At 60.1% G+C, this 56,101-nt stretch carries 54 protein-coding genes, 2 tRNA genes and 1 pseudogene (2 of these 57 cut by a window edge); 25 read left to right on the plus strand and 32 right to left on the minus strand.

All coding sequences use genetic code 11. The annotated features are described in order from the left end of the window. Positions 1-135: the 5' portion of a peptidase S14 gene (locus AC6JBC_RS00565; protein WP_498024798.1), read on the minus strand. It extends 441 nt beyond the left edge of the window; 135 of the gene's 576 nt are visible here — the first part of the coding sequence; its start codon is at positions 133-135; its stop codon lies beyond the left edge, outside the window. 136 nt (positions 136-271) lie between these two features. On the opposite strand from AC6JBC_RS00565, the gene ruvA reads away from it, so the two are divergent. From ruvA to AC6JBC_RS00580, 3 genes are all read left to right on the plus strand, one after another. Continuing rightward, a complete protein-coding gene (ruvA, locus tag AC6JBC_RS00570; protein WP_464778572.1) occupies positions 272-880 on the plus strand; it encodes a Holliday junction branch migration protein RuvA in 609 nt (202 codons plus the stop codon). Continuing rightward, positions 877-1,896: a Holliday junction branch migration DNA helicase RuvB gene (ruvB, locus tag AC6JBC_RS00575; RefSeq protein WP_460989146.1), complete on the plus strand. Its 1,020-nt coding sequence runs from the start codon at positions 877-879 to the stop codon at positions 1,894-1,896. Before ruvA ends, ruvB begins: the two co-directional genes overlap by 4 nt. 132 nt (positions 1,897-2,028) lie before the next feature. Next, entirely contained in the window at positions 2,029-3,771 is a 1,743-nt protein-coding gene (locus tag AC6JBC_RS00580; protein WP_498025969.1) for an AMP-dependent synthetase/ligase, read from the plus strand. 3 nt (positions 3,772-3,774) lie between these two features. On the opposite strand, the gene AC6JBC_RS00585 is transcribed toward AC6JBC_RS00580, so the two are convergent. Genes AC6JBC_RS00585 through AC6JBC_RS00595 form a run of 3 tightly spaced genes read right to left on the minus strand, consistent with a single transcriptional unit; the run spans position 3,775 to position 5,395 of the window. Next, positions 3,775-4,176 carry a hypothetical protein gene (locus AC6JBC_RS00585; RefSeq protein WP_498024799.1) on the minus strand — a complete coding sequence of 134 codons (402 nt, stop codon included), beginning with the start codon at positions 4,174-4,176 and terminating at the stop codon, positions 3,775-3,777. A 57-nt stretch (positions 4,177-4,233) separates the two neighbouring features. Continuing rightward, positions 4,234-4,956: a hydroxyacylglutathione hydrolase gene (gene gloB, locus AC6JBC_RS00590; RefSeq protein ID WP_498024800.1), complete on the minus strand. Its 723-nt coding sequence runs from the start codon at positions 4,954-4,956 to the stop codon at positions 4,234-4,236. 4 nt (positions 4,957-4,960) lie between these two features. After that, positions 4,961-5,395 carry a VOC family protein gene (locus AC6JBC_RS00595; RefSeq protein ID WP_498024802.1) on the minus strand — a complete coding sequence of 145 codons (435 nt, stop codon included), beginning with the start codon at positions 5,393-5,395 and terminating at the stop codon, positions 4,961-4,963. A gap of 103 nt (positions 5,396-5,498) precedes the next feature. Here AC6JBC_RS00595 and AC6JBC_RS00600 point away from each other — a divergent pair, with 103 nt between their 5' ends. Beyond that, a complete protein-coding gene (locus tag AC6JBC_RS00600; RefSeq protein WP_464771599.1) occupies positions 5,499-6,203 on the plus strand; it encodes an SIMPL domain-containing protein in 705 nt (234 codons plus the stop codon). 6 nt (positions 6,204-6,209) lie between these two features. Here the strand turns inward: AC6JBC_RS00600 and AC6JBC_RS00605 are convergent, their stop codons facing one another. Both AC6JBC_RS00605 and AC6JBC_RS00610 read right to left on the minus strand, forming a co-directional pair. Then, positions 6,210-7,040 (minus strand): tetratricopeptide repeat protein, encoded by an 831-nt coding sequence (locus AC6JBC_RS00605; protein WP_498024803.1) that lies wholly within the window; start codon positions 7,038-7,040, stop codon positions 6,210-6,212. Beyond that, a complete protein-coding gene (locus AC6JBC_RS00610) occupies positions 7,040-7,681 on the minus strand; it encodes an alpha/beta hydrolase (protein ID WP_498024804.1) in 642 nt (213 codons plus the stop codon). The genes AC6JBC_RS00605 and AC6JBC_RS00610 overlap by 1 nt, the downstream gene beginning before the upstream one ends. A 256-nt stretch (positions 7,682-7,937) precedes the next feature. On the opposite strand from AC6JBC_RS00610, the gene AC6JBC_RS00615 reads away from it, so the two are divergent. Both AC6JBC_RS00615 and AC6JBC_RS00620 read left to right on the plus strand, forming a co-directional pair. Beyond that, positions 7,938-8,024: transfer RNA gene (locus AC6JBC_RS00615), tRNA-Leu, on the plus strand. A 334-nt stretch (positions 8,025-8,358) separates the two neighbouring features. Continuing rightward, complete coding sequence (locus AC6JBC_RS00620) at positions 8,359-9,015, plus strand: 3-keto-disaccharide hydrolase (protein ID WP_498024805.1); 657 nt, start codon at positions 8,359-8,361, stop codon at positions 9,013-9,015. A 44-nt stretch (positions 9,016-9,059) separates the two neighbouring features. Here the strand turns inward: AC6JBC_RS00620 and putA are convergent, their stop codons facing one another. Next, positions 9,060-12,665, minus strand: a complete 3,606-nt coding sequence (gene putA, locus AC6JBC_RS00625) for a trifunctional transcriptional regulator/proline dehydrogenase/L-glutamate gamma-semialdehyde dehydrogenase (protein ID WP_498024807.1) — start codon at positions 12,663-12,665, stop codon at positions 9,060-9,062. Positions 12,666-12,997: 332 nt separating this feature from the next. Here putA and AC6JBC_RS00630 point away from each other — a divergent pair, with 332 nt between their 5' ends. Next, positions 12,998-14,362, plus strand: coding sequence for an aspartate aminotransferase family protein (locus AC6JBC_RS00630; protein ID WP_498024808.1), 1,365 nt, complete (start codon positions 12,998-13,000; stop codon positions 14,360-14,362). A gap of 80 nt (positions 14,363-14,442) precedes the next feature. Here the strand turns inward: AC6JBC_RS00630 and AC6JBC_RS00635 are convergent, their stop codons facing one another. The 4 genes from AC6JBC_RS00635 to AC6JBC_RS00650 form a co-directional block, all read right to left on the minus strand. After that, positions 14,443-15,270 (minus strand): DUF2182 domain-containing protein, encoded by an 828-nt coding sequence (locus AC6JBC_RS00635; protein WP_498024810.1) that lies wholly within the window; start codon positions 15,268-15,270, stop codon positions 14,443-14,445. Next, on the minus strand, positions 15,260-15,892 hold the full coding sequence (locus AC6JBC_RS00640; RefSeq protein WP_498024811.1) for a DUF1326 domain-containing protein: 633 nt from the start codon (positions 15,890-15,892) through the stop codon (positions 15,260-15,262). Before AC6JBC_RS00640 ends, AC6JBC_RS00635 begins: the two co-directional genes overlap by 11 nt. Positions 15,893-16,066: 174 nt before the next feature. Continuing rightward, positions 16,067-16,828, minus strand: coding sequence for a LuxR C-terminal-related transcriptional regulator (locus tag AC6JBC_RS00645; protein ID WP_464787804.1), 762 nt, complete (start codon positions 16,826-16,828; stop codon positions 16,067-16,069). 532 nt (positions 16,829-17,360) lie between these two features. After that, a complete protein-coding gene (locus tag AC6JBC_RS00650) occupies positions 17,361-17,918 on the minus strand; it encodes an outer membrane protein assembly factor BamE (RefSeq protein ID WP_464787803.1) in 558 nt (185 codons plus the stop codon). Positions 17,919-18,006: 88 nt separating this feature from the next. Here AC6JBC_RS00650 and AC6JBC_RS00655 point away from each other — a divergent pair, with 88 nt between their 5' ends. From AC6JBC_RS00655 to AC6JBC_RS00670, 4 genes are all read left to right on the plus strand, one after another. Next, positions 18,007-18,522 carry a ubiquinol-cytochrome C chaperone family protein gene (locus AC6JBC_RS00655; protein WP_498024813.1) on the plus strand — a complete coding sequence of 172 codons (516 nt, stop codon included), beginning with the start codon at positions 18,007-18,009 and terminating at the stop codon, positions 18,520-18,522. After that, the gene (locus tag AC6JBC_RS00660; RefSeq protein WP_498024814.1) at positions 18,519-19,049 is read left to right on the plus strand and encodes a YceD family protein; all 531 of its coding nucleotides are present in this window, start codon (positions 18,519-18,521) and stop codon (positions 19,047-19,049) included. The genes AC6JBC_RS00655 and AC6JBC_RS00660 overlap by 4 nt, the downstream gene beginning before the upstream one ends. A 56-nt stretch (positions 19,050-19,105) precedes the next feature. Continuing rightward, on the plus strand, positions 19,106-20,185 hold the full coding sequence (dinB, locus tag AC6JBC_RS00665) for a DNA polymerase IV (protein ID WP_498024815.1): 1,080 nt from the start codon (positions 19,106-19,108) through the stop codon (positions 20,183-20,185). A 101-nt stretch (positions 20,186-20,286) separates the two neighbouring features. Next, positions 20,287-21,233, plus strand: a protein-coding gene (locus AC6JBC_RS00670; protein ID WP_498024816.1) for an IS630 family transposase whose coding sequence is annotated in 2 segments (ribosomal slippage) — positions 20,287-20,623 and positions 20,623-21,233 — 948 coding nt in all. Because the reading frame shifts where the segments join, the coding sequence is not laid out codon by codon here. 12 nt (positions 21,234-21,245) lie between these two features. Here the strand turns inward: AC6JBC_RS00670 and AC6JBC_RS00675 are convergent. Then, complete coding sequence (locus AC6JBC_RS00675) at positions 21,246-22,040, minus strand: DUF1134 domain-containing protein (RefSeq protein WP_498024818.1); 795 nt, start codon at positions 22,038-22,040, stop codon at positions 21,246-21,248. Positions 22,041-22,272: 232 nt separating this feature from the next. Here AC6JBC_RS00675 and AC6JBC_RS00680 point away from each other — a divergent pair. The 3 genes from AC6JBC_RS00680 to AC6JBC_RS00690 all read left to right on the plus strand — a co-directional run bounded on the left by AC6JBC_RS00680 (position 22,273) and on the right by AC6JBC_RS00690 (position 23,635). After that, positions 22,273-22,364 (plus strand) — tRNA-Ser (locus AC6JBC_RS00680). A gap of 69 nt (positions 22,365-22,433) precedes the next feature. Then, complete coding sequence (locus AC6JBC_RS00685; RefSeq protein WP_498024819.1) at positions 22,434-23,126, plus strand: DUF6538 domain-containing protein; 693 nt, start codon at positions 22,434-22,436, stop codon at positions 23,124-23,126. Further along, positions 23,120-23,635, plus strand: a complete 516-nt coding sequence (locus AC6JBC_RS00690) for a tyrosine-type recombinase/integrase (RefSeq protein ID WP_498024820.1) — start codon at positions 23,120-23,122, stop codon at positions 23,633-23,635. The genes AC6JBC_RS00685 and AC6JBC_RS00690 overlap by 7 nt, the downstream gene beginning before the upstream one ends. Positions 23,636-23,736: 101 nt before the next feature. Here the strand turns inward: AC6JBC_RS00690 and AC6JBC_RS00695 are convergent. The 6 genes and pseudogenes from AC6JBC_RS00695 to AC6JBC_RS00720 all read right to left on the minus strand — a co-directional run bounded on the left by AC6JBC_RS00695 (position 23,737) and on the right by AC6JBC_RS00720 (position 31,675). Continuing rightward, positions 23,737-24,856 (minus strand): annotated as a pseudogene (locus AC6JBC_RS00695) (transposase). Between the two features lie 188 nt (positions 24,857-25,044). Beyond that, a complete protein-coding gene (locus tag AC6JBC_RS00700) occupies positions 25,045-25,728 on the minus strand; it encodes a CDP-alcohol phosphatidyltransferase family protein (protein ID WP_498024821.1) in 684 nt (227 codons plus the stop codon). A gap of 752 nt (positions 25,729-26,480) precedes the next feature. Then, positions 26,481-28,928, minus strand: coding sequence for a TonB-dependent receptor (locus AC6JBC_RS00705; RefSeq protein ID WP_498024822.1), 2,448 nt, complete (start codon positions 28,926-28,928; stop codon positions 26,481-26,483). Positions 28,929-29,687: 759 nt separating this feature from the next. Then, positions 29,688-30,095, minus strand: a complete 408-nt coding sequence (locus AC6JBC_RS00710; protein ID WP_498024824.1) for a type II toxin-antitoxin system VapC family toxin — start codon at positions 30,093-30,095, stop codon at positions 29,688-29,690. 3 nt (positions 30,096-30,098) lie between these two features. After that, complete coding sequence (locus AC6JBC_RS00715) at positions 30,099-30,332, minus strand: antitoxin (protein WP_498024825.1); 234 nt, start codon at positions 30,330-30,332, stop codon at positions 30,099-30,101. Between the two features lie 110 nt (positions 30,333-30,442). Next, a complete protein-coding gene (locus tag AC6JBC_RS00720) occupies positions 30,443-31,675 on the minus strand; it encodes a site-specific integrase (protein ID WP_498024826.1) in 1,233 nt (410 codons plus the stop codon). A 190-nt stretch (positions 31,676-31,865) separates the two neighbouring features. Here AC6JBC_RS00720 and AC6JBC_RS00725 point away from each other — a divergent pair, with 190 nt between their 5' ends. From AC6JBC_RS00725 to AC6JBC_RS00770, 10 genes are all read left to right on the plus strand, one after another. Beyond that, positions 31,866-32,195 carry a hypothetical protein gene (locus tag AC6JBC_RS00725; protein ID WP_498024827.1) on the plus strand — a complete coding sequence of 110 codons (330 nt, stop codon included), beginning with the start codon at positions 31,866-31,868 and terminating at the stop codon, positions 32,193-32,195. Positions 32,196-32,450: 255 nt separating this feature from the next. Continuing rightward, entirely contained in the window at positions 32,451-32,717 is a 267-nt protein-coding gene (locus AC6JBC_RS00730; protein ID WP_498024828.1) for a type II toxin-antitoxin system Phd/YefM family antitoxin, read from the plus strand. A 130-nt stretch (positions 32,718-32,847) separates the two neighbouring features. Then, positions 32,848-33,111 carry a hypothetical protein gene (locus AC6JBC_RS00735; protein ID WP_498024830.1) on the plus strand — a complete coding sequence of 88 codons (264 nt, stop codon included), beginning with the start codon at positions 32,848-32,850 and terminating at the stop codon, positions 33,109-33,111. Positions 33,112-33,299: 188 nt separating this feature from the next. Then, complete coding sequence (locus AC6JBC_RS00740) at positions 33,300-33,548, plus strand: AbrB/MazE/SpoVT family DNA-binding domain-containing protein (RefSeq protein ID WP_100239726.1); 249 nt, start codon at positions 33,300-33,302, stop codon at positions 33,546-33,548. After that, complete coding sequence (locus tag AC6JBC_RS00745) at positions 33,541-33,924, plus strand: type II toxin-antitoxin system VapC family toxin (protein ID WP_498024831.1); 384 nt, start codon at positions 33,541-33,543, stop codon at positions 33,922-33,924. The genes AC6JBC_RS00740 and AC6JBC_RS00745 overlap by 8 nt, the downstream gene beginning before the upstream one ends. 368 nt (positions 33,925-34,292) lie before the next feature. Continuing rightward, complete coding sequence (locus AC6JBC_RS00750) at positions 34,293-34,622, plus strand: single-stranded DNA-binding protein (protein ID WP_100239728.1); 330 nt, start codon at positions 34,293-34,295, stop codon at positions 34,620-34,622. 149 nt (positions 34,623-34,771) lie between these two features. After that, positions 34,772-34,930 carry a hypothetical protein gene (locus AC6JBC_RS00755; RefSeq protein WP_498024833.1) on the plus strand — a complete coding sequence of 53 codons (159 nt, stop codon included), beginning with the start codon at positions 34,772-34,774 and terminating at the stop codon, positions 34,928-34,930. Then, positions 34,927-35,661 carry a ParA family protein gene (locus AC6JBC_RS00760; protein WP_498024835.1) on the plus strand — a complete coding sequence of 245 codons (735 nt, stop codon included), beginning with the start codon at positions 34,927-34,929 and terminating at the stop codon, positions 35,659-35,661. Before AC6JBC_RS00755 ends, AC6JBC_RS00760 begins: the two co-directional genes overlap by 4 nt. Continuing rightward, positions 35,661-36,539: a ParB/RepB/Spo0J family partition protein gene (locus AC6JBC_RS00765; protein WP_498024836.1), complete on the plus strand. Its 879-nt coding sequence runs from the start codon at positions 35,661-35,663 to the stop codon at positions 36,537-36,539. The genes AC6JBC_RS00760 and AC6JBC_RS00765 overlap by 1 nt, the downstream gene beginning before the upstream one ends. A 316-nt stretch (positions 36,540-36,855) precedes the next feature. Further along, positions 36,856-37,218 carry a plasmid mobilization protein gene (locus tag AC6JBC_RS00770; protein ID WP_498024838.1) on the plus strand — a complete coding sequence of 121 codons (363 nt, stop codon included), beginning with the start codon at positions 36,856-36,858 and terminating at the stop codon, positions 37,216-37,218. Positions 37,219-37,245: 27 nt separating this feature from the next. Here AC6JBC_RS00770 and AC6JBC_RS00775 read toward each other — a convergent pair whose 3' ends face one another. From AC6JBC_RS00775 to AC6JBC_RS00790, 4 genes are all read right to left on the minus strand, one after another. Then, positions 37,246-37,953, minus strand: a complete 708-nt coding sequence (locus AC6JBC_RS00775; RefSeq protein ID WP_498024839.1) for a GntR family transcriptional regulator — start codon at positions 37,951-37,953, stop codon at positions 37,246-37,248. 109 nt (positions 37,954-38,062) lie between these two features. Next, positions 38,063-38,470, minus strand: coding sequence for a GNAT family N-acetyltransferase (locus AC6JBC_RS00780; RefSeq protein WP_498024841.1), 408 nt, complete (start codon positions 38,468-38,470; stop codon positions 38,063-38,065). 11 nt (positions 38,471-38,481) lie between these two features. Further along, positions 38,482-39,375, minus strand: a complete 894-nt coding sequence (locus tag AC6JBC_RS00785; protein WP_498024843.1) for an NAD(P)-dependent oxidoreductase — start codon at positions 39,373-39,375, stop codon at positions 38,482-38,484. Beyond that, positions 39,368-39,775: a carboxymuconolactone decarboxylase family protein gene (locus AC6JBC_RS00790; RefSeq protein ID WP_498024844.1), complete on the minus strand. Its 408-nt coding sequence runs from the start codon at positions 39,773-39,775 to the stop codon at positions 39,368-39,370. Before AC6JBC_RS00790 ends, AC6JBC_RS00785 begins: the two co-directional genes overlap by 8 nt. A 370-nt stretch (positions 39,776-40,145) precedes the next feature. Here AC6JBC_RS00790 and AC6JBC_RS00795 point away from each other — a divergent pair, with 370 nt between their 5' ends. Continuing rightward, the gene (locus AC6JBC_RS00795; RefSeq protein WP_498024845.1) at positions 40,146-41,546 is read left to right on the plus strand and encodes an NAD-dependent succinate-semialdehyde dehydrogenase; all 1,401 of its coding nucleotides are present in this window, start codon (positions 40,146-40,148) and stop codon (positions 41,544-41,546) included. Positions 41,547-41,626: 80 nt separating this feature from the next. Here AC6JBC_RS00795 and AC6JBC_RS00800 read toward each other — a convergent pair whose 3' ends face one another. From AC6JBC_RS00800 to car, 10 genes are all read right to left on the minus strand, one after another. After that, positions 41,627-42,871: an MFS transporter gene (locus tag AC6JBC_RS00800; RefSeq protein ID WP_498024846.1), complete on the minus strand. Its 1,245-nt coding sequence runs from the start codon at positions 42,869-42,871 to the stop codon at positions 41,627-41,629. A gap of 143 nt (positions 42,872-43,014) precedes the next feature. Next, on the minus strand, positions 43,015-44,790 hold the full coding sequence (locus AC6JBC_RS00805) for a flavin-containing monooxygenase (protein ID WP_498024848.1): 1,776 nt from the start codon (positions 44,788-44,790) through the stop codon (positions 43,015-43,017). 258 nt (positions 44,791-45,048) lie between these two features. Next, a complete protein-coding gene (locus AC6JBC_RS00810) occupies positions 45,049-45,438 on the minus strand; it encodes a VOC family protein (RefSeq protein ID WP_498024850.1) in 390 nt (129 codons plus the stop codon). A 118-nt stretch (positions 45,439-45,556) separates the two neighbouring features. Continuing rightward, positions 45,557-45,943, minus strand: coding sequence for a VOC family protein (locus tag AC6JBC_RS00815; RefSeq protein ID WP_498024852.1), 387 nt, complete (start codon positions 45,941-45,943; stop codon positions 45,557-45,559). A 93-nt stretch (positions 45,944-46,036) separates the two neighbouring features. After that, complete coding sequence (locus tag AC6JBC_RS00820; protein ID WP_498024853.1) at positions 46,037-47,308, minus strand: MFS transporter; 1,272 nt, start codon at positions 47,306-47,308, stop codon at positions 46,037-46,039. A 94-nt stretch (positions 47,309-47,402) separates the two neighbouring features. After that, positions 47,403-48,821, minus strand: coding sequence for an aminotransferase (locus AC6JBC_RS00825; protein WP_498024855.1), 1,419 nt, complete (start codon positions 48,819-48,821; stop codon positions 47,403-47,405). Positions 48,822-48,883: 62 nt separating this feature from the next. Next, positions 48,884-49,642 carry an SDR family NAD(P)-dependent oxidoreductase gene (locus AC6JBC_RS00830; protein ID WP_498024857.1) on the minus strand — a complete coding sequence of 253 codons (759 nt, stop codon included), beginning with the start codon at positions 49,640-49,642 and terminating at the stop codon, positions 48,884-48,886. A gap of 113 nt (positions 49,643-49,755) precedes the next feature. Beyond that, entirely contained in the window at positions 49,756-52,221 is a 2,466-nt protein-coding gene (locus AC6JBC_RS00835) for a TonB-dependent receptor (protein ID WP_498024858.1), read from the minus strand. Between the two features lie 100 nt (positions 52,222-52,321). Beyond that, the gene (locus AC6JBC_RS00840; protein ID WP_498024860.1) at positions 52,322-53,377 is read right to left on the minus strand and encodes an NAD(P)-dependent alcohol dehydrogenase; all 1,056 of its coding nucleotides are present in this window, start codon (positions 53,375-53,377) and stop codon (positions 52,322-52,324) included. A gap of 8 nt (positions 53,378-53,385) precedes the next feature. After that, positions 53,386-56,101 carry the 3' portion of a carboxylic acid reductase gene (gene car / locus AC6JBC_RS00845; RefSeq protein ID WP_498024862.1) on the minus strand. 797 nt of this gene lie beyond the right edge of the window, so 2,716 of the gene's 3,513 nt are visible here — the last part of the coding sequence; its start codon lies off the right edge, out of view; it ends in the stop codon at positions 53,386-53,388.

Here is a 56,101-nt window from a genome sequence, read left to right on the forward strand (position 1 = left end):
CACCAGCCCGTCGTAAGGCGCCGCTGCCAGCGCGTCCTTGAAGTACAGATACATGGACTGATCGACGGGACCGGAGAGGCGGATGGCGGGACAGGCGAAGTCCTGAGGAGAAAGCAAAGGCGCTTGCGTCGGCATCAATGGGTTCCTGTTAGATTAGGGATCGGGCTGCACTACGTCCGGCGCGGGAATTGGTGCCAAGGCAGGCGCGCTTTTGACTGGCGCTATCCTTGAGAGGCTGTAAAGAACAGATCATGACCAAAGGGTGCGGGGCATGATCGCGAAACTCAAAGGGCGGCTGGATAGCACGGGCACCGACCATGCGATCATCGACGTGGGGGGCGTGGGCTATCTCGTCGGCGCATCCTCGCGAACCTTGTCGGCGCTGGGACCGGTAGGCGAAGCGGTGACGGTGCATACCGAAATGCTGGTGTCGGAGGATTCGATCCGACTGGTCGGCTTTGCACGCGGCGAAGAACGTGACTGGTTCCGCTTGCTGATTGGCGTGCAAGGCGTGGGATCGCGGGTGGCGCTGGCGATATTGTCGGCGCTTGAACCGGCCGAACTGCATCGCGCGGTGGCGACCGGGGACAAGGCAATGGTCGCGCGCGCCAATGGCGTCGGCCCGAAGCTGGCGCTGCGGATCGTCAATGAACTGAAGGACAAGATCGGCGCGGCGCCGGGCGCTGGCGGCGTGTTGGGCGCGGGCATTGCGCCTGTCATGGCCGGGGGGCTGGGAGCGGATGCGATTTCTGCGCTCCAGAATTTGGGCTTCAAGCCTGCGGAGGCGAGCAGCGCTGTCGCTGCTGCGGAAGAAGAGCTGGGCGATAGCGCAACCCTGGACGCGCTGGTGCGGCTGGCGCTGCGGAAGGCGGCCAAGTGAGCGAGGAACGGCTGATCGCCTCCACGCGCCGGGCGGAGGATGTGGATGCTGCCCTGCGGCCCAAATCCCTGACCGAGTTCATCGGGCAAGAGGCTGCGCGCGGCAATTTGCGGGTCTTTATCGAGGCAGCAAAGCAGCGTGGCGATGCGCTGGATCATGTGCTGTTTTTCGGCCCCCCGGGCCTCGGCAAGACGACGCTGGCGCAGATCGTCGCCAAGGAAATGGGCGTCGGCTTCCGCGCAACGTCAGGGCCTGTGATCGCCAAATCCGGGGATCTGGCGGCGCTGCTCACCAATCTGGATGAGGGCGACGTCCTGTTCGTGGACGAGATCCACCGGCTGAATCCCGCAGTCGAGGAGGTTCTCTATCCCGCAATGGAGGACCGCGCGCTTGACCTGATGATCGGCGAGGGTCCTTCGGCGCGGTCGGTGCGGATAGACCTGCCCCGCTTTACCCTGGTAGGCGCAACAACACGGCAAGGACTGCTGACGACGCCGCTGCGTGACCGCTTCGGCATTCCGGTGCGGCTGCAATTCTACACGGTCGAGGAACTGGAGCTGGTGGTGCGGCGCGCGGCGCGGTTGCTCGACCTTGGTATCACCTCCGACGGGGCGATCGAGATTGCCCGGCGATCGCGCGGGACGCCGCGCATTGCCGGGCGGCTGCTGCGGCGGGTGCGCGACTTTGCGAATGTCGCGGGCGTCGAGGCGGTGGATGCCAAGGCGGCGGACGCGGCGCTCAGTCGGCTCGAGGTCGACCAGCTGGGCTTGGACCTGATGGACCGCCGTTACCTGATGATGATCGCCGACATCTATCGCGGGGGGCCGGTCGGGGTCGAGACGCTAGCGGCCGGATTATCAGAGCCGCGCGACACGATCGAAGAGGTGATCGAACCCTATCTGATCCAGCTTGGCCTTATCGCCCGCACGGCGCGGGGCCGCTGCCTGAATGGGCCGGGCTGGAAGCATCTGGGGCTCAATCCTCCCGCCGGATTACAGGACGGGCTGTTCGACTGAAAAATGCGTGACCGCTACGGCAAGGCGCGGCTATAGCGTCGACAAGGAGCGGATGCGCGCATCGGACGCGCTCTTGAATCAAGGAGTTGCGCTGCTTTGCGGGCGATCGAACAGTATCCCAATCTGGTGACCATGTTCTTTGCCCGCGCAAAGGAAATGGGCGACCTCCCCTTCCTGTGGCGCAAGACGGCTGGCGGGTGGCAATCGCTCAGCTGGACCGAGGTGGCGTTGCAGGTGGCAGGGCTCGCCACCGCGCTCAAGGCGCAAGGGCTGAAGCCAGGCGACCCGGTCATGCTGGTAAGCGAGAACCGCCCCGAATTTTGCATCGCCGACCTTGCCATCATGGCGGCGGGATGCGTGACGGTGCCGACATACACCACCAACACCACGCGCGATCATCAGCACATCCTGACAGACAGCGGCGCCCGCGCGGTGATCGTGTCGACGGCCAAACTGGCCCAGACGCTGATGCCCGCCGTATTGCGATCGCAAGCGAGCTTCATCATCGGCATGGAACCGCTCCGGGGCGCGCAGGGCGATCTGTCCTGCCATCTGTGGGCCGACATGGTCGCGTCCCGCATCGCCGATCCCGACGCCTGCGCCGCCGAACAGACCGCCGGGCGGAATGACCTCGCCTGCATCATCTACACCAGCGGCACGGGTGGTGCGCCACGCGGCGTCATGCAGCATCATGGCGCGATCTTGTGCAATATCGAAGGCGCAGGCAGGCTGGTGGCGGAGGATTTCGGCTGGGGGGATGAAGTATTCCTGTCTTTCCTGCCGCTCAGCCACGCTTATGAACATAGCGGCGGCCAGTTCCTGCCGATCATGCTCGCGGGGCAGATCTATTATGCGGAAGGGCTGGAGAAGCTCGCCAGCAACATAGAGGAAGCGCGGCCGACGATCATGGTCGTCGTGCCCCGCCTGTTCGAGGTGCTGCGCGCCCGGATCATCAAGTCGATCGAGAAGCAGGGCAAGTTCCCCGCCTGGCTGCTGGCGCAAGCGCTGCGGATCGCGGCGAAGGAGCAGAGGGGTGATGGGTCGATCGCAGACCTGCCGATGAAGCTGCTGCTGAACCGGACGCTCAAGCCCAAGATCGCCAAGCGCTTTGGCGGGCGGATGAAGGCACTGGTGTCGGGCGGCGCGCCGCTCAATCCCGATGTCGGCCTGTTCTTCGATGCGATGGGGCTGACGCTGTTGCAGGGCTATGGCCAGACCGAGGCCGGGCCGGTGGTCAGCTGCAACCGACCGAGCGCGGGCATCGCCATGGACACGGTCGGCCCGCCGCTGGATGGCGTCGAGGTCAGGATCGCCGATGATGGCGAAATATTGGTGCGCGGCGAACTGGTGATGCAGGGCTATTGGCGCAATGCTGCCGAGACTGAAAAGGCGCTGAAGGACGGTTGGCTGCATACCGGCGACATTGGCGAGATCGATGGCAAGGGGCGCATTCGCATCACCGACCGCAAGAAGGACCTGATCGTCAATGACAAGGGCGACAATGTGTCGCCGCAAAAGGTCGAAGGCATGCTGACGCTACAACCTGAGGTCGGTCAGGCCATGGTCTATGGCGACCGGCGACCGCATCTGGTGGGGCTGCTGGTGCCCGACGCCGAGTGGACGCGCGAATGGGCGGGGGCGCACGGCCTTGACGCGGACAACACCGCATCCAACGCCGCCTATCAGGCAGCGTTAAGGGCGGCGGTCGATCGGGTGAATGAAGACCTGTCCGTGACAGAGCGGGTCCGGCGCATCATCCTGGCGGACGAACCCTTCACCATCCAAAATGGCGAGATGACGCCATCCATGAAGATCCGCCGCCACGTGATCAAGGCGCGCTATCAAGAGCGGCTGGACGCGCTCTACAAGGGCTGACGGTCAGCGGCCGGGGGTGCGGTAGGGCGTGAAAGAGCCGAGCGCGCAGCCGCCGCTGATCGACCCGGTGACCAGATCGGCGCTCCGCGCAATGTCGCCGCGACAATATTGCGAGCCTGTCGGCTTGATGATCAACGTATCGCCCCTCCCCAACCCGGTGCAACTGCCGATCAGGTCATTGCGATAGATGAGGCGGCCGCTCACCCGGTACAGCAACACGCTTTCACTGACAGCGGTGAGGCTGGAGCCCGGATAGCGGCTCACGCAGTTGACTGGCTCGCCCGCGACTTTGCCGTCCAGTGCGGCCTCAAGCCGGGCTGCCTGCTTTTCCGTAAGGCGCGGGGGCTCGCTACCGCCTGCGCACGCTGCCAGCATCAGTGGCATCAGACATATGGATGCACGCATGGCAATCCTCCTGCACATCTCTCCATAAAAGGAGACGTTGGCGTAACGCCCGAACCGTTAGGCGGTATCCTTGGCCGTTCGGCGGCGAGCCAGTTCGGCGGCGTCGCTCGCGCGCATGAAGATATTGGTCGCACGCTCCAGCCCGATGGTCGTGGGCACGGTGGCCTCACCCCGTCCGCGTGCGGCATCGACCTGCGCCATGCGGGCGGCCAGCGCCTCATTGTCCGGCTCGATCGTCAGGGCGAAACGGCCATTGCTCTGTGTATATTCATGGGCGCAATAGACCATCGTGTCGTCCGGCAGTGCCGCGAGGCGGGTCATGTTGGCGAACATCTGATCCGCCGTCCCTTCGAACAGCCGCCCGCAGCCCATGGCGAACAACGTGTCGCCCACGAAAATGATGTGATCGTCCGCCAAATGATAGGCGATATGACCTGCCGTATGGGCGGGCACCTCCATTACGGTGGCGACATGATCGCCGATGCGAACCTTGTCCCCTTCCCCCACTTTGCGGTCAAGCGAGCCGATCTTGACCGCCTCTGCGGTCGGCCCGGTGATCAGGCAGCCAGTCGCCGCCTTGATCTCCGCGTTGCCGCCCACATGATCGCCATGCCAGTGCGTGTTCCAGATCTGGCTGATGGTCCAGCCCCGCTCGGCCGCCTCTGCCAGCACAGGGTCCGCCACCGCCGGGTCGATCACCACGGTCTCGCCACTGGCATCATCATGCAGCAGCCAGACATAATTGTCGGACAGCACCGGTATGCGGACAACGCTCAGCATGGGCTTACCAGACGCCGGTATTGGGCATGGACGCCCAGGGTTCGGCCGGATCGAGATAACCGTCCTGCAATAACTCTATCGAAATATTGTCGGGCGTGCGGACAAAGGCCATGTGGCCGTCGCGCGGGGGGCGGTTGATGGTGACGCCAGCATCCATCAGACGCCGGCAAACCTCGTAGATATTATCGACGCGATAGGCGAGATGGCCGAAATTCCGACCCTCGCCGTAGCTTTCCGCTGGCCTGCCATCTTCCGGTGGCCAATTGTAGGTCAGCTCCACCTGAGCATCCTCATCCCCCGGCGCGGCCAGGAAAACGAGCGTGTAGCGCCCATTTTCATTGTCGAAGCGTTTCTGCTCCTCCAGCCCCAACAGCTTGAAGAAAGCGACCGTGCGGTCAACGTCAGTCACGCGGATCATTGTATGCAGATATTTGGTCAAGCGGTCGCTCCGTTCGTCACTATCAAGCAACGGTTCATCTCGGCAATGGCAGGAATGATCTCAAGATAGGGCGGCGCAGGCATGGATGGAAGAGGAGACGCGAATGGCAATCGAGTATCGCGACAAGGTGCTGCTGGGCTGTGCCGGGTTGCTGGCGCTGGGGCTGGTCAGTGGCGGCTATCTGCTGGGTGACGGGCTGAAGCGCGCGAAGGCTGCGGACCGGTCGGTCACAGTTAGGGGCCTGGCGGAACGCAATGTCACGGCCGACCTTGCAACCTGGTCGATCAGCTACGCCGCGACCGGTTTCGACCTGCCCGCCGTGCGCGCCGAGATCGACAACAACACACGAGAGCTGAAAGCCTATTTCACGAGCCTCGGCTTCAAGCCGGAGGCGCTGACCCCCACGGGCGCGGGCGTGAATCAATATATCAATAATGGCGTGAACACGATCACGATCACTCAGCGCATGTTGTTGCGCACGACCGACATCGCACGCGCCCAGAAAGCCGTCGCGCAGCAGTTCGACCTGGTCCGCCGGGGCGTCACGCTCCAGGAAGGGTCAGGCATGCGTTACAGCTTCACAAAGCTCAACGACGTCAAGCCGCCCATGGTGGCCGCCGCGACCCGCGATGCCCGCGCCGCAGCCGAGCAATTCGCACGCGACAGCGGGGCGAGCGTCGGGGCCATCAAGAGCGCCACCCAGGGCTATTTTTCCATCGATCCACGCGATGGAGAGGCGGACGGATCGAGCGACACGCCCTACAAGAAGGTCCGCGTGGTCACGACCGTCGACTTCTACCTTAAATAGGCGGGTTCAGGCGGGCGGCAGCCGGGTGAGATTATCGGCGGCCGCCTTGCCCGCGGGCGATTGCGGCGCGAGCTTGACTGCTCTTTGCCAGGCCGATCGGGCGATGTCGGCATGATCGGTCAGGACAGCGATATTGCCCTCCTCCAAAGCCACCGATGCGTCATCGGGAGAGAGCTGCACGGCCCGCGCGATATGCGCCTGCGCCAGCTTCAACTCCCCGGCGCGGCGCGCGAGCGTGGCCGAGAGGAGCCAGGCCAGCGGGTCCTGCGGCACTTGCGCCAGCGCCACATCGAGCGAATCGCGCGCTTCCTTGACTTCGCCCAGCGCAACAAGGGCGCGAGCGCGATCGAGATGCGTTTCGCCTTTTTCCACGCCATCGGGCAGGCCGCGCGCCAGGGCCGCGTCGAAACTGGTGCGCGCCTTGGCGGGATCACCCGCTGCCAGCGCGGCATTACCGGCCTGCGCCCATAAGCGCGCGCTCTGCGCCATTTCGCCGCTGCGCTCAGCCTCATCAGCGGCTTGTTCAAAAGACACAATCGCAGGCGCCCACCGCTCCGCACGGGCATAGGCGAAACCCATGCAATGGCGCGCGTAGAAGCTGCCCCCTTCCAACCGCCATTTCTGCGCGAACGCGACGCCCTGCTCAGGCGATTGTAGCGCCTCGTCGAGACAGGCCTGGAAGGCTTTGGCATATTTTTCCGGAACGGGAATGCGACCGTCAGCAGCGCGGCTTGGTACGGGCGCCTGCGCCTCCTTCTTGGGCCGGTTCATCACCGCCTCAATTTCCGGATCATAGGCTTGCGGCGTCAAAAGCAGCAGCGGAAGGAAGAAGATCATCAAAGAGTGTCCAAAAGACTGCCGAGAGTGTGGATCAGCAATGCAATGTCGCCTTCACGCGACAGGCGGTGGTCGCCATCCTTAATCAGCAACGTCTGCACGTCATATGAATGCAGGCGCTGGGCGAGCCGCAGCGCGGTCTGCCAGGGGACGTCGCGGTCCTCCTGCCCTTGGAGCAGCCGCACGGGGCAATCAATGGCGACAGGGCCGTTCAACAGGCGCAGCGCCTGGCCCGACTGCCAGAAGGCTAGCGTCGTCACCAGCGGCTGATCGCCATAGGGCGTGGGTTCGGTCAGCCGCCCCTGAGTGGCCAGCAAAGCCTTGTCCGCATCACTAAAGCCCCATTCGGTGAAATCCGGCGCGGCCGCGATTCCGACCAGCCCGGCAACGCGGTCAGGCCGAGCCAGCGCGATCAGCAAGGCAATCCAGCCGCCCATGGACGATCCCACCAGCAGCAACGGCCCTTCCGTCAAGGCATCGATCAACAACAGCGCATCGTCACGCCAACTGGCGAGCGTGCCATCCTCAAAGCGGCCTTCGCTGGCGCCATTGCCGCCATAGTCGAGCCGCAGCATCGCCCGCCCGGTCTGCGCCGCCCATGCGTCGATCGCCACCGCCTTGCCACCTTCCATGTCGGACATGTAGCCAGGCAGAAAGACAATGGTCGGCCCCGCGCCCGCACGATACCGATATGCGAGCCGGACCCCATCGGGACGGGCGAACAGCGCGAGCGGCGCGGCTTGGAAGGGGGCTATCGGCTGTCTCCATTGGCAATCAATGCGTCCTGCCTGATGCAATAGACGCTGACGCGCAGAAAACCAGAAAGGAAGAAAAATAATGCCCGTCGCGGAATTGACAGTGTGAGGACCAACGGCTAATCGCGCCGTCCTACCCCGTGCCCAGATGGCGGAATTGGTAGACGCACCAGCTTCAGGTGCTGGCGATCGCAAGGTCGTGGAGGTTCGAGTCCTCTTCTGGGCACCATTTTTGGACGCTAAAGGCGCCAAACGAGCGACTGATTTTACAGCGCTTTTGACAGATAAGCGCCGGACGCTGTCCCGCGAAATTACCGTCTCTAGCAATATATCGCTTTTGATGATCCTTCCGGCGGTACGGGCGGCACCCGGCTTGACCGAGCAGGACTTTTCGCGACCATGCTGATAACCGTCGAACCAGCGTATCGACATTGGAGAGCAGCATGGATCAGAGGACCGGACGTCGGACATTCATCGCCGCAGCGACCACGTTGACGTTGTTCCCTCGCTTGGCCGTGGCGGCGCAACGGCCAGAGGCACCCGCGCCAAAAGCTATGCCCCTGATGCCCCGGCCCGTTGACGGCGACGGGCCGGGGTTCAAATCCTTGTTTGACGGTCACACCCTGGCGGGCTGGCGCGGTGATCCACGCTATTGGCGCGTAGAAAATGGAACCATAGTTGGCGAGGTGACGCCGGACACACTGCTTCGGAGCAACACTTTCCTGATCTGGGAAGGCGGGAAGCCCGAGGATTTCGAATTGAAGGCGGAGTATCGGATCACCCCTGAAGGCAACAGCGGCGTCAACTACCGCAGCACCGTTGTCAAAGACGAGATCACGCCCACCAACCGCTTCGCCATGTCAGGATTACAGTTTGATATCGATGGCCGGAATCTCTTCACGGCCATGGTCTATGAGGAGAGGGGGCGCGGCTTTATCGCCCGCCGTGGTCAGTTTACGCGAACAACGTCACCGCCGTCGCAAATAATCGGCGCCATTGGTGAGCCCGGCCCTATGAAAGCAGCGATCAAAGCTGAATGGAACGAAGCCCATATCATCGCCAAGGGTCCGGCAATCTATCATTTGTTGAACGGCCAATTGATGGCAGCGGCGATCGATGAATCGGCGGATTGTCGGCGCAAGGGCGAGATCGGGATGCAGGCGCACGTAGGTCCGCCGATGAAGGTGGAATATCGCAACATCCGGCTGAAGCTGTTGTAGCACAATCCGCGAGGGGACCGGCTATGGAAGCGTCGGCGTAAGCGCTATCCGATCATCATCAGGCTGGCATTACCCCCGGCAGCGGTCGTGTTGATGGAGATCGACACTTCTTCAAGCAACCAATCGCAATGATAGGCAAGGGGCTGGTCCAGCTCGGCTACATGAACGGAAATGATAGGCCCCGGCATCGCCGCGACTTCCGCCACGGCTCGGGCAACGGCTGCCTCATCTCCTTCCACCAGGGCCACTGCATAAGGCCCGTCAGGCAGGGCCGCAAACGCAGCGGCGACATTTTGGGGCAAATCGTCGGAAAGCGCTTCCGCAACCACGCCCCGGTTTCCGGTCGCAAGGATGGCGGCCATCTGTTCGAACAAGCCATCTCGGCTCGCGGGCTTCATCAGCACCTGACCACGGGGATGCAGGCTGTAAAGATTGCGTTCCCCGACTGGTCCGGCGAGCGCGCGTTCCGCTCCCAAAGCAGAGGCGTCGGCGTAGTTGCGCGCTTTCGCCGCGCTGCCGATTTCGCCCTTTGTTTCCAGCCAATCTGCGAAATCATGGATGGGTGAAGCCGGATACCGCGACTTCCATCCACATGCGAATGGCCGCGTCACCAGCCGGTCAAGATAAAGCGGCCCGCCAGCCTTAGGTCCCGTTCCAGAGAGCCCACAGCCCCCGAACGGCTGGACGCCGACAACCGCGCCAATCATGTTGCGGTTCACATAGAGATTGCCCGCTCTCACCCGCGATGTGACATAAGAGATGGTCTCATCGAGCCGGGTGTGAAGGCCGAAGGTCAGCCCATAGCTAGTGGCGTTGATCGAATCGATCAGCGCGCCCAACCGTTCCCGGCGGAAACGCACGACATGCAGAACCGGGCCGAAAACCTCCCGCTCCAACTCGGCTATATCGTCGATCTCGATAATCGTTGGCGCAACGAAGGTGCCGTGCGCCGCCTCGGCAGGCAGGGCGAGTTGATCAACCCGTTTTCCGCGCTCGCGCATTTTGGCGATGTGCTGATCGATCGCCATCTTTGCTGCCTGCGTGATCACAGGCCCGATGTCCGTCCTCAGCGCATCGGTGCTGCCAACGCGCATTTCCCGCAACGCGCCCTTGAGCATCAGCAGAATGCGATCCGCCACCTCTTCCTGTAAGCAGAGTATGCGCAGCGCGGAACAGCGCTGACCCGCGCTGTCGAATGCGGAGACCAGCACGTCCGCCACCACCTGTTCGGCCAGAGCGGACGAGTCAACGATCATCGCGTTCTGCCCGCCCGTTTCGGCGACAAACGGAATAGGGTGGCTTGCGGGTGAAAGCCTCTTGGCAAGCTGGCCCTGGATCAGCCGCGCGACGGCGGTCGATCCTGTGAACATCACGCCTGCGGTTTCCGGCGCCGCTACCAGAGCGCTGCCCAACGCGCCATCGCCCGGCACCAGTTGAAGGGCATGCCGGGGCACGCCCGCCTCATGCAACAAGCGCACGGCCTCCGCCGCGATCAGTGGCGTTTGGGCTGCGGGTTTTGCCAGCACCGGATTGCCTGCAACCAGAGCGGCAGCGACCTGACCGGTGAAGATTGCGAGGGGAAAGTTCCACGGGCTGATGCACAGGATCGGTCCCAGAGGACCCTGCCCGGCGCCGATATTGGCCCGTGCCTGCGCCGCATAATAGCGGAGGAAATCGACCGCCTCGCGAACCTCCGCGATCGCGTTGGCAAGAGATTTTCCGGCTTCGCGGATCAACGGGCCGAGCAGGATCGGCATGCGCGCCTGCATCGCGTCGGCGGCGCGTTCCAGAATGGCTGCGCGCTCCTCCACCGGCCTGCTACCCCAATCGGATGTCGCGGCACGGGACGCGAGGGCAGCGGCGTCCTCGGCCGCCAGTTCCACCACCGTGCCGACCCTGTCCCGATGATCGGCTGGATTGCGTATGGCGCGCGCCTCCCCTGAACCGAAGGTCGGGGCCGCCCTCCACTCGATCGCGGCGCTATCGCGAAGGGCCTGCGACAGGGCGGCGAGCGTGCTTTCATCGTTAAGGTCGAAGCCCGTCGAATTGCGCCGGTCGGGATACAGATCGGCAGGCAGGGCGATCTTGTCATGCTTCGCGCCGGGATGGGGCATGGCACGGACCAGCTCCGCCGGATCAGCGATCAGGTCATCGACCGAAATCGCCGGGTCCGCGATACGATGGACGAAGGAGGAGTTGGCGCCATTCTCAAGCAGTCGGCGGACCAAATAGGCGAGCAGCGTCTCATGCGTGCCAACCGGCGCATAAATGCGGCACGGGCGGTCGAGATTTTCCTTTCCCACGACCTGTTCGTACAGCGGCTCTCCCATGCCGTGCAGGCACTGAAACTCATATTGGCCGACGCTGAAATCAGGCCCGGCAATGCGGTAAATGGTCGCGAGGGTCTGCGCATTATGGGTCGCAAATTGCGGGAAGACCGCATCGGGCGCGGCGAGCAGTTTTTTTGCGCAGGCGATATAGGCGACATCGGTGTGCACCTTGCGCGTGTAGACCGGGAAGTCGCCAAGGCCGTCCATCTGGGCGCGCTTGATCTCCGCGTCCCAATAGGCGCCCTTCACCAGACGGACCATCATGCGGTGTCCTGAACGCCGGGCAAGATCGATGATCCAGTCGATCACGAAAGGGCAGCGCTTACCATAGGCTTGAATGACGAACCCCAAGCCATCCCATCCGGCCAATCCCGCGTCTGTCGCCAGGCTTTCGAGAAGGTCGAGGGAGAGTTCGAGCCGGTCCATCTCCTCGGCATCGATGTTGAGGCCGATATCATAGCTTTTGGCGAGCAGGGCCAGTTGCCGGACGCGGGGCAGCAATTCCCCCATCACCCGATCCGCCTGAGCGCGGGTATAGCGGGGATGCAGCGCCGAAAGCTTGATGGAGATGCCGGGGCCTTCATACACGCCGCGTCCGCGCGCCGCCTTTCCGATCGCGTGGATGGCACGCTCATAATCGGCATGATAACGATCGGCATCGGCTGCGGTCGTCGCTGCTTCACCCAGCATGTCGTAGCTGTAGCGGAAGCCCTTCGCTTCCAGCCTGCGAGCGCGCTTGAGCGCCTGCCCGATCGTCTCGCCCGTGACGAACTGTTCGCCCATCATCCGCATGGCGAGATCCACGCCGCGACGGATCACCGGCTCCCCCGCGCGCGCCACCAGCCGGGTAAGCGCGGCGCCCAGCCCATCATCATCGACGCTGCCGACCAGCTTGCCGGTCACGACCAGGCCCCATGTCGCGGCGTTGACGAACAGTGATTTGCCGCCGCCCAGATGCGATCCCCAATCGCCATCAGAAAGCTTGTCGCGGATCAATGCGTCGCGTGTCGTATGATCGGGGATACGCAGCAATGCTTCGGCGAGGCACATCAGAGCCACGCCCTCTTCACTGGAAAGTGAATATTCCTGTATCAGCCCTTCCACGCCGTTGCCCCTGTGATTGGCGCGGAGCGTGGTCACGAGCAGGCGAGCAACTTTTCTGATCGCTTCGCGATCCGATGGCTCAAGAGTCGCGGCTTCCAGCAGCGGCACGATGCACGCGGGTTCTTCCCGCCGGTAGGCGGCGGTGATTGCTCGCCGAAGAGGTGACTGGGGACGTATGGGCGGCGCAAAGTCCTGAAAGGGCACGCGTCGGGTCATGGCAGCTCCAACTACCCTCCATCATTGGGCCTGAGAATCGCATATATGGATGGATTGACCCAATTCAGCATCCCGGTCCGGGGAAAAGCTGGAAAATCGCTCTATCTGGACTTGTTCGCCGCCCTCACTCGACGGGAATCGCAGACAAACCGCCCCGTTCCATGATCATGTGTTGATAAGTGTCCACAAAATTCTTATGCATCCGACGGGCACGCTACTTCCCTGCATGGATGAGGGTAAGTCGATCCCGTGCGCGTAATGGTCGTCGGGCGCATATCCATCTCGGAGACGGCCGAAATGTCAGTTTCTAAAAGATCGGAAGCACGAAGATAATGTACGATCCCAGCGAAAATGCTGCAGCTGATATTGCAGCTCACTTCCACTCCTTCACGAACTTAGCGACCCATCCCGAGGTCGGTCCCCTCGTCATAACCAAGGGCGATGGCGTCTTCGTGGAAGACGATCGGGGGAACCGCTATCTTGAGGCAGTGTCTGCCCTGTGGTGCGCCTCTCTGGGCTTCAGCAACGAGCGCCTGGCCAAGGCGGGCAGCGAAGCGCTGCGTGGATTACCCTATTATCACACCTTCACCGGACGTTCCAATCCAGCCGTGATCGCGCTTGCCAATAAGCTGCTGTCGATCGCGCCTGTGCCGATGTCGAAGGTGTTCTTTGCCAACAGCGGATCTGAAGCAAACGACTCTGCTGTGAAGCTGATCTGGTATTATCATAACGCCATCGGCAAGCCGGAGAAGAAGAAGATCATCGCCCGGCGCAACGCCTATCACGGCGTTACCGTGGCCTCGGCCAGCCTGAGCGGGCTTGTCACCAATCATCGCGATTTCGACCTGCCCATCCATAATATTCTGCATACCGATTGCCCGCATTACTTCCGCTATGCCGAACCGGGCGAAAGCGAAGAGGATTTCGCGACCCGCCTCGCCGACAATCTTGAAAAGCTGATCCTGGAGGAAGGGCCGGAGACGGTCGCCGCCTTCTTCGCCGAACCGGTCATGGGCGCGGGCGGGGTAATCGTTCCGCCAGCAACCTATTTCGAAAAGGTGCAGAAGGTACTGACGAAATATGACGTGCTGCTCGTCGCGGACGAAGTGGTGTGCGGCTATGGCCGGACGGGTGAGATGTTCGGTTCGACCACTTTCGGCATGAAGCCCGACATCCTCACCACGGCGAAGGGTCTGTCATCCGGCTATGCACCGATTTCGGCGGTGATGGTGAATGAGAAGGTCTATGCGCCGATCGCCCGGAACAGCGGCACCATCGGCACCTTCGGCCACGGCTTCACCTATTCGGGCCATCCGGTGAGTTGCGCCATCGCGCTGGAAACGCTCAAAATCTACGAAGAAGATAATGTGGTCGGCCACGTGCAGTCATTGATGCCGCAATTCTGGAAGGCGCTGCGCAGCTATGAAGGTCGTAAATATGTCGGCGAAGTGCGTGGCGCAGGCCTGGTGGGCGCTATCGAGCTTTATGCCGATCCTGAAAACCGGACCAGCTTCGACCCCGCAGTAAAGGCCGGGGCGCGCTTGGTCGAAATCGGGCTGACGCAGGGCCTGATCGTGCGGGCACTGGGCGATACGATCGTCTTCTGCCCGCCGCTGATCATCACCGCCGAAGAGCTTGATGATCTGTTCGCGCGGTTCGAACGCACCATGGCCATCTTCGAAGAAATCATCGGCTGACAGTCCGGCATCGGAGCAACTGCCGCGCGATGCAGCGGTTGCTCCGATACGGCCCCCGTTGCCGCGTGGGTCACACAGCGTCAGCGAAGCGCGACAAACAGTGCCGCGAGAAACAGGAATGCAGCGGTCCACCGGTCCAACCGCCAACGCCGCGGCGACATCTTCTGGGCTGCGACCAGGCATGTGAAAAATGCTATCCAGGCGAGATTCATGACGCCGCCCACAAACAGCAGCAGCATCAGCGCCCAGCAGCAGCCCAGGCAATAAAGCCCATGTCGCATGCCGATCTGGAAGGCGCCGCCTGCACCGGGGCGCCAGTGGCGATGAATGAAGATGAGCGGCGACTGGCAGTTTTCCAGACAGCGATGCTTGGCAGGCGTCAATTCATAGAGAGCCGCCACCAGCAACAGGCCAGCAGCGCCCAGGCGACCACCCAGAGACAGCGTCTCGGCTGACAAATAGCCACCATGCAGCAGCAGGGCCTGTGCGCCAGCCGCGATCGCTGAAAAGCTTGTCCATATGAGCAGATAAGAGCCCATGACCATAAGGCTGTGCAGCAAACGCGCATGGTGACTGGTCGCTCGATCAATCCGCGCATGCAGCAATATCATGGGCGCGGCGGAAGGAAGCATCATGGCGACCATCATGATCGACCACATGGCGAAGGCGGCGAGAAAATAGCTGGGCGACAAGGGCTGGACGGCCATGGGCATTCCGCCTATCGGCATGTCCGCCATCCCTGCCCCCGCCATGTCTGCCATAGAGGCGTCCGGCGTGGAAAGGAGCCACATCCAGGCCATCATCACCAGCAGCAGCAGCGCCGCTCCGACGATCAGGCTGTTTCGCGACAATAGCTGATGGACAACAAATGTCGTGCCGTCTGGTGGTGGCACCGGCCTAATGGACAACGCCACTCTCGGTCAGGTGAAGCTCGGCGAACTGCGCATGGGAATCGCTGAGCTGCACATCGACCGGCCCCTGGGTTTTCGCCCAGCCGCGACCGACCTCACACACATCATATTCAAAGCCCTGCGGCAGGTTGATGCGCGCACGATGGGCGTCTCCCGTGACCGGGTTGACGATCGGCTCGCCACGCGCATCGATCCAGCCGGGAACAGCCAGCCGGGCGGATCGGCCGTCAATGTCCACCCGCAGGTCGATGGGCGCGAATACGGGATCGTGCACCCTGGTGTAGGTCGTGGCAAAAACCTGGAAGAAGGTGGCGCCGGGTACAGTGTCCAGCCCGCTCATGATGCGCAGCAACGCTTCTCTCTGCGTCGCGTCTGCCCGTTCATCGACGATCGGAACGGCTTCGCCCCTGCCTTCATGAATCGGCCCCGGCCAGGCGACGATCAGGCCGATGCGCAAGCCCGAAAGGTCGGTGTCATCATGATGGCCCTGTTCGATGTCGATCGCGGCAACGGCCTGACAATGTCCATGCGTCGGCAACGCATTGAATTGGCAGGGACAACCATAGGCGCAATTGCAGTGGACAAATTCCTTGCCCTTGATGGTCCAGCGCGTGGCCATGGGACCTCTCCCGCCTTGAGTCTTGGACGGGGTCAGCATAGCAGCTTTTGCTATTGTTCAACAGGCCGAAGCCCTGCCCCGCCCCGGCTACTGATGCTCCTGCGTTTGCGCGCAGGAGCATCAGTCAGAATTTATGAGGGGGTGACCGCAGCCCTTTTCAGGCCACGGTCAAGTTCAGGCACGGCTGAGCGGCATGGCAGCCAATTCAAGCTGCGGCAGCTGCGCGGGATGAGGGATCGTCACCTCCACTGGCACTACCGGCTCTACCTCCGGCACCCGTCCACGCATTCCATGATTGGCTGCCCAGATCGCAGCCTGCGTGCGGTTCTTGACGCGCAGTTTGCGCAGCACCGCCTTCACATGGACCTTCACCGTCGCCTCGCTGATATCCATTCTCTTGGAAATCACCTTGTTGGGGCATCCCATGATCAGCCAGCGCAGGATTTCCAGCTCGCGATCCGACAGGCTGGCAGCATCGACTGGCCGTTCAACCTCCAGCGCGTCCGTGAGTGTCGGCCGCGACTGCAATTCATCAGCGAGTTGCGGCGGAAGCACCCGTTCGCCCATCGCCACCAGGTGCAGCGTCGCGACCAGGCGGTCGCAGCTGATTTCCTTGATGATATAGCCCATTGCACCAAGCCGGAAGGCTTTCAGCATCGTCTGGAAATCGAACCGGTCGGACAGAACCACCAGATAGGAACAGGGAAATCGCCGTTGAAGGACGGCAACGCTGTCCGCATCAAGTTCTTCGGTTCCATTATCGACCAGAAGCAGCGACGGCCCGGTATCTTCTTCCGGCACCTCCGCCTTCTGGAGTGCAGCGGCAATATTGGGATATTGGTTAACCCGGAAATCTCGTTCAGTGAGGATCCGGCTCAGCCCTTCTCTAACAATTGCATTACCGCACAACAGACGCACATTGACTGGGTAAGCCATTGGGTATTCCCCTCATGATCCCTTCCACCTTCGTTAGCAGGCCCCAAACGAAGCGTGAAAGACCAGTTTCCAAATGCCTGCAGTGCGACCCTTTCTTTTCGTTTCAACGAGTTATGACTAGCATATTTGCGCGACAAGAGTCCTGAACTGCTCGCGGAAATTTAGGGTTAGTGCCAGAATTCGCTAACGAACTGTTAATGCGTTATATTCTGACTTTAACCTTATGTAGTACGCCGTACGTGCAGCGCGAGATATACTACTTTAGTCTTACTGCCGACGGCACTGCTTGAGCATATTCCTGAGCCGTCGCCGTTGCGAGTCTCTATTTATTAACGCGAAAAATTAACCATGTTTCCAAACAAGTCCAATGACTTGGATCGCCGGAATTTTTTGATGTCACCGATACTGGCATGCAAGCCCGCTCGAGACTCGCGAAGGCGATGCTTTCTTGCCACAGCCGCCAGGGGGAATCCGGTAATAAGACTGCTGCGAAAAGGGAGCGTTGACCCCGGCCAGCCTTGCTATCCGGACCTTAGGAACCGTTAGGACCGCCACCGCCGGTATTGCTACCGCCGCCTCCGCCACCCATGCCACCGGCGCCCACCGCGCCGATGTTCCCGAAAATCTCGTCGAACAGACTGCGATGGCGGCCAAGAGTCGGCGTCTTATCGCCCGCGGGCGATATCTTGGCGACCTGCTCAAGCCCCATGCGATCGACGGCAGTCACATTGCCCGCCGGGTCGAAACGGACATGCAACACCGTCTGAGCCACGGGCTTGGGATTGGAGAAGGCAAGCGCCCGCATGTCGCGCGACACATAATACCAGTCCTGATCCCCGAATTGCGCGGTGAAGCTGGGTCGGCCCAGCGTTCCTTCAACCGAGGCACGGTTGTCGATACCCGGCTGGATCGAATCGACCAGCAGCTTATCCACCTGATAGCCCTGATGTGTCCGGATGCGGGTGCAAGCGGATGTACCAAGGACCAGCGCGCCAAGGCCGACGGCGAGCAACAGATGTCGGCTGAACTGACGCATGAACTTCTCCTGCCGGGACAGGCCCCGGGAAAACGCGAAAACCAAAGCCGCCATTGCATCGCGCGGCCCGCCGATCAATATGGAAATGCGCGACCCCCGGCAAGGGGGCCTCCGCTCAGCTCAGCCAGGAAACTGCTTCGACATGCCAAACCTCTTTCAGCGCCTGTTTGCGAAAACCGATCCCAAGGACGCGATGCAGCCGCTCTATCAGGCCATCGTCCATGAAGGACGTCAGCCGCATTGGTATATGGAAGGCCAGGTCCCCGACACCATGGACGGCCGGTTCGACATGATCGTCGCCATCCTCGCCCAGGTGCTGATGCGGATGGAAGCGATCGGCGCTGCGCAGGAAAGCGTGTGGCTGACGGAATTGTTCGTAGATGACATGGACGGCCAGCTGCGTCAGGAAGGCGTGGGCGACGTCGTGGTGGGCAAGCATATCGGCCGGATGGTGAGCGCGCTGGGCGGCAGGCTGTCAGCCTATAAGGCAGCATTGCTGGGCGAGGCGGAACTGCGGGAAGCGCTGGAGCGCAACCTGTATCGTGGCGCGACGCCGGGGGATGATGCGATCAATCATGTCGAATCTCGCTTGCGATCGCGCTGGGTTCGGCTTTCCGGATTGTCGCTGGAAGCTTTGCTGACCGGAGATATTGGATGAGCAACCCGGCACCCGAATTTTCTCGCCCGGTGCGCGCTGATCAGATCGCGCGGCATGCGCAAGGAGTGACGATCACCGCCAACGCCAGCGAGCGGGAAGCGTTGGCGAGGCGGTTCCATCTGCTTTCGCTCAGCCGCCTTGATGCCGATTATACGCTGAGCGAAAATGATAGCGGCATCGAGGCACGCGGGCGCGTGCGGGCTGAACTGGCCCAGCCCTGCGTCGCTACCGGTGTCGCCGTGCCCGAGAAGATCGACAGCGAATTCCTGCTGCGCTTCGTCGCGGAGCGCGACGATGAAGGCGATGACGAGGAACTGGAGATCGATTCGGACGATTGCGACGTCATCGGCTTTGATGGGCAGACGATCGACATGGGGGAAGCGGTCGCCGAAACCATGGCCTTGGCCATGACGCCCTATCCCCGTTCTGCCGACGCGGACTCCTATCTGCGGGAAGCAGGCGTCCTGTCGGAAGAACAAGCCAGTCCTTTTGCTGTCCTCCAGTCCTTGAAGGACAAGAAGTCCTGACCTGACGACGCCTTCCGCGTTTTGCTTTCGTTCCTGCTGTGGCATAAACCTCTGCCATGGATTCCGGGCCGCGCAAGATCATCCATATCGACATGGATGCCTTTTATGCGTCGGTCGAACAGCGCGACGACCCGGCGTTGCGGGGCAAGCCGATCGCCGTGGGCGGCGGCGGCCCGCGAGGGGTCGTGGCCACCGCCAGCTATGAGGCTCGCACATTTGGCGTGAAATCGGCCATGCCCGGCGCGCGGGCGCGGCGGCTCTGTCCGGACCTTCTGTTCGTGAAGCCCCGGTTCGAAGTGTATCGCGCCGTTTCGGCTCATGTGCGGGAGATTTTCGCCCGCTTCACCGACATTATTCAGCCGCTTTCGCTTGACGAGGCTTATCTGGACGTCACTGTGAACAAGCCGGGCCTGGCCTCCGCAACGGTCATCGCCCAGGAAATCCGGCGCATGATCCACGAAGAAACGGGTCTCACCGCCTCCGCGGGCGTTTCCTACAACAAGCTGATCGCCAAACTCGCTTCAGATCAGAACAAGCCGGACGGCATTTGCGTCGTGCGGCCCGGCGATGGAGCAGGCTTCATGGCGGAGATGCCTGTTCGGCGTATCCATGGCGTAGGGCCGGTGACGGCGCGGCGGATGCAGGCGTTAGGGATTGAAACCGGCGCCGACCTTCGCGGACGGGACCTGCCTTTCCTTCAGCAGCATTTCGGCAGCGCTGCTCCCTTCTATTATCGTGCCGCGCGCGGGGAGGACGACCGGCCGGTCCATGAACGGCAGGAAAGAAAATCCGTCAGTGTCGAGGACACATTTTTCGACGACCTGATAACGCAGGACGCGCTGGTCGCCGAAATAGACCGGATCTCGCAAAGCCTCTGGGGAAGGATCGAGAAAAGCGGCGCCTATGGCCGCACCATCGTCCTGAAAATCAAATTCGCCGATTTCCGGATCATCACACGGTCAAAAAGCATGGGCGCCCCGGTTCGGTCGCCCGATCTGCTGGCGACAACAGCGCGCGCCCTGCTGCTCGCCCAGCTGCCCCTACCCATGGGGGCTCGGCTGCTGGGTCTTGGGGTGCATAATCTCGACGCCGAAGAGCCGGTCGAGGGAGGCCAGCAGCTCAGCTTTGTCCTTTGAGCCGGATTAGAGCGGTTTTCGACCGCTATGAATCGGTAAGGGATTCCCTTGCGGGCTGATTTGTGATTCAGAATCTGTGCTGGTGAAGGAGGCCAGCATGGATGGGTCACCCACTCTCTATGGATTTGCGCGTCCGGCTTCTGGCAGCGGTTGATGGCGGGCTGAGTTGCCGAGCGGCGGCGGTGCGGTTTGGTGTGGCGCCATCGACGGCGATCCGTTGGCATGCGCAGAGGCGCGAGACGGGTGCCTTTGCTTCCAAGCCGCAAGGTGGCGACATGCGATCCCGCCGAGTAGAGGAGCGAGCGGCTGACATCTTGGCCTTGTGGGAGGCGCGCAAGGACATCTCGCTCGAAGAGCTGCGTATTGCCTTGGCCGAAGCGGGTCTGACAGTATCGGTTGCCGGGCTGCACCGCTTCTTCGCGCGGCGGGGCATGACGCGCAAAAAAAGACTGGGCATGCCATCGAGCAAGACCGCCCCGACGTCCTGAGGCAGCGCCACGACTGGTTCGAGAGCCAGGTCGATCTGGAACCGGAACGTTTGGTGTTCATCGACGAGACGTGGACCGCCACCAACATGACCCGCAGCCACGGGCGCTGTGCCAGAGGCGAGCGGTTGCGGATGGGATACCCACATGGCCATCGCAAAACCACTACACTGGTCGCGGGCCTCCGCATGAGCAGCATGGTCGCGCCAATGGTGCTGGACGGCCCGATCAACGGTGACTGGTTTGAAGCCTATGTTGCGCAAGTTCTCGTGCCGGAACTGCGGCCTGGTGACATCGTCATCATGGACAATCTCTCGAGCCACAAGCGACCTGCGGTCCGTGAGCGGATCGAGGCGGCAGGGGCAACGCTGCGCTTCCTGCCGCCTTATAGTCCCGACTTCAACCCGATCGAGAAAGCCTTTTCCCGCCTCAAGGCCACGCTCCGAAAAGCAGGCGAGCGCACCATCAGCGGCCTGTGGAGCCTCATCGGCAGGCTCGTCGACATCTTCCAGCCCACCGAATGTGCCAACTATTTCAGCTCGTGCGGATATGATCCAGATTGATCGAAAACCGCTCTAGAAGGGCAGCCAGTTCCGCTTTTCCGTGAACTTCATGTAGCCAGCATTGATGCCCAGCCGATAACCCACGCCCAGGCGGATCGGGATCAGCACGACGCTGCCCCAACGCAGGTAGCTGGCCGTGAAGCCACCAACGAGATAGGCTGTGCCTTCGGCAGCGGGGAAGCGGTGGTAAAGATCCTGCGTGTCATAGAGATTATAGACCAGGACGAAGGTGTTGGCCGCATTGCCGCCCAGGTCGAAGCCGATCGACGGCCCGGTCCAATAGACCTCCCGCTTGCCTTCCACCTTGTGATTGAGCGTACCGGACCCATAGCGCAGGCCAACGACAAAGGCGCCGGATGCTTCCCGACCGGCAATATAGGCGTTGGGACGGCCCTGATCCTTCAGGATCTTCTCGATCATGCCGGCAAGACCCTCGGCCCCCTTGCCAAAGACGCCCTCGGCCGCTCCGATCAGGTCATCTTCCTGATAGGATTCGCTCGGGCTCAAGGCGGCAGGGGGCGAGTTGGACGTCACCGGCGCGCCCGTTGCGGTGCTGTTCGCCGCAGGCGGGGCATAATCCGGCGCCGTGTTGCTGGGGGCCGGCACGCTGCGGTCGATGCCGGGGTCGGTCGGGGTGCTGTTCGCGGGCGGAACGGGCGCTAGGTCCGCGTCGATCGCGGTGTTGGGATCGACCGTGCGCACCTGCGCCGTCGCAACAATTGGACTGAACGCCATGCCAGCGGCGGCGAATGCCAACGCACCCCGCCGCACATTGCGAGCCGTCGCACGCCTTAAAATCCCGATCATGCCCGCTACTCCCCGAATTTTCCGCTCTTCGACCAACTATCAGATTATCGGAAAGCAAGCTGAAACGACAATGAACGAACGGCGACCCGAGTCGATTCTGGGCTGGAACGAATCCTGCGGACAAGTTTGTAAGAATTTCATGGCACACACCCGTTGCCTTGCGCGAAAGCCGCCGTTATAGCGCTCCTCGCCTAGCCGCTGCCCGCCCCAAGCGGGTGTTCAGGCCATGTTTGGAGACGTGGGTGAGTGGCTGAAACCAACGGTTTGCTAAACCGTCGTGCTGAGAATTCGGCACCGAGGGTTCGAATCCCTCCGTCTCCGCCAACTTTCCCTAAGTAGCTGAAAGCCTTGGGAAGTCATGAAAATCAAGACGTTAGGCCCCGCGTGCCGCCTGTGATTGTTACACATGGCACAGGTGGTACAGAGAAAATGGGCAAGCTGCTGCGCCGTAACGGGCGCTATTCGACCCGTCGCAGGGTTCCGACAGACCTGATCGCCACCTACGGGGGCAAAAAGGAAATCGTTATCGCTCTAGGCACCGCCGATCCGGCAGAGGCCCGCAGCCTCCATGCTATTATGTGGGTCAAGCTGGATGAAGAGTTTGACGCAAGGCGACGGGAGCTTGCGCAAGCGGGAGGGGGAGCGGCTGACCGCGCTAGGATCACAGCGGCGCTGAGGGACGCCCCGCAGGAGGTACGGATTTCTGCTCTCGTGGAACGCCTTAGGCAGATGCGGGAGAAGGCAGCCGAACAAGGCGGACTTGAAGACTGGACTCACATGGCGCGGCTGGACCTTGCCATGCATCAAGCGGCGCTGGACGGACACGGCGATGACCTCTCCTTAACGATGGACAAGCATGAAGTTGGCCGCAATGCCCTTCGCGCTGTGCTGGAAGGCGACACGGCGGCCGCGTTCGCATCCGCCACGGCGCACCATGACCTAGCCAAAGCCATTCCGATTAGCGACCTGATCGACCGTTGGGCTATCGCACAGCAACCGACGGAGAAGACGCTCAGGAAAGCTAAGAGCATCATTGCGGAGGTTGAGGCTGTCCACGGTACGCGAAGGTGCCCGCATTCATGGTGAGGCTCACGGAGCGAGAATCCTTCAGTCGGCTCGCGCTACGCTTTGCCATCTTGACTGCCGTGCGATCAGGCGAGGTCCGAGGCGCGGCGTGGGAAGAATTCAACCTAGAAGAAAAGCTGTGGACCATCCCGGCCGCGCGGATGAAGGCGGCACGCGAGCATGTTATTCCCCTGTCAGAACCGGCGCTTGTGATCCTTGAGCGATGTCGGGACCTGCGGATCGGATCGCGCTCGCTTGTGTTCCCTGGAGTCAGAGGTGACGCCCCGATGAGCGACATGACGCTGACGAAATTGCTCCGCGAGATGAAGGAGGGCGTGACCGCCCACGGATTTCGCTCGGCTTTCCGGGACTGGGTCAGCGAGGAAACTAATCACCCCGGCGAAATCGCAGAGGCGGCCTTGGCCCACCGGGTCAAGGACAAGACGGAAGCCGCATACCGGCGCGGAAACCTTCTAGAGAAGAGGCGAAAGTTGATGGACGAATGGGGAGCATATTGCACGAGGCAATGACTGGTCGCGACCGAGGCTGTGTAAAAACGCGGCGCAGCGAAGGCTGCAGATTTCGGTGAGATGTTGGCTGGGGAAGATGTTGCTGAAGATGCAAGCCGTGATCAGGTCCGGATCGCTGCGATGAGGGGCTGGACGCCCATGATCTGGATCATCCGCTTCATGTTGTAAGCCAGCACGCACAAACTCATCTCGGTCCTGACGTTTTTGAGTGTCTTGGTCAGAAAGTGGGTGCTGCCCATCCAGGACTTGAGGGTGCCGAAGACATGCTCGACGGTCCGGCGGCGGATGCCCATGGCCTGGGGTAACATGTCCAGCCGCTTTTGCATGGCATCGATGACCGCCTCATGTTTCCATCGTTTGACGCGCTTCACTTTTTCAGTGGTGCAGCGCGGCCGCAGAGCGCAGTCGTGGCAGGCGCTCAGGTTGCGGTAATGGTCAATGTCGCCATGATGATCGGACCGCGCACGCGCCTTGGTCAGATGCGCCCCTGCCGGGCAGGTGTAATGGTCGTGGCCGGCATCGTACACGAAGTCGGCCTTGGTGAATAAGCCGCGCTGGGCTTTGCCGGATGTGTCGGTTCTCGGCACGCAGGGAAAAATGCCCGTGCCTTCGCATTCCAGCACGTGTTCGCCGCGATCGGCCAGGACGGTGATTTCGGGTTCGGCGATCGCCGCTTGGGCTAGCCGGCTCATTGGCGCGAGTTGCGCCCGGTCGTTGCCCTCATTCACCACCTCATGCGCGACGATGAGGTGGTGTTCAGCATCCACCGCTGCCTGGAGGTTGTAGCCGACAATCCCAGTGCCCCTGCCGCTGCTGTTCATGGACCTGGCATCCGGATCGGTCAGGGATACCTGATGATCGGGTGCCGCTTCGACTTGCGCGGCCATCTCCTTCAGGAACCGCATCTGGCCACGCAGGCCGGCGATCTTCTCACGGAGTTGATCCACCCGTCCCTGGGGCACGTCGCTGGCTTCCCGATCGGCACGGTCGAAGGCCGCGAGATACCGCTCGATGCTGGCCTCCACCTGCTCGATCCGCTTGGCAGGCCGGGCGCCCAGTGTGCGCCGGCGTAGCTCCGGCAAAGCCGATCGCGACCAGATCCAGTTCGTCGATAAACGCCTCGACGGCCCGAACCGGGTTATCTTCAGCTACATAATCATCGAGAGATGCTGGCAGCAGAAAATCCTGCCGACGGTCCTGTCCTCCCACGAAACGGCCCATCGGCAAGTCTCCCGAAATCCCGGAAAACTCTACCATCAAACGGCGTTATTACACAGCCTCGACCCTTCCCGGTCGTTCAGTTGCCGATTTTCCGTTTCCAGGTGCGGCCCGTCCGCTTTGCTCTTCGTGCGTCGACGTCGATCAGAAGCTGGATCATGGGGGCAGCAATATCCGCACCGGTTCGCATGTCAGTCATTTCCCTGGTCAGACCGGGCTAAGCGCCGTCCCGTGACCAACGTCTGGATGACGAACAGCAGGATCAGGATAAGCGCTATCGTACCTACGAATAGGTCAAATCCCGACAGGACACCGAAATATCCTGGACCAGAGCCCAGGACCATCATCATCACCGTCAGCCCGATCAGCATCAGCCGCAATTCAGTGGGGCCGGCCGCCAGATAGGACAGCTTGAACTCTCCCAATACGCGAGCGGAAAGATAGGCATGGATCGACAGCAACAGATAGCCGGCCAGCGCCGCCATCGCGACGTCCATGGTAACAAAAGGACTGAGACCGATCCCAGCGAGGATCAGCAGCGTCGCGAAGCCGTCGCAGCTATGATCGATGAAATAGCCATAGGAGGGACGTTCGATCCGGCGAAAGCGCGCAATGCTACCATCCATCGAGTCCCCAAACCATTGCACAACATAGCCCGCGATGGCGAGCAGCAACCAGGATGAATGCAGATTGCTCCCGACATAGCCCAGGAAGATCATAACCGCGCCGATCATGCCCAAAGCGGTGAGGCGATCAGGCGTGACCCATGGGGGCATTTGGGCGCAGAGCCAGTTGAGTAACCGCCGTTCCTTCGCGGCAAGCCAATTTTCTTGGATTCTGGATAGTGAGGCGACGTTCTGTAACTCGATTGTCATAGGCCCTTATGCGGCCATCGGCTTCGAGGGGCAACGTACGAATGGCGCCTCCCGCTAGACGTCAAACGCATGGTAGATCATGTCAATTTGCAATCCACGACCCTTTGTCGCCGTTCAGGGGCCGATTTTTCGATCCCCAGGTCCGGACGGGCAGCTATCCCATCCACGCACCGCAAATGGCCGAGTTCAGAATGACCGGTGTGAGGCAAGCGGCTCAGGAAAGCTGCTCATACCCTTGTCGGCGAAGCCGCTGCGAAACCAACGACCTTTGCGCGCTCTTCCAACGCTTGACGGTCGGTCAAGAGCTGCACGACTTGGCAGAAAGCTGCGGTGCATCTGATGCGACAGCCGTATCGGCGCCGCGTGCCGGCACTGGCGTTTAAGCTGTCCTTAGAATTCGCCCGGTTTGTCTAACGCCACCTGACGTGATGAAGCCAAAAAAAGGGTCGACTTACAGCCGACCCTCATGAGCCTCTCTTGATTGGAGAACCTCTGGGACGACGAGCAATACATCATCTAGCCCAACAGGCATAGTAAATATGCGGACCGCTAGCCGGCTGCTGTCGAGTTCAATTATCGATTTGTGCAGCTCGAGATTGCGGCTGACCACCAGCCTTAGTGGTGTTTAACTCGCCTTAAGAGAAGAACGGGGCGATTTGTAAGTCATTGTGTCGCTCAGCGAGCGCTCAAAAAATGGCCGCCGCTTTACAGCGACGGCCACCTTTCCGCTTACATTTTCAGTTCTGATCAGCTCACCAGCGGAAGGCGAGTGAAGCGCCAAATTCACGGGGGGCAGTCGCACTAATCGTGCGATAACCCGAAACAAATGCCGTGCCGTCAGCAGCAGCGGTCTGAGCGATGCCGGCCGATATGTCCGTAATCCGCTTCTGGTTGAGCAGGTTCTTGACAAATCCTGTCAGCTCCCACTTTCCATCGTCGCTGCGGACGCCCGTGTAAACATTCAGGATAGTACGGCTCTGATATCTATAGTTCTTCAACTGCGAATAAACGCCTGGGCGATAGTTTATCAATCCCCGCACGAAGGGAGTGAAGGAGCCACCCATCGGGAAACGCAACTCCGTGTTGGCCGACAGGCTGAAATTCGGCGTATCTGACAAGCGGTCTATATTGCAGAAGCTCACATTGCCAGGACCGGTAATCGCCGGCGTCCCTTCCGCATCCGGTGTTCCATCACCATTATAGTCGTTACAGGGCAGCCTGGCATCATTGGCATAGCGCGCCTTGACATAGGCGGTGCTGACCGAAAAGTCCCAGAATGTGGTTGGATGTGCGTCAAGGGTCAGTTCAACGCCCTTGATCGTTGCATCGCCGTTATAATTGAAGTCAAATCCGCCGTCGTTGACCCGATCGCCGGGGGTGCCAACAGGCGAAGCTGGCGGTACCGGCCCACATCCACCGCCAAATGCGGCGGGCAGATTGGGGCAGTCATATGTGATACCCCCAAAGCGCGAAATAAAGCCGTCGATCTTCTGATAGAAGGCGGCAGCAGCAAAGTTAAGTTTACGGTCGAAGGTCGAGCCCTTCACGCCGACCTCAAACGCGTCGGTTTTTTCGTCATCAGTTACGATGAGATCGTTCGATACGCCCACGGGCACCGACACGCCTGCGGTACCGGCGCGGAATGAACGATTATAGGCTGCATAGATATTCAGGTCGTCGTTGACCTCATAGGTGAGGTTGACGCCACCAGTGAATGCATCCGTATTCCGATTGCTCAGGCCCGCTGGAATACCGTTCTGAGTTACCGTGAAAGGATCAATGGCAGGGATGCCGAAAAGCGGGAGTCCAGGGTATCCAGGCGAGTTGATGATTACGTCGCTCACAAGTGTGTTATTGATCTTGGTGTAGCGCAAGCCCCCTTCGATCTTCAGGCTACCAACACGCGCATGTCCGAACGCGTTGACAGACCAGGTTTCGACGTCTGACGGAACGATAACATCTACACCGATCGGTAAGAACAAGCCAAACGACGCAGGCGCAAATGCGGTGAAGAAGTTGTCCGCCCGCTGTTCTACTCTGGTTGTACCAGTCTGTTTCTGATAGAAAGCCCCCACGCCACCGCCAAGTGAACCATCGTCATTCGTCGAAAGTCGAAGCTCGAAGGTAGGTACCTTGAACGGTGTCTCGACGTGCTGAACGGCCGTGTAGCCAGGAATGGCATTGGCCACGTCTTGATCACGTTGCTGATCCAGTTTGGAATATTGGTATGCAGCTAGCGCATCCAGCGATACTGGTCCCATATCCCAATGGCCGTTGAAGGTAATCTGATGAGACCGGTTCTTAAACCGAGCCGGGCCTTCCATGACTGATGCATAGTCATCTACTCCCAGGGCCGGCCCTGACGTACCTGCTGCGCCTGTCGAGCCAGCGCCCACGACCTGCGCATATTGCCGTGCGTCTGATTCGAGATACTGATATGTTAGATAGGCAGTGAATGCCTCGCTCGGTTTGAAGCCGAGCGTTACTCGGCCGCTCATTGTGGTGGACCGTGAGCGGTCGCCATTGCTGATATTCTTAACCTGATTGATCTGATTATGATCGACCAGACCAGCAACCCGGATTGCGAATTTTTCCGAAAATGGCAGGCTCACGCCGCCCTGAAAGTTATACCCCTTGTCGTCTGTCGCGCTGGCTTGTGCATAGCCCGTAATCTCGTCAAAGACAGGACGGCGCGTGGTAATCGTGATAGCGCCGGCAGGTGAAGGAAGGCCACGTTCAAGGCCCTGCGGACCGCGAAGAATTTCGATTTGCCCGATGTCGTAAAGAGCGGTGAAGACGGTCTGGGCATCGGCCGGCACTTCGTTGACGTAAGTCTGGACGGTCGGACCAACTCCGGAATCGGGGTCGAAAGAAATACCGCGAAGGGTAGTCGTATTGTTGCGGCCCGAAGTGTTCGTCAATTCAAGGCCTGGAGCAAGTTGCTGCACATCTTTTGTATCGAACAGCTGCAGTTTTTCAAGCTGCTCACCGGTGGCGACGTTTACTGACATAGGCACGTCGACGAGACTACGTGCATCACGAGTGGCGGTAACGACGATTTCGGTGGTCGTGACTGCTCCCTCGCCTTCAGTTCGCGTTTGACTGGGGGTGGTCGGAGCAGCGCCTTGCCCTTGGGCATGAGCCATAGTCGGCAGTATGACAGCGCTGGCAGCGCAGCACAGCATGAGACTGCGCTTCATTTGCTTTTTCAATGCATTCCTCCCTCTGATCAGCTCCATCGATTATGGAGCCTCGTTGCAACCCACACCCAAGTCATTAGCGTGACATCTTAAGCTATCTTTTATTGGAGATGATCGTACTATTAAGAACGAGGTGACTTCCACCCGCAACCGAGAAGCCGATCGCCCTGTACCCAAGCAAGCTCCGGAACAGAGAAACATTGACGGTTTACGAACCCAGCCATCTTCACATCCCTCTTCGACTGCAAGCTCTTGTTGGCCGCACTGTCCTGAACATCTATTAAGAGCGGTGTCACCCGGTCAACTCGGGCGGCTCACATGGACACCGCTTCTGCCGTTTTTTTTCCTAGATGTGTGTCTCAACATCCACACTTCGCGGGGTGGCATTTGAGCTAAGCACAGTGGACGAAGCCCCACTGCGTGGACGTCGGGAGCATTAACTCGAAGCGCGAGAGCACGCAAATTGGCGGCCACGGCGCAAAATGCTCTAGCCAGGCTATGACCGCTCAGGGGCCGTGCCAATCGATTCTCGAGCGACCGCAAAGGGCGCATTGCCGTCACCACAATTTTTTTAATCTAGGCGCTGTGAACGTCGGCTTACCTCGATTCCCGATCCTGAAGCCGACATTCGCGAAAGTCCCAGGTCCGGCCAGAGATAAAATGACCCCCGGTCACCTATAGGTCGTTTAGCTGGTTCTAGCGGATTTGGTTAGAACTACGTAATTTCACTACAAACGCGCCGAAATCATTGCGCTGCCGTTATCCGCTGGCCGGCCGCAGCCAATTCTCGACCCTGAGGCCGGGAACACGCGCGAATTCGCGGACATTGTCGGTCACCAACGTCGCGTCGAGAGCGAGCGTGTGGGCCGCGATGAACATGTCGTTCGCCCCGATCGGCGTACCCTGGCGCTCGAGGGCGGCACGGAGCGCGCCATAATGGCGATCCGCGCTTTCACCGAGCGGCAAGACAGGAAGCCGTTTGAGGATACCCTCCAGCTGTGCAGTCAAGCGCTCCGAACCCCGGCGCTCAGCCCCGAACCGCAATTCGCTGGCGACGATGATGCTGGTTGCGACCGCATCGACGGGCAACTCGGTGATACGCGCGCCGATCACGCCGCCGGGGTGCCGGACAAGATCCGACAAGATGTTGGTGTCGAGGAGATACATGGGTCAGAAGTCGACGGGTTCGGCCGGCGTATCGTCGATGGGACCGAAATCGTCGTCGATCGGCTCCAGGGTGGCCAGATAGGCAGCCAGCGACAGAACAGGGGCCGGCTCGATAATGAGCCGATCGCCATCCTTGCGGATAATCGCATCTTCGCCCGGCAGCTCGAACTCGCGCGGAATGCGGACCGCTTGGCTGCGGCCATTCTTGAACAGCTTGACGTGGCGATGGGCGTTCATGGCAACTCCTCGGCCTATGCCAATAGCATATCCCAGTGGGTTTGACGAGACGGGATCCGGCGATCGCCCCATAGCTTGCCGATGAGCACAGGCCCAATCTTGAGCCATGCTCATTCAAGCTTGCGCATCAGTCTTCCGGCGGCCCCCTGCTCGGCGGCGAGGTTGCGGTTATAGGCCAGTGGCATGCGGGGGCTTTTCCAGCGCAGCGCGTCCATGATCCCGGCCAGCTCCTCGCCGCTGACGAACAGATCCTGGTTCAGCCCCACCCGCGTCGAATGCGCGCTGATCCCGTCGAGCAGCCGCGCCAAATCGTCGGCGCTGAGGTCGGCCAAGGCGCCGCGGTCGAACGCCCGCCGAATGATCGCGCGCCACAACGGCCCGATCGATCCGGGGTGCAACGCCCCTGCCCCAACATCATATTCGGTTCGGGCCGGCTGTGCCGGAATGCCCTCGCTTCTCTGCCAGACCCACTTGCCCTCTGCGTTCATGCGGCCGGTGGGTGTGCCTGGTACTGCCGCGCGCGGCTTGAGCCGACGCACCTGCACCCGCCGGAACAGCGGCCCCTCAGCAATCCCCGCAGCCTCCATCCACGCCGCGATGGCACGAACTGAGCGCGGCGAGAGGAAGGCGGTGGCCCCCTCCCCTTCCGCGTCGCCCTTGGACCGCGGCACCAGCAGCAGCCGCGCCTCGGGATCGGTCGCCTCAAGGACATGCCCTACCTGGACCGCCACCAGCTCGGACGCGCGCAGCCCGGTGTCATAGGCGGTCGAGAGCAAGGCGCGGTCGCGCAGCTCGGGCAGCGTCTCACCACAGCTGTCGAGCAGCGCGCGAATGTTGAGCCCACGCGGCGTGTCGGTCGCGACATCACGGACCGGCCCCTTGAAGCGCAGCGGCCGCGCCTGGCGCTGGGCGCTGCCCAAGTCGCGGCGGATCGCGCGCAGCCGCAGCTTGACCAACTCGGCTTGCGTGGGATCCTTCAGATCGAGCAACTGGTGGATCTTGGCGATCGAGGCTTTGTAGCGAGCGAGCGAAGCGGGCCGCGCCCCCTTCCCCGCCCGCGCGTCGCAATAGTCGGCCACCGTTTCGGGCGTCGCCGGCAGCGCGATGCGGCCCGTGCGCCGGCACCACAGATCGAACGCCTCAAGATCGGATTGCAACGCGCGGATCGAGTGCGGCGAGCTCGCCGCTTGATAGGCGTCGATCAGATCCTCGTTGAGGGTGATGCGTGTCCCCGCGCGCATCGCCACGACGGCGTCGATCAGATCGCCCGCGGCGTCGGGCGCGGGGATGCCGGTATCGGCGGAAATCGAAGCGGTCTCGTCGGGCGGCGCAGGCGGTTCCATGGCCTTAATCCTACCCCAGCTTGCCGAAAGAGGTCAAATCCGTTTCTGTGATAACTGCACTTATCACATGTCCGTTTGTGAAACCCCTATCTATGGCTTTCTAAAGATAGCATATCGTTGAATTTCATGTCTCCTAATTCCCATAATTCGGGCTTTCAGCGATCCACAAAATCGGCATAAAGGACGCGTCATGGCCCCCTCCCCTGCCCCGCCCGACCTGCTGCTCGCCTATGCCGAGGCGCAGGCCGCGCTCGCACGCCTCGCCGACCGAGTGACGCTGAGCCCGGTGCGCGCAGCCCTGCAGACGCGGATGGCGCTGGCCGAACGCCAGGCGCTCGCCACCGCCGACGCGCATGAGCTGGCGGACGACGCCATCACCGTCGACCGCCGCGGCCGGGTGGCGACGACGCCCTATGACCTCACCCATTGGAAGCTGGCGATCGGCCAGCCCATCACCCTCCAGGCCTTGGCGAAGGATCCCGCCGGGCTACTCGCCTGGTACCGGCGAGGTCGACCTTAAAAAATTGCACGCGTGCAATTGACGCAATCCCCCAGCGAGTCAGGATTGAGCGACAGGATGAGCCAGTGGCGGCCAAACCTTTGCGCCATCGATGCAGACTTACCCACGCCTCATATAACCTCGCGATCATAAGGCGAGAGTCGAACCGAGGCCGCTTGCGGCACACCGCTCAAGATTTGATTCTAAACTTTCCGCATGATACGTATATTCCGTAGAAAGCGGAATCATTGTTCCGCCCTGAGTTATGGAGCCTCTATGGAGCTGCCCTTGGATAAGGTGACGTCGAGTGAAGTCTCGAAGCGCTTTGGTTATTATTATGATGAGGCGATGACCCACCCTATCGCGGTTGAACGCAACGGTGCCGCGCGGGTGGTCATGATGTCCGCTGCGGAATATGAGCGGCTTACCCGACTGGATCACATTGCGCTTGCGCCCGAAGAATTGAGCAACGATGCCCTTCGCGCCATCATGAATGCGGAACCGACGTCCGAATCTTATGACAACAACAAGCTCCTGGACTAAGCCGCAACCCGGTCAAATCATTCGATACGTCTATCTATGGAGATGGGAGCATAAGGGTGGGCGCGAAGACGGCCGGAAGATTCGCCCCTGCCTGGTCGTCGCGACATATGAACATCGAGGTTTCCTACGCGTGATCACAGCGCCCCTGACCACACGCGATTACACGCCGGAAAATTCCATAGTTATCCCGCAACCTGTGATCGACAAGCTACGGCTAGATCCGCGCGCCCGAATAATCTGGAACGACCTTAATGAATTTACCTGGGTCGGCCCCGACGTACGCGCTGGTACGGATGGAAGCCCTCTCATCGGCCACTTGCCCGAGAAATTGTGGCGGCTGGTCATCAACAAGATCGTCGAACATCGGGTGCCGCCAACTTGGCGCTCCGAGTAACTTAGTGCATGTCCGCTGGCGTCTGTTTCGCCACGGCACACGTGTTGGCTTCCTCATGAAAGCACGTTGGCTTTGCGATCCAGTGCTCTGCCTCACTTGCCGACCTAACATACAGACGTTTGCGCGAATGTATGGCGGGAAGAAATCTGTCGTGCTATATGTTTCCGACAGCAACCTTGGAGGCAGTCATGACAGCGTATCGAGGCCGAATCGTGTCGGGCGGCCGTCTTCAGATTCCCGCAGACGTTCGAAAGGAGCTCGGCCTTGCCGATGGCGACAACGTACGTCTTGAAGTCGTCGATGGCGAGCTCCGCGTCCGCTCTTATCATGCTGTGATCAAGGCTATCCAGGCTGAAGTGCGGAAATATGTGCCCGCAGGCGTTAGTCTTGTCGACGAATTGATCGCAGACCGCCGGGCGGAAGCCGCGCGTGAGTGAGGTCGTGCTGGATGCATCGGCGTTGCTGGCCGTGTTTAATGGAGAGCGAGGTTCCGACCGTGTGATCGAGGCGTTGCCGGAGTCTGTGATAAGCGCCGTCAACCTCGCTGAGGTGGCGACCAAGCTCCAGGAGCGCGGAATGCCCGATGATCGCATCCGCGCCAACATAGAGGCGCTTGAGCTGACTGTCATTCCGCTCGAAATGGGACTGGCGATTGATACCGGTCTGTTGCGCGCCGCTACCCGCTCGGCCGGCTTCTCGCTGGGCGACCGGGCTTGCCTGGCGTTGGCCGGTTCACTGGGCGCAACGGCGGTAACGACTGATCGTGCTTGGCAAGACCTCGACATTGGAATCGTGATCGAACTTGCGCGCTGACGATGGCACGTGTTCGATTTTCGATTTCCCTTTTCAGTTGATGTCTGAGCGCTCGACAGAGCCCTCCACCGGTTGTGGGAGAGGGGGGCTCAAAGGCGAGCACGGAACTTCCAACGCTACGCCCCTTCAACGCGACAAGATGAACAGCCTTTTCAACGTGTTAAGCCGATCAAACCTCGGTTGCTCGACCAGAAAATTCCTGTTTCATGGGAATGGGCTGCGGTGCTGCCTATGGGATCAAGAGAATAATCACCCGTGGGGTTACGGCTTCCACGATGTGGACCCTCCGTTTTTTCTCTTGATCCCGTCAACCCCGCTGCCTCGTCACCCCCATCAGGAATTAGCCTGATCGAGTGGAGGTTAAGCCAGTGCAGAACATCGCTGAATTTCGCATCATCGGCCGCATAGGAAAGATTGCCGAGCTGGACAAGGTCACCAAACTTTCTGTCGCTGCAAACTACAACCGCCAGGACAATGGCGAGTGGATTACCGACACCCACTGGAACGAGGTGACGCTATTCGGTCGGCTGATCGAGCGCGCCGCCAAGGCCGAGAAGGGCGACATGGTTCACATCACGGGCCGAGTCCGTCAAAATTCCTACGACGCCCCTGAAGGCAAGCGATATACCGTCGAACTCATCGCAGACGGCTTTGCCATCTTGGCCAAGGCGAGCGACGCTGAACTGGCCAGCAGCTAGCGAGACTGGGGCCGCCTGTGGGCGGCCCCACCCGACACATCGTGATTGGCCTTTCGATCCGGGCGGGCAGCGGTTGGAACCTGCTGCCCGCTATCGGCTTGGGTCCGCACCTCCAAGCCGGTTCGATTTCGACATTTGGGAGATAGGATATGAGCGGCATTGCTGAAGCTGGCCTCATCTTTCTCGTCATCATCGTGCTGGGCATCTTCGACAGGCGGGGCGGCGGGGGAGCGCCGCCTCGAACCCGCAACGAGGATGAGGAGACCTGGTGGTACGCCCGGCGATCCTGGTGGGATGACCGGCGATGAAAACGATCGCGGTAAACATCGAGAAGGGCGGGGCGGGCAAGACCACCATCGCCTGTCACCTTGCATGGCATTTGGCTGACGCCGGCCATCGAGTTCTGGTGCTGGACCTGGACCGCCAGTGTAACGCCTCCTCGGCACTGCGCGACTTTGAACCGCTGGGTTCGTGCAAGCCGCTGTTCGAAAAAGCGTTCCAGCCGCCAGCCGGGCTGAAGCGCGCGATTTATTCCAATCGCATGACAGGCGAATATGATGCCGACTATGGCAGGGCGCTCAGCGCCTTCCGCGCGAACTTCCCCACGCTGTCGGACAGATATGATTATTGCGTCATCGACACGCCGCCGGCCTGGAGTTGGATCAACTTCGCCGCGCTCATGGTCTGCGACGATCTGATTGTGCCGGTCGAGCTCGGACCCTTCGGGCCAGACTCGACCAGGCAGCTTTCCAATTCGATCCAGACCGTCAACCAGAAGGGCAGGCGCACCCCGATCCGGATTGCCGGACTGGTCGCGAACCGCGTCAAGGCCAATGACCGCAACCAGCTTGCGATGCTGGAGGAACTCAAAGCCAAGATCGGCCGCAATCTGTTTGCCACCCATCTTCCTGACCGGGCTCATTATAGTCAGGCGGTTCAGGCCGGGGTTCCGGTGTGGCGGTTCGAGAAGGATGTGCGCGCCTCATTGCCGCCGATGCGTGCCTTTCTCGAAGAGGCGATGGAGAGGATCAGATCCTGATGGACTTTGGTAATTTCGACATATTCGCAGCTAAGGACCACGTCGGGAACCAGGAGAGGGTGCTTTCGCTCGATCCTCACCAAGTCTCTCCCGATCCCGGCAATGTCCGCCGCGCGATCGAGCAAACCGAAATTGATGGCTTGGCCGAGACAATCGCCGCACGCGGCCAGTTGCAACCGATCATCGTTGCGCCGGCGGATGATGACGGTCGCTACAGGATCCAGTTTGGCGAGCGCCGCTGGCGCGCCTGCCTTCAACTGGGCCGTCCTGTCCAAGCCATCGTGCGCGGGGTGTCCGATCCCGATCAGTTGCGCGTGGATCAGTTCATAGAAAATGACCAGCGTGAAGATCTGTCTGTCCGCGACATGATCGCCTTTGTTGCCGATCAGGTGGCGGGCGGCAGAAGCATCGCCGATCTCGCCCGCGGAACTGGTCGTGATCGCGCACGCCTTTCCCGCTTGCACAGCCTGGCGACAGCGCCGGATTTTATCGTGGCTCGCCTGGACGATCTGCCCATCCGCGGTGCGGTCGCCTTGATGAACGCCGCAGCTCATGATGAAGCGGGGGTGAGGCTGCTCCTCGACGGGGCGCCGGTCGGCTCCCTGACGATCGCCGATTGTGAAGCCTTCGCTCGCCGTGACACGGCAGCGCGAACCTTCCCGGAAACGCAGGAGCGCGTTTCCCCGGCGCCCACTCCGGCCGCACCGGCGCCTCTGCCAAAGCACCCGAAGCAGTCCCATCGTGCCCCGGCCGCTCCCTCGGGTTGGGAGCAGACAGAGGCCGTGCGGTTTATCGACATCGATGGAAAGCGCGCCCGGCTGATCGAGGCGGTGGTACATTTCGAAGGCGAAGACCAGGCGCGCACCGTTCAATTTTAACTCTGCCCCTTAAGCCCGCATTCCTTTCCGCGTTTTCCAAACCTCCCCGACTGACAGAAGGCTGTGGCACGCGCCACAGATTGGAGCGTGATTTTGTGGAAGTTGATTGATGGCAGGATAGGGGTTGTGGTTGCCGTTGTATTACAGTAGCTTAGCAGTACAGGAAGAGGATCGCCATCGTGACAACCTCCACTGAAACCAAGTCCATCATGACGGTACGCGTCGATCGGGCGACGCTTGCGGCTTTCGACGCGCTTGCCGAGGGGAGGGGAGGGGAGGGCGCAGTGCTCTCCTTCGGTCCTTGCTGGACCAGGCGATGCGGCAAGCTGGCGGCGCTCCCAATGTCGAGGCACGTGGGGAGCGGACCACCAATCGCATTTCTTTCCGTGTGACCGATACGGAGATGGCGGTCCTGGGTGTGCGCGCCGCTCAGCGCGGAACGGACAGGGCAGGGTGGGTGAAGGCCCTGATGCGTCGGCACCTTGGTCTCAAGGGCCATGTCGACGACGGCTTGCGCGAAACGCTCGGACCCGTGCGGATGCAGTTGCAACGCATCGGGCGCAATCTCAACCAGGCCATGAAGGCGGGTAGACCACTATTGCCACACGAAAATGCAGTGAACCATTGCGCGGGAGACGCTGATACTGACTTTTGTTTGTTGAAGAGCGCGGAACCATGATCCCAGGATGCATTGATCATTTCGCAGTTAGATCACGTTCTTCGCTTCCTGAGCCCGTAAAAACGAAAGGGCAGCTTCGGCGGCTTTCTGCACATGGAATCGGCATGCTGCTGCGGCACCTTCAGCATCTTTCTGCTCTATTAATTCGATGATCTTCCGCATCTCTTCGATCGTGTGCTTGAGCCGCCCTGGCGCCGAAAGCGAGTAAGCGCGCAGCTGTTGATTGCGATGAAGGATCGTCGTCAGCATCCGTGACGCATAGCTGTTTCCGCAACCGGCGAGCAGGACATCGTAGAGTTGTTGCTTGATGGCCAGGATCGCATCTTTGCTGTCGGTTGCCTCTGATATGGCGAGCCGATCGAACACCGCGCGCAGCGCCGCTCGATCGCTCTCGCTGGCTTTGCGCGCAAACTCATATACCACCAAGCCTTCAAGCTGGGCGCGAACGGCGTAGATGTCCTCGGCTTCATCGGCTGTCAAAGTCGTAACGATAGGTCCGCGGTGTGGACGCTGCTCGACCAAACCCTCGGCTTCCAGCAACCGGATCGCCTCCCGGATGATTTGCCTGCTTGTGCCGAAGGTTTCCATGAGGAGGCGATCAGACAGATGTGTGCCCGGCGAATAATGACCAGTGACGATCGCATCCCGGAGTGCGTCCTCGACTTGCCGACGTACCGGCATAGGCTCAATTCGGCGGGGGGCACCTTCCTCGGCATCCGGTGCAAATTTCGCCACGCTTTTCACGCCTCCCTCCACGCAACGATAATAGAGGGCCGATGCGATGCGCCATCTGCCGTTGAACAGTCAACGGCTATCGGCCTCGAAAGCTAGAGAATTCTCATGTCTAACGGATCCGAGGATAAAGAAACGCTCTGTCAGATGCTGGCATGTCGATCTTTTGATAGAAGCCCACCGCATCAGGTGCGGACAAAAGCAGCAACATGGATTCCTCGCCGATCAGATTGCGTGTTTCCTCAATCAGCCGCTTGCCAATGCCGCGACCTTTGAAGGCAGCATCCACGGCCAAGTCAGCGAGGTAGGTGGCAAAGGACCAATCGGTAAGCGATCGGGCTATTCCTACAAGCTGCCCTGTCTCAACAAGGCGTGCAGTGACGATCAGATCGGCATTGTCGAGCATCCGTTGGAGACGAGGGAAATCCTTTGCTGGCCTCCTCAAGGCCAAGCCGGATTTTTCGAGCAAATCGGCAAATTGCGAAGCCGTTACCGTGCCGCGTCCATATTCAATTTGCATTCAACGGCCTTTCATTCCCGAAGCGTCTCCAGATATCGATTGATCTCGGTATGGTCTGCGCCATCCTGAAGTTGCTCTAGTGCAGCGCCCCACAATGAAGCCATGAGGTGCGAAGTGGGGGAGGGGGCCGCCATTGCATCCGCCAAATCGGCTGCAACGCGTAAATCCTTCGCCATCAGCGCAAGCGAAAAGCCGCCATCGTAGGAGCCCGACAGGATGAAAGGCTTCATCTTGTTTTCGGTGCTATTGTTGCGGCCGGTTGAAACGTTGAGGATATCGACCATCTGCTCGGGGTCGAGACCGAATTTCTTGCCGATTGCCAGCGCCTCACATGCTGCGGTCAATCCAGCAGCCGACACGAAATTGTTCAGCGCCTTCATGGCGTGACCCGACCCGAGTGGCCCTGTTTCGAAGATGGAGCGGCCAAGAGCTTCGAGAACCGGTTTCACGCGGGCCACGCTTGCGGGATCGCCGCCAATCATGATCGCCAACGAGCCATCGACTGCACGTTTGACACCACCGGACACCGGAGCATCGACCATATGCAACCCGCGCTTTTCGAGTTCCTGGCCGAGTTTACGGGTTTCAGCGGGGACAGACGAGGACATGTCGATCAGCACCGCGTGGCCGAGATGGTCGGCCAGCGAGTCCAGCACCACCTGGTTCACGATCTTGGAGTTCGGCAGCATCGTAATGACAGCTTCTGCGCCTTCCAAGGTCAGGCTGGCATCTCCGCAGATCTTGCCGCCGGCTTCCAGAAGCTCGTTGCAGGCGTCCTGCGAGAGGTCGAAACCCTGGACTTGATATCCTGCCTTGATGAGGCACTTCGCCATGGGCAATCCCATCGTGCCCAGCCCTACAAATCCGATGATGGCGGGTGCTGCAATTTGCGCGTTGTCAGTCATTGCTGATCAGGCCCATCTCAGCGAGCACCTCTGAAGCGAGGCGGAAATGTTCAAGGGATGCTGGCAGGCCAGCATAAATCGCGCTCTGGAGAAGGATTTCCTTGATTTCATCCACTGTCACGCCGTTGTTGATGGCGCCGCGAACGTGAACTTTGAATTCGTGATGACGGTTGAGAGCGGTGAGCATGGCAAGGTTGACCATGCTGCGCGCTTTGTGATCCAGGCCCGAACGCGACCAGATGTCGCCCCAACAATATTCCGTCGTGAATTTCTGGATGTCCATGTTGAAGGGCGTTGCAGCGTTCAGGGACTTTTCGACATAGGCATCGCCGAGCACTGCCTTGCGGACCGCAAGGCCCTTTTCGAATTGGGGACCCGCATCCCCGAACAGATCACTCATCCTGGATCCTTTCTCTTGAACAGTCGTCTTACTCGGTGGCCAACGGCGAGGCGTTCGCTTCAGCCCGCTCCAGTTCGCAGGGATACTTTGTAAGAAGATCTGAAGCTCCGAAGCGCCGAGATTGAATCGATCTATGCGCGGAAATATTGTCCGTCAATCCGCTTGACGGATATTTGTTTGCAGAGCTAATGGACCGCCCCTATCATATGGCATAATTGCAGGCTGACTCCCGGGCGCTTCTGTGCTCAGCGCGGCGATACGGGGTAATCGATCACCGGATGAGCAATGTCGCTCCTCCGCGCGAAGGTCCTCAATTCCAAGTCGTCATTTTTGCGGCAACTCGCTGCGAACACCAATAAGGAGAGCAGAGATGGCTCGATCGAAAGTGGCCCCCAATGAGTCTGCGGCAATTAATCCCACCACCGGCGAAGTGCTCACCCGCTATCCCCACCAGACTCACGATCAGGTTCAGAGCCTGCTGGACCAGTCTGTCGCGGCATTCAGAATTTGGCGCGATGTAGAGCCGATCGACCGCGCAGTTTTCTTCGACAGGCTCGTCGACATTCTGCGCGCGCGAATGGACGAATTTGCGATCACCATGACCCGCGAAATGGGAAAGCCCGTCACCCAGGCGAAGGCCGAAATCGAGAAATGCGCCAATTTGTGCGAATGGGCGGCCGCCCGCGGCGCTCCACTGCTTGATGACGAACCCACGGAAATCGAAGGGCAGGCTGCTTATGTCTCTTACCTGCCGCTCGGCTCGATCCTCGGCATCATGCCGTGGAATTTTCCATTCTGGCAGGCCATGCGCGGCATCGTCCCGGTCGTTCTTGCTGGAAATGCTTTTATCCTGAAACATGCTCCGAACTGTCTGGCGACTGCCTACAATGTCGCCTCGGCTTTCGAGGAGGCTGGTTTCCCCAAAGGACTGATCTCGGTCCTGAACGTCGCTCAGAACGATATCGAAGCGATCATCGGCGATGACCGTGTCGCTGCCGTCAGCCTGACCGGCAGCGTGCGCGCGGGTTCGGCGGTTGCGTCGCAGGCGGGGCGAGCGATCAAGAAGACATTGCTTGAGCTGGGCGGTTCCGATCCGTTCATCGTGCTCGCTGATGCGGATCTCGATCGCGCTGTCCCCGCTGCTGTGCTCGCCCGTTTCCAGAATTCCGGTCAGATCTGCATCGCGGCCAAGCGCATCATCGTCGAAGAGCCGATCGCGGAGGAATTTTCCAGGCGCTTTGTCGCTGCGGTGAAGGACCTCAGGGTCGGCAACCCGGAGGAGGAAGATACCTATATCGGCCCGATGGCGCGTGTGGACCTGCGGTCGGAACTCGCCGACCAGGTCAAGCGGACGGTTGAGCAAGGTGCCAAGGTGCTACTGGAGGGCGGACCGCAAGACGGTGCCGAAGGGACAGCTTTCTTCAAGCCGGTAGTCCTTGCCGGTGTCAAGCCGGGCATGGCAGCCTTCGAGGAGGAGACATTCGGACCGGTCGCATCGATCATCACGGCGAAGGACGCGGAAGATGCGATCCGTCTCGCCAACCAGAGCGAATTTGGCCTGTCAGGAGCGATCTGGACAGCGGATGTCGCCAAGGCGCGCAAATATGCCCGCCGTATTGAGAGCGGGGGCGTGTTCATCAACGGCTTCGCCGCGTCCGATCCGCGCACCCCGATCGGCGGCGTGAAGAAGAGCGGATATGGACGCGAGCTGTCGCATTTTGGTGTCCGCGAATTCACAAACGCCCAGATCGTTTGGGTCGATCGCCGTTAAGAGTTGGCGTCGGCGGCCGGGTGAGATGAACACGGGCGGCGGGTAAGGGGGGTTGGGTCTCGCGAAGAGGCGACAACCGGTCAAGGGTGGTCATACAGGCCGCTAATAGTCGGAGCGAGCGGCTGCGGTTTGAGATTGGGCAAGAAGACAGCAAGCAACCCGATCGCCGGGAGAAAAGAACAAATCGCGTAAACCATTTCGATACCTGCCCGGTCGGCAACTTCACCAAGAACGGCTGCGCCTAGCCCGCCCATCCCGAACGAAAAGCCGAAGAACAGGCCGGACATCATGCCGATCTTACCTGGCACAAGGTCTTGCGCAAACACGACGATTGCCGGGAAAGCAGAGGCGAGGATCAGGCCAATCGCCACAGTCAGTGGGCCAGTGCAGGCCAGGCTGGCATGCGGCAGCATCAAGGTGAAGGGGAGCGCGCCGAGTATCGAAAACCAGATCACATATTTCCGGCCGAACCGATCACCGAGCGGTCCACCCATTATTGTGCCAATAGCGACCGCCGCTAGAAACGCGAACAAATGTAGCTGTGCGTTTCCTACAGACACACCAAAGCGATGGATCAGATAAAATGTCAGATAGCTGGTAAGGCTCGCCAGATAGACATATTTCGAAAAGCTGAGCGCCAGCAGAACCGCGATTCCGCTGAGCAGCTTGCCCCGGGGCAGGCTCGTAATCGCCTTCCTATCCCTCTTCCCCGACGATAAACGCGAGAGCCCATGATGCCGATACCATCGACTGACATTCCACAGGATCGCGCAGGATAACAGCGCGAGCAGCGCGAAGGCAGCGAGGCTGGACTGGCCCCAGCGCATGACGACGATGGCGGCCGCCAGTGGACCGAGCGCCGCCCCGGCATTGCCGCCAACTTGAAACATCGACTGGGCGAGCCCGTGCCTGCGCCCCGCAGCCATTCGCGCGACGCGCGATGATTCAGGGTGGAAAACAGAAGAACCGATGCCCAGCATCGAGGCCCCGAGCAGCAGCAGTCCGTAGCTGTGCGCAGCCGATAGCACCAGCAGCCCAGCCAGTGAAACAAGGGTTCCAAGCGGCAGCGCAAGCGGTGTCGGTCGCTTGTCGGCATAAAGGCCGACTAGAGGTTGGAGGATCGATGCCGTCATCTGGCAAGCCAGGGTGACCAATCCGATCTGGCTGAACGAAAGCCCCAACTCCGCCTTCAGGTTCGGATAAATGGCGGGCAGCAGCGACTGCAACATATCATTGATCAGATGGCAGGCGCTGATCGCCGCGATTATGCCGAAAGCCGTGGTTTCAGAAGTGGGTAGAGCGGGGGCAGCTTTCGTCGCATTCATTGTAAAATCGGTCCTGGTTTCAGATCACGCCATAGCCCCCTTCACGAGCGTGACCACCAAAATCGCTATTCTTCCACGTAGTTGATAGTTGGGAAGGCGCGCGTCCCATATTCGAGCGATCTGATCGACGGTTCCAGCTCCCGCTAATTCTTCGATATTTCCAGCCCTTCCAGCCCACCTTTCTCACGCCAGGCTTTGAGCGTCTTGATATACTGCATCGTGCCTCCCGTGAACGCGGCGTTGCGCGCCATGCGGGGATCTCCCAACTGACCTTCATTATTGTAGAAGCCCGGCGTGCACTCGTTGACGGATTTCGCGTTCGCCATCAAATGCGTGAAGAGTATATTGAGCCAGTGCTGCTGCCCTTCCTCAGTCGGCTCGAACGTCCGCCCTTCCATGTCGATCATCTGCTTGATGACATAGACGGTTTGGACCGCAACCTCGTCGGTGACGTGGAGATAGTTGGCAGCGGTGCCGCCCTGTATCAGGCTGAACATGAGGAGGTTTGGAAACCCGCGAGCATAGATGCCGTGGATTGTCGCGGCGCCTTCCTGCCAGGCTTCGGTCAACGCCTGACCATCCCGGCCATAAAGCTCGAATCCGAGCCTGCGCGTGTAACCGGTCGTTACCTCGAAGCCCGAAGCGTAGACCAGGCAGTCGACAGGATAGTCGACCCCATCGACGACGACGCTATTCTCGGTGATCCGTTCTACACCTTTGCCGCCTGTATCGACCAGCGTGACATTTGGCCGATTGAAGCTGTCGAGATATTCGTCATGGAAGCAAGGGCGCTTGCACATGGTGTAATACCATGGCTTAAGCGCATCTGCCGTAGCTGGATCGCGTACGATATGATCGATGCGCGACCGCACCGTCTCCATATTGGCGAAGTCAGCCATTTGGCGCTCTTCGGGAGTGGAGCCGGGGTTGCTGGCGCTGCCGAAAATCTCCGTCCAACCGTCGCCGACCAAATCCTCTTGCACTTGTTCGCCAGAAACGATGGAGGTAAAATTTTCCATCCGGCGCTGCTGCCAACCGGGTTGAAGCGACTTTGCCCATTCGGGATCGGTTGGGCGATTGGCCCTGACGCCCACTGCCGAGGGGGTGCGCTGGAAGACGTAAAGATGCTTGGCGTCCCGTGCGAGAGGCGGCACCGCCTGCACCGCCGTCGCGCCGGTACCGATGATGCCGACGCGCTTGTCCGCCAGTCGATCCATGGGTTCGTATGGACCGCCACCAGTATAATCATAATTCCAGCGACTGGTGTGGAAGCTATGCCCCTTGAATGTTTCGATGCCTGGGATGCCGGGGAGCTTGGCCTTGAACATCGCGCCGCCGGCGATGATGAGGAAACGCGCCTTCAGTACGTCGTCCCGGTTGGTTTTGACGAGCCAGCGAGCGGACCCTTCATCCCAACGTACCTCTGAAACCACGGTCTGGAACAAGGCGCGGTCGTACAGATCGAAATGGCTGGCGAGCCTTTGGCAATAGGCGAAGATCTCGGGCGCCTTGGTGTATTTCTCCGTCGGAACGTAGCCGGTTTCCTCAAGCAGCGGCAGGTAGACATAGCTTTCGATGTCGCATGCCGCCCCCGGATAGCGGTTCCAGTACCAGGTGCCGCCGAAGTCGCCGCCTTTTTCGACGATGCGAAAATCTCCGATGCCCTGCTGCCGCAGGCGTGCCGCAGCCAGCATTCCCCCAAAGCCGCCGCCGACGATCGCGACGTCGGTCTCCTCCATGACCGCAGGGCGGGTGAAGCTTGGATCGGCATTGGGGTCTCTATCGAGGTCCTGAAACGCGCCGCTCAGATCGAGATACTGATCAGGACCATCAGGCCGCAAACGCTTTTCGCGCTCAATGCGGTATTTCTCCGCCAAAGCTTCAGGTGATACTTCAACCGACTCTCTCGAATTGCTCATCGAGCTTACTCCAATTCTTTGTACTTAAGCGCCGAGCTGCCGCAATCGTCAGAACTGTGAGGAGGACTTGACGGGCGCTGAGCCCGTCGATGCGAGGAAGCGATCTGAGCCAGCAGTCTGCCCCCCAAACCACAGCTAAAAAGGCTGCGTCAAACTATCCGTCGCGCTGCCCGCCATCTATCCTCGTTCAGACAATCAGGCCATTTCTCGTACGGATAAAGTCTGTCTCACACCGACCCGCTTCTTCCTGCACTCGGATCAGGCAACAGATTGCATGATCTCGATGTTGTGACCTTCTGGATCGGCGATCATAGCATAGCGGAATTTATATTCTTCCAGTGTTTCGGCTGCTCTGGTGCTTTTGCCGCCCACGGCCTCTGCGGCCGCCACGACCGCGTCCACATCTTCAACCATGAAAGCAATCACTGCTTCGCCGGGCGTTGGAGCAGGTTTGTTCACATAGTGCAGCAGAGCAATTTGATTATCATTCTCTCCTGCAGATAAGAAAATCTCCAAATGAGGGTCATCGGTTGCCAGTGCATCGAAACGTCGAACCTCCTTCATGCCAAACACGTCTTTATAAAAGCGTGCCAAAGACTCTGAATCGCGCACGACCAGTTTGAAATAGTATAAGGCAGTCTTGTTCATATATTGACCCTCATCATGATCAATTTTCTAAAGAACAGGGGGCAGGTTTTGTATGAGATTGCCCGTATCACATGCGCACGCTCTCACGATCATGCCCCTGTGTCTTCTTATGCCCAGATCAGAGGCCGAATTGCATGAGCTCGAGAACATGACCTTCGGGGTCAGCGATTGTTGCCCAGCGGAAATTATGCTCTTCGAGCGTCTCGGCTGGCAGGACTATGCTGCCCCCTCCTGCTAGTGCAGCAGCCACAGCGGCGTCCACATTTTTAACCGTGAAGGCAACCCTTACTTCGCCTGGCGTGGGCGCGGGCTTATTCAGATATTGCAGCAGGCAAAGTTGTTCTGTCGTACCCGAAGACATGAATATCTCCAGGTGCGGACGGATGTGCTCGGGTTCAAAGATACGACGTATCTCCTTCATCCCGAACACACTGGCATAAAATGGAGCTAGTGCCTCTGCGTCTCTAACCAGAAGCTTGACATAATGTAGGGACGTATTGCTCATGGATTTTCCTCTCACTGAAACCAAATCAGGGCTGATATAGGATGTTGATCATTTTGCCCGGCATCAAACACTGTTGATCATTACGGAACCGCTTCAGACCGGTCCCGATGGCAGCGGATCGGCGTGCGGCATGGTTGGAGCGCCCTTGCCGCGTCGGGCAAGTTGCCAATTTATCCATATATATGCTGCGGCTGCTGTTAGACACACGAGGATCATCCCGATGAACACCGGCCGGTAGCCGCCGAACATGTCGTGCAGCTGCCCCGCGGCAGGCGCCATCGAGAATGTGAATGGAAGCGCGAACATACTCAACAGTCCGAGTACTTTTGGCAGTGCCTTCATGCCGAAAACCTGGACTGTCAGCGCGCTTACCGGCGGGAAAACGGCGGCGCCGCATGTGCCGATGAGGATGGCCGAAACTGCCAAGACAGGGAGCCATCCCGTGATCGCAATCAAGGACCACGCCAGCGCGAAGCCCAGCGCAACCAATCCAAGCGTTTTGGCAGCGCCGATACGATCGCAGGCATAGCCCGCGATAAGAGAGCCGAGAATACTCATGCCGTTCGAGACAGTAAGGAGTGCCGCTCCGGTCTGCATGGATGCGCCATATCCCGTGACAATCGGCAGCATATGGGCCGAGCCCACGATGGCTGCTCCGTTCAAGATGCCATTACCAAGCGCGATCAGCCAGAAAATCCGATCGTGGAAAATCCCTTGCGTTGCGCCGCTTGCGTTGTCTTCCGTCAGGTCTTGCGAATGTGCGGGTTCCGTTGAAGCTTCGACCACGCCGAGCATCAGTGGAAGCAAGAGCAAATGTGTCGTCGCAAGTGTCAGGTAAAAGCTTGGCAAGCCATAACGCTGAATGATGGTTACACCGAGCAGGGGCAGGATTGTCGCCAGGATTGGAAGATAGACGATCCCCATCGCCTTGCCCCGTGCCTCGGGATACCAGCCACTCGCCAGGATCGCAGGCGGAAGAACAGCGAACAGCGCACCGCCCGGCCCAATTAGGAGGGCGCATGCCATCAGGGCCAGAGGCAGCGAAGCGGCGTAGGCCAACGCCACGTATCCAGCGGAAGATATCAGAACTCCAGCGGACATCACTGATCGAATGCCAAAGCGAGCGATCAGCCCGGCAATCAGCGGGCCGAGGCCCATCATGGAAAGCACGGTGATCGATAAGCCGAGAGCGGCTGAGCCCAGCGACGCGTCATACCGCTGCTGCAGCGCCAAGACGCTGAGGCCCAGGCCGGCGAAAGCACATCCTGTGCCTATATTTTGCGCAAGCGTGGCACGAATGAGCATGCTTTTCCGGCGCCCGCGCCACCCGATGCCCGATCTATCTGCGCCAATATTACCGGTCATGTGTTCAGGCCCTTCTTCGAATGCGGCATGGCGCGAGCATGTGCTCGACAAGTGCCTCTGCGGCTTGCCGCAGAGGCTCGTCGTCTAGATTCTGTTACGAGAAACTTTGCTCGAACAGATCCATAGCGCGGGCGAACCGCGCGAAAAGCTCATCCAGCTCCTCAGATGTGATGATGAGCGGCGGGCAGAAAACAATGGTATCTCCCCCCAATGCCCGGACGATAAGCCCCTGCTTCATCGCAATTTCGGCAAGGCGAGGGCCAGCCTTGACGGCAGGATCAAAGGCTACACGGGCCGCGGGATCGGCATATAGCTCGATGGCGCCGACGAAGCCCACGCCGCGGACTTCACCGACATATTTCCGCCCCTCATAGCTGCGTATGGCGGCCTGAAGCTTCGGCGCCAGAGCCTGCACATGGCCGAGAATATTTTCCTCTTCATAAATGTTCAGCGTTTCCAGCGCGATGGCAGAACTTACTGGATGGCCCGAATAGGTGAAACCATGCCCGAATATGCCGATGTTGCCGCTGTTGGCTGCTACGGCCGCATATACCTTTTCATTGATCATCACTGCGGAGATCGGCGCATAACCTGACGACAGTCCCTTCGCAGTGGTCAGAATGTCCGGCTTCAGGCCGTAAGTATCCGAACCGTACATCTGACCAGTGCGCCCATAGGCGCACACGACTTCGTCCACGATGAACAGCACCTCATATTTGGACAGCACCTTTTGCACTTTATCAAAATAGGTGGCTGGCGGAATGATAGCTCCACCCGCGCCCATGATTGGTTCAGCAATGAATGCGCCGACCGTTTCAGGCCCTTCCTTCAGGATCATCTGTTCCAAGTTGTCGGCGAGGCGGGTGGCGAAGTCCTCTTCACTTTCGCCCGGTTCGGCGTAGCGGAAATAGTGCGGGCAGTCCGTGTGCAGTATTCCGTCGATCGGCAGATCAAAATCGCGGTGGTTGTTGACGAGGCCGCACAGGCTGGCGGACGCCACGGTGACGCCGTGATAAGCATTGTGGCGCGCGATGATCTTCTTCTTTTCAGGCTTGCCGATGGCATTGTGATAATACCAGACCAGCTTTACCGCAGTGTCATTCGCTTCCGATCCGCTATTTGCAAAGAACACCTTCGACATTGGCACCGGTGCGATCGACAGCAATTTATGAGCGAGCGCAGTGGCCGCGGGGTTCGACCGCCCGCCAAAAGTATGGTAGGTGGGCAGTTGTTGCAAGGCGTCGTAACCGGCCTTGGCGAGCCGCGCATTGCTGAACCCCAGTGTAGCGGACCACAGTGCCGAAACTGCTTCGATGTATCGATTGCCGTGATCGTCTACCACAAAAATGCCGTCGCCACGCGCGATGGTCAGCGGCCCAGTGTCCGGGTGCGTCGCCAGATTGGTGAAAGGGTGCAGATGCGCTGCAATATCGTTCTTGGCATTCGTGGCGGAGTTGCCCATTATCTTCATCTTTCCAAGTCTTAAAACTGATTTTTGGTTCGATTGGCCCAAATCGGCATGCCCTATAAGCGGCGTCGGTTTTCAACCGATTTGTTGAGCTTTTCCATCGGCGGTTACATGTCTTCCAATACGGGCACGGTGTAGTTTAAACCCTGCCTGCCGCCGTCGGCGTAGATTGTCTGACCGGTAATGTAAGAGGACTGATCGCTCGCCAGGAATGTTGCAACATTCGCGATCTCAGCGGTGGTGCCCAGTCGTCCCATCGGCGTACGGCTGAGGATGGTATGCTTTGTTCCCCGGTCTTCCATAATAGCTTGGGCCATATCGGTAAGGATCGTGCCCGGACCGATCGCGTTGACGCGGATACCGCGCGGTGCAAGCGCGATCGCCGCCACGTTTGTAAGCTGCTTGATAGCGCCTTTCGACACCGCGTAAGGTATCTGATTGGGTATGGCGAGTTCGGCGTTAATCGACGACATGTTGATGATCGATCCGCCGCCCTCCATGAGCTTGGCGGCATGCTGTGTCGCAAGAAACGCGGCTTTCACATTGACCATCATCACCCGGTCGAAAGCTTCCTCGGTGATATCCTCAAGTTCGGCCTTATGAATAATTCCGGCATTGTTCACGAGGATGTCCAAGCCACCCCAAGCCGCGTCCGCCTGAGCAAACAGAGCATCAATGTCCGCCTTTTTCGCAACATCGGTGATAGCGGACAGTTGCCCAAGTCCTGCAGCAACGGCGTGCACGGCATCATCACGATCCGCGAGAAGGACCAAAGCTCCTTCGGCCGTGAAACGTTCTGCGATCGCGGCGCCGATGCCCCGCGCAGCGCCCGTTATAATAGCTCTTTTTCCCGCCAATGCTGTCATTGTTCATTTCCCGATCTTATCATCTGCTTGACCAAATGCTCACGACCTCTCCACTGTCTTCATTATTAGAGTAGCGCCATCACGCCTCTAAGAGCGTGATGGCGCCCGCTCATTCAGCTGCCAAAACGATACCGAACCGAAATCCCGTACATTCTTGGTTCGCCGTAAATGTAGGAGTTGAAACCGCTCTGGTATGAGACGCCGTTACTGCTGACTATGTATTTCTCATTGGTCAGGTTGGTGGCGAAAGCGCCGAGGTCGAAGTTCGATCCTGCGACATTCTGCCACTGCAGGTTCACGCTCAGCAAGCCATAGCCATTACCCGGTCCGCACTGGACAGAACCGGCATAGGGACCTGACTGCAGGCGGGGGCAGTTGCCACCGATATAGGCGAAGGGCTCATCGATCGGTGCCTTGGCTGGCGAGGTATATTGGGCGTCGATATAGGCGTAGGTAGCCGTAATGCTGACCTTGCCGATCGACTCATCCAAGGGGAGATCGACCCTACCCGTCACGCTGAACTGGTTCTTCGGCGTGAACTGGAACGGGATATCCTTCAGGACGCACTGGCCAGTGGCGCCATTGAACGGAACGCCGACGCCGCAATCAAAACCGGGGGGCAGGCCAAAGGCAGGAATGCCGTCAGGGAACAGGGACGGAGCATTATATTCGTCATATTTGGCCATTGTGCGCGAATAGGTGCCTGACAAGGTAAGCCACTGGGCTGGGCGTATCTCGCCTTCAAATTCAAAACCCTGGATATGCGCCCGGCCCGCATTGCTGGTCTGCGCGCCGAAGACCTGCTGACCATTATAGATATACGCCGTCCCTCCGGTCCTCTGCAGATCCCGGTAGGCAGTGTAATAATAATCCAGATTGGTCCGGATGGGGATGCCGCCCAGATGCCAGTCCGCCTTTATGCCACCTTCATAGGAGGTGACGAATTCGGGCTGGAAGGCGCGCAGTTCGGGTGCTGGCGTCGCCGTCCCGATGCCGCCCGTCTTATACCCGCGGCTGACCTTGCCGTAGAGCAGGATATTCTGCATGACATTGTAATCGAGGCCGATCGTCCAGTTCGGCGCCTTGAACTTGGCGCGCTCTGTGATGACCGGGGCACCGGGCAGGCCGAAGTTGGAGAAGGCCGTCAGGCTGTCCCATGTATAGCGATAGCCAGCGGTCAGCCGCAGCCCCTCAAGGCTGTCCGAGAAGCTGCCGAAGGACAGCGTTCCCTGCGCATAGAGCGCCTGGCTTGTCGACCTCTGGCCTCTTCGGGTCAGGTTATAGGGGGCAACAAGCTGCAAGCCGAGTGGTTTGACGCTCTCATAATAAGCACCCAGGGTGAAGTTGAGCGCGTCTCCTGCCACCTTGCCCTGAAGCTGGGGCTCGAAGGAATATTGCCGAACATCGGTGTAGTAGTTGTAGCTTGGAAGCCCGCCCGGATCGATTTCCTGCGCGCCGATCGAGCCCCCGCCATTTGTGGATATGGGCAAGCGGTGATCGTCGGGAATGGCGTCGCCATCGAAGGGTGCGCTGTTTTTCAGGCGCTGGAAATTGGCCACATTGCGGAAGGTCAGATTGTCCGTAAGCTCTGCCGAGAAGATGTCCGTCAGGGAGAAGTAGCGCGTCCGCTCGCTAAACAGGATGGGGCTTAGTTCTACCGAGCGGATACCGCGATCGATCTGCTGCTGCAGATAGGTGCTGTAGGGCGTACCCGTCTGGGGATTGGAACCAGACGGAACGGCGTTGAGCACCGTGCCCGTGCCATGCTCCTGGACGCGAGCCACGGTCGCGAGCAGGAAATTCTCGATACCCGGCGCCAGTCGCCAGGTCAGACCTGCGCGGAAGGAGTAGCGGTTGCGATTATCGAGGTCGGTATTCGTGGTGATCTCGTGCGTGAAGCCGTCGCGCTTCTGATACATGCCAGCGACGCGCAGCAGCAGCGTGTCTTCGACGATCGGCACGTTGAGCGCGCCGCGCGCTTCGATCGAGTCATAATTGCCATATTGGATCTGACCGTAGCCCTCGAACCGGTCGGTAGGACGCTGCGGCTCGAACAGCACGGCGCCGCCGGTCGTGTTACGGCCGAACAGAGTGCCCTGCGGTCCGCGCAAAACCTGCAGGCTGGCGAGGTCATAATAGTTGAGGCCGCCACCATTTTGCGCATTGTTGCGCTGGTCGGCGATGAGCGGAACTTCGGCCGAGTACAGCACCACGCCCGGGGCCGCATTGAAGGTCGCACCCTGGCCACGGATGGTGATGTTTTCGGTGCTGCGCTGCTGTCCTGATCCGCCGACTACGAGCGAGGGGACTTGCCCAAGTAGGTCCTGAGTGTTCGAGATATTCCGCTGGGTGAGCGAATTGGCATCGAAGGCGCTGGCGGAAATCGGAACCGATTGCAGTCGCTCCGCCCGCCTGCGCGCAGTGACGACGATCTCCGAGAGGCCCGTCCCTGGGGTCGAAGTTTGGGGAGCCTGCTCACCGACTGGGGTCGCCGAAGGCGATGTTTCAGCAAGCGCTACGCTGGTCCAACTCACCAAAGCGGCTCCGCTCATCAACGTGCGAATGAGACAACTATTCATGCATACTTCTCCCTGTTATAAAAGATCAGTCATTTATTATTGATTATTGTAAAAATGACTTCATTAAACTTAGAATAGATCAACTAGATGTCGTGCCACATTATTTTCGTAACGATGCGTTATTTATGACAAAGCGATAGCGGACGTCGCCCTTTTCCATTCGGTCATAGGCGTGGTTGATGTCCTGGATATCGATCAGTTCGATGTCGCAGCTGATGCCATGGGCCGCGCAGAAATCGAGCATCTCCTGCGTTTCGGCGATGCCGCCGACATTGGAGCTGGCGACCGACCTTCGGCCCATCATCAGCGGCACATTGTGAAGCGGCGGATCGATCGCGCCGAGCAATCCCAGGAGGATGAGCGTCCCGTTCCACGCGAGGGTAGCGACATAGGGATTGACGTCATGCGCGTTGGGAACAGTGTCGAGGATATAGTCGAAGCTGTTAGCCGCCGCCGCCATCTGCGCCTCGTCGGTGGAAAGCACGACATGGTCAGCGCCCAGGCGGCGTGCTTCTTCCTCTTTGTCGGGGCTGCGTGTGAACAGCGTCACTTCAGCGCCCATCGCCTTGGCGAACTTCAGCCCCATATGACCCAGACCGCCAAGACCTATGACGGCAACCTTGTGCCCCGGCCCGACCTTCCAGTGGCGCAATGGCGAGTAGGTGGTGATGCCCGCGCACAGCAATGGCGCGGCGGCCTTCGGATCCAGCCCGTCGGGGACACGTACCGTGAACTTTTCCGACACGATGATATTTTCGGAATAGCCGCCATGGGAAGGCATGCCGTCATGCCGGTCCATGAACCCGTAGGTGGGGGTGGCATATTCCACGCAATAGGGCTCTTCGCCCGCATGGCAGGGCTTGCACTTCTGGCAGCTGTCCACATAGCAGCCAACCCCCACCATATCGCCGGGCTGGAACTTGCTGACGCTGCTGCCCACGGACGTCACACGGCCGACGATCTCATGGCCCGGAACGGTCGGATAGCTGGTGTAGCCAGAGTGGTTGCGGGCGTGGTGCAGATCGGAATGGCACACGCCACAATAGAGGATATCAATCGCCACGTCGTCGGCACGCAGATCCCGGCGCGTGAAGGAGAAGGGCGCCAGATCCGTGTCCGCGCCTTGCGCCGCATAGCCTTTGGTCAAGTTGGTCATGGCTTTGTCTATTGTCCTTGGATGAGGCCGAGACCGGAAAGGTCAGCCAGATATTTGCCGATAAGGTTGCGTGACAGGTGCGGGACGTCCTTCGCCGCGCCTACCTCATGCGCGACCACGTCTGCGCGGAAGCGGGACGAGGAAACGGATGTGCCGAACTCTGCGGGCACCTGATAATGGAGCTGGTGCAGCAGCGGCAGCGAGCTATGCTGGCGTTGTTCTTCGGGCAGCGCGCGCAGGGCCGTGCCGAAGCGTTCGAGCCAGTCGGCATAGTCCTCGATTCGCTGCACCGGATACCCCGCCGCATCGATCCAATCGACGAAGCTGTCCAGCGAAATGCCGTCATCATGCGAATTGATGACATGATAGGTGCGGCAGCCGCTGGTCGCCCTGGCACCCAGGGCCGCGATGGCCTGCGCCGTGAAGTCCACCGGCAGCCCCGGATAATGGGGCTTGGCCGTGCCGCTGTAGAATGTCCGAGGCGCCAGCCCCGTCGCCACGATGCTCATCAGCAGTCGGGTGAACATGTCAGGGACATTGAGCTGCCCTTCGTAGCGGCTGTGCGCCAGGATCATGTCCGACCGGAAGGTCGCGACCGGCAGGCCGAAGCGGTCATGGGCGTCGCGCAGCAGAACCTCGGCCGCCCATTTGCTGTTGGCATAGCCATCGGCATAGCCTTCGCTCGACAGCGGCCGGACCGGGGAAGCCACACGCACGTCGGCATCTTCGTCGATCATCGCGCCGCCCGGCACATGCGCCGCTGCTACGGTCGACACATTATTGATGGGTTTCAGCCGATGCGTGATGCCCAAGCGGATGATCTCCGCCGTGCCAGCGACATTGGGTCCGAACATCTGCTGATAGGAAAGCACATGGTTCACCAGCGCGCCGGGATGGGCGATCAGGTCCACATCCTGCGCCAGACGCTGCCAATCGGCATCGGAAAGGCCAAGCTGCGGTTCGCCCAGATCGCCTGCCAATACTTCCAGATGCTTGCCGCCGAGTTCGTCGAAGCGGGCTTTGAGCTGCGGATCGCTTTCGAACACCTCCGCGATGCGCTGCCGCGCCGCCGCGGCATCGCGGCCACGGGCGATGCAGATGAGCTTGCCACCTACGGCCGCCATGCGCTCGAGCCATTCAAGGCAGAGGAACCGCCCCAGAAAGCCGTTCGCCCCGGTGAGGAACACCGTCCGCACCTCCATCGCGGGAGGCAAGGCGTCGCGCGCTGCATCCAGAACCGCGCTATCGATGAAGCGATCCACCGTCAGGTCGCTCGCGCGGATCTCCTTCGCCCCCGCCCCATGTACCGAAGCGAAGGTCGCGCCCTTGGCATCGCCGCTGCGCCCCCGTTCGATAAACCGGGCGACATCCTGCATGCTTCCGGCAGGACTGTTGATGACCGACACCGGCACGTCGATGCCGTAAATATCTTCGAGCAACAGCGAGCAGGATACGGCCGAGAGGGAGTCGCCCCCCAGATCAGAGAAGCTCAATCGCTTGGAAAGATCGACATCCTCCAATCCGAGTGTCGCCTTGACGGCGCGGGCGACGGCTTCGAGCACTGGAAGTTCCTTGCCCTCGCGCCGCAGCGCCTCCAGCTCATCCTGCTGACTTGCCGCGATACGCTCGTAAATGGCTTCCAGCGCGGCGGTGTAGCGTTCCTTGAACTTGGGCCGCTGATATTTGCCGATGCCCGCCAGCAGGCCATTTTCTGCGCTGAAGGGCTCATGCTCGACGATGAAGTCGCGCGGCACTTCATAGGGGTGGAGCTGTTCTGTGCGCGCGATGTTCTGGATCGCTTCACGCAGCGCGTCCTTGATCGCGACCGGGTCATTGGCGATGCCCATCTGCTGGACTGTGTCCGCATTGGGCACGAACACGCCGACCAGGAAGGCGCGCTCGCTGGTGCCGTAGAGATAGACTTGGCGGATCAGTGGATCGCCATTGGTGAAGATCGCTTCGAGCCGGGCGATGGCGACGAACTCGCCCTGGGCGAGCTTCAGGACATTGTTGCGGCGATCGACATAGACCAGATGGTCAGGCGCGATTTCCTGCATGATGTCGCCGGTCTTGTAATAGCCGTCTTCATCGAATACTGAGGCAGTGACGTCCGGGCGCTTGTAGTAGCCCAGCATGATGCTCGACGTCTTGATGCGCAGCTCGCCGCGCGGATAGGGCTTGTCTGTCTTGAAATATCCAAGTTCCGGCACGTCATCCAACTTATAGTCGATGATCGGCGGACGAACGATGCGGTTGTCGGCCAGCACGGCGGCGACTTCCGTCGCGCCATAATTATTGCCCAGCTTGTAGCCCAGGCATTCTTCCATGAACTGTAGCACTTCAGGCGCCAGCGGAGCCGAGGCGAAGGACGCAACGAGCAACCGGCCGCCCAGAAGGACATCGCGCGTCTCCCGCAGCAACTCGGCCTTGACCGCCTCCAGGTCCGCATCCGGCACGGATCGCCGCTCAAGCGCTACCTGATATTGCTGGTAGATCATCTCGCACACGCGCGGCACCAGCATCATATAGCTTGGTCGGCAGATGCGCATGTCGTCAAACAGTTCGGACAGGTCCTTCTTGCCCGTGAAATAGCCGGTGCCGCCAAGCCCGAGCAGCGAAAAGACGATGCTGCGGCCGGACGTGTGGTTCATCGGCATGTAGATGAGGTTGATCATCGGCATGGGAGAATCGACCAGCCAGAGCTGCTTGATCATCCGCTCTGGC

This window comes from Sphingobium sp. RC1, from assembly GCF_059738765.1.

Excerpts from the sequence above, each read along its gene's own strand:
- ruvA (WP_464778572.1), top strand. The coding sequence starts at position 272 with ATGATCGCGAAACTCAAAGGGCGGCTGGATAGCACGGGCACCGACCAT.
- AC6JBC_RS00580 (WP_498025969.1), top strand. The coding sequence starts at position 2,029 with ATGTTCTTTGCCCGCGCAAAGGAAATGGGCGACCTCCCCTTCCTGTGG.
- AC6JBC_RS00585 (WP_498024799.1), bottom strand. The coding sequence starts at position 4,176 with ATGCGTGCATCCATATGTCTGATGCCACTGATGCTGGCAGCGTGCGCA.
- gloB (WP_498024800.1), bottom strand. The coding sequence starts at position 4,956 with ATGCTGAGCGTTGTCCGCATACCGGTGCTGTCCGACAATTATGTCTGG.
- AC6JBC_RS00600 (WP_464771599.1), top strand. The coding sequence starts at position 5,499 with ATGGCAATCGAGTATCGCGACAAGGTGCTGCTGGGCTGTGCCGGGTTG.
- AC6JBC_RS00605 (WP_498024803.1), bottom strand. The coding sequence starts at position 7,040 with ATGATCTTCTTCCTTCCGCTGCTGCTTTTGACGCCGCAAGCCTATGAT.
- AC6JBC_RS00610 (WP_498024804.1), bottom strand. The coding sequence starts at position 7,681 with ATGTCCGACATGGAAGGTGGCAAGGCGGTGGCGATCGACGCATGGGCG.
- AC6JBC_RS00620 (WP_498024805.1), top strand. The coding sequence starts at position 8,359 with ATGCCCCGGCCCGTTGACGGCGACGGGCCGGGGTTCAAATCCTTGTTT.
- putA (WP_498024807.1), bottom strand. The coding sequence starts at position 12,665 with ATGACCCGACGCGTGCCCTTTCAGGACTTTGCGCCGCCCATACGTCCC.
- AC6JBC_RS00630 (WP_498024808.1), top strand. The coding sequence starts at position 12,998 with ATGTACGATCCCAGCGAAAATGCTGCAGCTGATATTGCAGCTCACTTC.
- AC6JBC_RS00640 (WP_498024811.1), bottom strand. The coding sequence starts at position 15,892 with ATGGCCACGCGCTGGACCATCAAGGGCAAGGAATTTGTCCACTGCAAT.
- AC6JBC_RS00645 (WP_464787804.1), bottom strand. The coding sequence starts at position 16,828 with ATGGCTTACCCAGTCAATGTGCGTCTGTTGTGCGGTAATGCAATTGTT.
- AC6JBC_RS00650 (WP_464787803.1), bottom strand. The coding sequence starts at position 17,918 with ATGGCGGCTTTGGTTTTCGCGTTTTCCCGGGGCCTGTCCCGGCAGGAG.
- AC6JBC_RS00655 (WP_498024813.1), top strand. The coding sequence starts at position 18,007 with ATGCCAAACCTCTTTCAGCGCCTGTTTGCGAAAACCGATCCCAAGGAC.
- AC6JBC_RS00660 (WP_498024814.1), top strand. The coding sequence starts at position 18,519 with ATGAGCAACCCGGCACCCGAATTTTCTCGCCCGGTGCGCGCTGATCAG.
- dinB (WP_498024815.1), top strand. The coding sequence starts at position 19,106 with ATGGATTCCGGGCCGCGCAAGATCATCCATATCGACATGGATGCCTTT.
- AC6JBC_RS00675 (WP_498024818.1), bottom strand. The coding sequence starts at position 22,040 with ATGATCGGGATTTTAAGGCGTGCGACGGCTCGCAATGTGCGGCGGGGT.
- AC6JBC_RS00690 (WP_498024820.1), top strand. The coding sequence starts at position 23,120 with ATGGTGAGGCTCACGGAGCGAGAATCCTTCAGTCGGCTCGCGCTACGC.
- AC6JBC_RS00700 (WP_498024821.1), bottom strand. The coding sequence starts at position 25,728 with ATGACAATCGAGTTACAGAACGTCGCCTCACTATCCAGAATCCAAGAA.
- AC6JBC_RS00705 (WP_498024822.1), bottom strand. The coding sequence starts at position 28,928 with ATGAAGCGCAGTCTCATGCTGTGCTGCGCTGCCAGCGCTGTCATACTG.
- AC6JBC_RS00710 (WP_498024824.1), bottom strand. The coding sequence starts at position 30,095 with ATGTATCTCCTCGACACCAACATCTTGTCGGATCTTGTCCGGCACCCC.
- AC6JBC_RS00715 (WP_498024825.1), bottom strand. The coding sequence starts at position 30,332 with ATGAACGCCCATCGCCACGTCAAGCTGTTCAAGAATGGCCGCAGCCAA.
- AC6JBC_RS00720 (WP_498024826.1), bottom strand. The coding sequence starts at position 31,675 with ATGGAACCGCCTGCGCCGCCCGACGAGACCGCTTCGATTTCCGCCGAT.
- AC6JBC_RS00725 (WP_498024827.1), top strand. The coding sequence starts at position 31,866 with ATGGCCCCCTCCCCTGCCCCGCCCGACCTGCTGCTCGCCTATGCCGAG.
- AC6JBC_RS00730 (WP_498024828.1), top strand. The coding sequence starts at position 32,451 with ATGGAGCTGCCCTTGGATAAGGTGACGTCGAGTGAAGTCTCGAAGCGC.
- AC6JBC_RS00740 (WP_100239726.1), top strand. The coding sequence starts at position 33,300 with ATGACAGCGTATCGAGGCCGAATCGTGTCGGGCGGCCGTCTTCAGATT.
- AC6JBC_RS00755 (WP_498024833.1), top strand. The coding sequence starts at position 34,772 with ATGAGCGGCATTGCTGAAGCTGGCCTCATCTTTCTCGTCATCATCGTG.
- AC6JBC_RS00760 (WP_498024835.1), top strand. The coding sequence starts at position 34,927 with ATGAAAACGATCGCGGTAAACATCGAGAAGGGCGGGGCGGGCAAGACC.
- AC6JBC_RS00765 (WP_498024836.1), top strand. The coding sequence starts at position 35,661 with ATGGACTTTGGTAATTTCGACATATTCGCAGCTAAGGACCACGTCGGG.
- AC6JBC_RS00770 (WP_498024838.1), top strand. The coding sequence starts at position 36,856 with ATGCGGCAAGCTGGCGGCGCTCCCAATGTCGAGGCACGTGGGGAGCGG.
- AC6JBC_RS00780 (WP_498024841.1), bottom strand. The coding sequence starts at position 38,470 with ATGCAAATTGAATATGGACGCGGCACGGTAACGGCTTCGCAATTTGCC.
- AC6JBC_RS00785 (WP_498024843.1), bottom strand. The coding sequence starts at position 39,375 with ATGACTGACAACGCGCAAATTGCAGCACCCGCCATCATCGGATTTGTA.
- AC6JBC_RS00790 (WP_498024844.1), bottom strand. The coding sequence starts at position 39,775 with ATGAGTGATCTGTTCGGGGATGCGGGTCCCCAATTCGAAAAGGGCCTT.
- AC6JBC_RS00795 (WP_498024845.1), top strand. The coding sequence starts at position 40,146 with ATGGCTCGATCGAAAGTGGCCCCCAATGAGTCTGCGGCAATTAATCCC.
- AC6JBC_RS00800 (WP_498024846.1), bottom strand. The coding sequence starts at position 42,871 with ATGAATGCGACGAAAGCTGCCCCCGCTCTACCCACTTCTGAAACCACG.
- AC6JBC_RS00805 (WP_498024848.1), bottom strand. The coding sequence starts at position 44,790 with ATGAGCAATTCGAGAGAGTCGGTTGAAGTATCACCTGAAGCTTTGGCG.
- AC6JBC_RS00810 (WP_498024850.1), bottom strand. The coding sequence starts at position 45,438 with ATGAACAAGACTGCCTTATACTATTTCAAACTGGTCGTGCGCGATTCA.
- AC6JBC_RS00815 (WP_498024852.1), bottom strand. The coding sequence starts at position 45,943 with ATGAGCAATACGTCCCTACATTATGTCAAGCTTCTGGTTAGAGACGCA.
- AC6JBC_RS00820 (WP_498024853.1), bottom strand. The coding sequence starts at position 47,308 with ATGACCGGTAATATTGGCGCAGATAGATCGGGCATCGGGTGGCGCGGG.
- AC6JBC_RS00830 (WP_498024857.1), bottom strand. The coding sequence starts at position 49,642 with ATGACAGCATTGGCGGGAAAAAGAGCTATTATAACGGGCGCTGCGCGG.
- AC6JBC_RS00835 (WP_498024858.1), bottom strand. The coding sequence starts at position 52,221 with ATGAATAGTTGTCTCATTCGCACGTTGATGAGCGGAGCCGCTTTGGTG.
- AC6JBC_RS00840 (WP_498024860.1), bottom strand. The coding sequence starts at position 53,377 with ATGACCAACTTGACCAAAGGCTATGCGGCGCAAGGCGCGGACACGGAT.